The sequence below is a fragment of the Microbacterium sp. NPDC060117 genome (genome assembly GCF_042729315.1).
Taxonomy (GTDB): Bacteria; Actinomycetota; Actinomycetes; order Actinomycetales; family Microbacteriaceae; genus Microbacterium.
On record NZ_JBHWXR010000001.1, the window covers coordinates 959,123 to 1,015,840 of the forward strand.

The window sequence follows — 56,718 nt, forward strand, 5'->3', positions numbered from 1 at the left end:
CCTCGGACAGCGTCATGTCCACGCGCTGGTCGCCGTCGGTGTTGACGACCTTCGTGACACTCCCCTTCTTCAGCAGGTCGAGCCCCTCTTCGGTGGAGACCTGCGAGGAGGATCCGAGGTTGCTGATCAGCAGAAAGCCGCCGACCAGGAACAGGCCGATCAGCACCACATAGGTCAGCCAACTGCGCGTGATCTTCTTGACATCCATGATCCGATCAGCGTAGCGCGAGAGACTTGGGGCCCTCCTGGGGATTCGCCCACGGCGTACCGTGCGATGGCTCCGGGAGCACCCGGTTCCTGAGCGAGTCGCAGGCCCCAGCCGGCTCCTGAGCGAGCCGAGCCCGCAGGCGAGCCGAAGGGCGTCAGGCGTACACGTGCGGCGCCAGCACGGCGACGTCGCGCAGGTTGCGGTAGCGCTCGGCGTAGTCGAGGCCGTAGCCGACGACGAACTCCGGCGGGATGTCGAAGCCGACGTACTTGCAGTCGATCTCGACCTTCGCCGCCTCGGGCTTGCGCAGCAGTGCGAGCACCTCGATCGACTCGGCGCCGCGCGAGGCGAAGTTCTCCAGGAGCCAGCTCAGGGTGAGGCCCGAGTCGATGACGTCCTCGACGATGAGCACGTGCTTGCCGTGCAGGTCGGTGTCGAGGTCCTTGCGGATCTGCACGACGCCGCTCGACTTCGTCGACGCACCGTAACTCGACACGGCCATCCAGTCCATCGGCGCCGAGAACGGCAGCGCCCGCGCGAAGTCGGCCATGACCATGACGGCGCCCTTGAGCACCCCGATCAGGAGCAGGTCCTTGCCCGCATAGTCTTCGGCCACCCGCACGGCGAGCTCATCGAGCTTCGCGCGGATCTCCTCCTCGGTGACGAGGATCTCGGTCAGGTCGTCGGGGATGTCCGCAGCGCGCATGGATCGATTTTACGCGACCGGATCCGTTCTCCCGCAGGCGTGCCGCGCCCGCTACTGTGAGCGGAGAGGCGGGGTGGCGCTTGGGGGAACCGAGCCCCCGTCGCGGACGGAAGGAGTCCCATGGACATCGACGAGATCCTCAACCAGGTGCCGATCGGCGACATCGCCCAGAAGCTCGGCGTCAGCGAGGACGTCGCGCGGCAGGCGGTGCAGGAGGGCGGGGCCGCCCTGCTCGGCGGCCTCGCGAAGAACGCCGAGACGCCGGAGGGCTCCTCCGCGATCGAGGCCGCTCTCGCCAAGCACGACGGCTTCTCGGGCGCGGCGTCGGTCGACGACGTCGACGAGGCCGATGGCCAGAAGATCGTCTCGCACGTGTTCGGCGACAACGCGGACCAGGTCGCGCAGACGTTGACGAGCGACCAGAAGACGGCCGGCATCGACTTCGGCAAGCTGCTCCCGATCCTCGCCCCGATCGTGATGGGCCTCATCGCGAACGGCCAGAAGGGCTCGTCGGCAGGCGGCGGCGGTGGCCTCGGCGACATCCTGGGCGGCCTGCTCGGCGGTGGCGGCCAGCAGCAGGGCTCGTCGGCGGGCGGCGGTGGCCTGGGCGACATCCTGGGCGGCCTCGGCGGCCTGTTCGGCGGCGGCCAGCAGCAGGGTTCCACGGCCGGCGGTGGCGGCATCGACATCGGTGGCCTGATCGGCGGCCTGCTCGGCGGCAAGAAGTAGGAGCCGACTCACGGCGATTCCGGAACGCGGCTCCCTGGGGGGCCGCGTTCCGCTGTCTCCGCGTCTAGCGTGTCGCCGCGTCTAGCGCGCGGCGAACACGATGCGGCCGCCCACCCGCGCAGCCGTGCAGCCCGGCAGGTCGAGCGGGCCCTGGCCCGACCAGTCGGTCACCAGACGCGCCACCTCCACGGTCTGAGTCCGGGTCAGGCCGACCCCGAACTCGCTCTGCACGACGAGGCGGATCACGCGATTGCGCAGCGCGGCCGGGTTGGCGGCGAGGGCCGCAGCGCTGACGGAGATGCCCGCCTCGGCGTGCTCCACGATGTCCTCGATGGTCTCGTGGATCATCTCGTCGAACGCCTCCGCGTCCTCGCGCAGCTGCTCTGCCGTGCGAGCCAGCGCCTCGGCGATGCCCGGCCCCAGCTCGGCCTCGAGCACCGGCAGCACGCGCTCGCGTGCCCGCACCCGCAGGTAGCGGGGGTCGGCGTTGTGCGGATCGTTCCAGGGCTCGAGCCCCTCAGCGGTGCAGGCGGTGCGCGTCGTCTCACGGCGCACGGCGAGCAGCGGGCGGATCCAGGTGGTGTCGTCTTCGTCGATGCGCACGGGAGCCATGCCCTGCAGGCTGCCGGCGCCCGATCCCCTCGCCAGGCCCAGCAGCACCGTCTCCGCCTGGTCGTCGAGCGTGTGCCCGAGCAGCACGGGGGCCTGCTCGCGCTGAGCGACCAGGCGCAGCGCCGCGTAACGGGCCGCTCGCGCGTCGGCCTCCGGCCCCTCCCCGGACTCGGCCACGACGACCCGTTCCACGAGCGCCTCGATGCCGAGCGCCGAGGCCTTCGCCGCCGCCTCGGCCGCGACGCGGTCGGATCCGCTCTGCAGCCCATGATCGACCGTCACGCTCCGCACGCGGATCCCCGCGGCGCGCGCCTCGAAGGCGGTCGCCGCGGCGAGCGCCAGGGAGTCGGCGCCCCCGGAGAGCGCCACGATCACGGCGCTCGGTCGTTCAGGCAGCGCCGCCAATGCGGCACGCACGGCACGGCGGATCTCAGCGACGGCGGGAGAGAGGGAGGGCACGCTCTCACGCTACCCGGGCGGGTTCGACGCCGCCCGTCCGTCATCGCCGGCGGGCGCGTGCTCCGATGCTGGCGAGCACGGGCCCACGCGTGAGGCTGCGCGCGAAGTAGGCTTGTCCGCGGCATCCAACCGTCTTTTCTGAGGAGCACACGCATGGGCGCACACGACGCCGTCATCGAGATCCCGCGCGGCAGCCGCGTGAAGTACGAGGTCGACCACGAGACCGGACGAGTGCACCTCGACCGCGTGCTCTACACGACCTTCGGCTACCCGGCCGACTACGGCTACTTCGACAACACCCTCGGCGAGGACGGCGACCCGCTGGACGTGCTGGTGCTGCTCGACCAGGCCATCTTCCCCGGCGTCGTCGTGAACGTGCGCCCCGTGGCCGTGCTGAAGATGAGCGACGAGGCCGGTGGTGACGACAAGCTCGTCGCCGTGCTGAGCAAGGACCCGCGCTGGTCGCACATCCAGGACGTCGACGACCTGGCCGAGTACACGAAGAAGGAGATCTCGCACTTCTTCGAGCACTACAAGGACCTCGAGCCCAACAAGTGGGTCAAGGTCGACGCCTGGGGCGACGCTACCGAGGCGCAGCGGATCCTCGACGAGGCCATCGAGCGCTTCGCCAACGAAGGCCACTGACCCGTTCGGGCCCCGACATTCTCGAAGGGGCCCGAAACGCCTGATACACAGAAGACCCCCGGTGCCGCTCAGCGGCCCGGGGGTCTTCTCCGTGAGGATCCGAGGATCAGCCCATGTAGACGCCCTGGCTCTCCATGAAGCTGATGGGGTTGATCGTGCTGCCCCACTGATAGACCTCGTAGTGCAGGTGGCAGCCGAAGGATCCGCCGGTGTTGCCCGCGAAGGCGATCACGTCGCCCGCATTGACCCACTGCCCGTAACCGACGTTGAAGCCGCCGTTGAGGATGTGCCCGTAGCCGGTGGCGAGACCGCTGCCGTCGCCGTTGTCGATCTTGATGTAGTTGCCGTAGCCGCCGTTCCAGCCCGCGTACACGACCGTGCCCGAGTGTCCGGCGTAGATCGGCGAACCGCAGCTGCCGTCGGCGAGGTCGACGCCCGCGTGGAAGCTGGAAGAGCAACCCCAGTAATCGCAATCGGGCACGCGATATCCGTAGCCCGAGGACTGGTAGCCGCCGAACGGGCGCACCCAGCCTCCGGTGCCTCCGCCGGTGCCACCACCGGTGGAGCCGCCACCGCCACCGCCGCCACCGCCACCGCCGTTGTTGGCCGCAGCGTCGATCGCGGCCTGGCGCTCGGCGGCGAGCTGGGCCTGACGTGCGGCCTCGGCCGCAGCCCTGGCCGCCTCACCGGCCTGATAGCCGGCCACCGTCTTGGCCGTGGTGTCCTGCAGCGCGGCGAGCTGCGCCTGAAGCTGGCCGAGATTGGCCTGCTGGTTGGCGAGCGCGGCCGCAGCGGCATCCGCAGCGGCCTGCGCCTTCTGCATCTTGTCTTGGGCGATCTTGGCGAGCCGATCGCGCTCGGTCTTGGCCGCGCTCGCCTGATCCGTCAGCGCCTGCGCGGTGTTCTTCGCCTCGAGGGCCTTGTCGTAGATCGCCTGGGTGCCGGAGAGCACACGGTCCATCTGGCCGAGCCGCTGGAGCAGCTCGTCCTTGTTCGCCGTGGAGTTGGAGAAGAACAGCTGAAGCGCGGTGGTGTCGCCGCCGTCGCGGGAGAGCTGCGCGGCGATCTGCCCGGCCTTGCTGGCCGAATCATCGGCGACCTTCTTCTGCGCATCGGCCTGCGTCTGCAGATCCGAGAGGCGGCGCGCCTGCGCGTCGAGCGCCTGCTGCGCCGCGAAGTACTCGTTACCGGCTGCCTCGGCCGCGGCCTTGGTGTCGGCGACGTTCTGCGTGAGGGTGGCGATGAGCCCCTGGATGCGCGAGACCTCGGCGGCGGCGGTGGCCTCGTTCGCCTTCGCCGCCTGCACGTCATCCCAGCTGGGGTAGTCGTCGGCGTAGGCAGCAGGAGCGCCCATGAGGAGGCCCAGGATCAGCGCACCGACGGTGGCGATGCTGAGAGCGACGCCGCCGCGGCGACGTCCGAGGCGCGCCGCGCGGGCACGCCGAACCAGCGACGCCTGTCCGGGTCGGCGGGCGTCTTCGATGTTCAGATGGTTCACGCGGCTCCCTTTCGCCGGTTTCACTCATGTCACACTAACAACATCAGCCTCAATCGCAACCCTCGGATCCGGCTCAGGAACGGGAATTCTTCGAATCGTCAGGTGCTGGTCGAGCGTTCGGGGACGGGACGGGACCAACTTCCATTCTGCGCCCGGACACGCCCGGGATCCAGAGCGACGCGCTCTCGATTGGTGTTTTCGCTCAGGAACCCCTTATGCTTGAGCGTCGGCAAGTGAGCCCTGCGGCTCACCCCGGCCCCATCGTTTAGTGGCCTAGGACGCCGCCCTTTCACGGCGGTAGCACGGGTTCGAATCCCGTTGGGGTCACTCTTTCCGATACAATTTCATAGTTCTGGCCCTGTAGCGCAGTTGGTTAGCGTGCCGCCCTGTCACGGCGGAGGTCGCGGGTTCAAGTCCCGTCAGGGTCGCTCCATGCGACAGGCCTTTCTTCGGAAAGGCCTGTCGTCTAGGACGCAGGTCAGAAGCTTCCACCTTCCGATCTGTGCGGCTCTGTAGCTCAGTTGGTAGAGCGTTCGACTGAAAATCGAAAGGTCACCGGATCGATGCCGGTCGGAGCCACACGGCTGATCGTTACAATCAGCCCAGGAACCCTCGCGTAGCTTCTACATCGCGGGGGTTTCGCCTTTTTCGTGGGGAGGCCGCCGGCCCAACTGCACTGTCGCCGCCGCCGTCCCGGCGTCAGACTGACAGCGTGCGCTATGTGGGCAGGAAGCCGGCTCCGCCGCTGGACCGCTACGCCGACGATGTCTACTGCCTCTTCGGCGACCCGGGTCATCGGCGTCGGCTGCTCGTGCCTCCGATGCCCTCCGCCCACCTCATGATCAACCTCGGGGCCCCGATCGTGCTTCATGATCCAACCGGCGAGCGACCGCCCGAGACGCTCGTGGATGCGTGGTTCCTCGGGATCTGGACCCGCCGGTACGTCATCGAGTACGGCCGCGAGGTGAACGTCGTCGGCGTGCACCTCAAGCCGTGGGGCCTCGCACCGTTCGTGACAGCACCGATGGGCGAACTGCGGGATCGCTGCGTGCCCGCTGACGGACTGTGGGGGTCGAGCCTCTCGGAGCTCCGCGACCAGCTGGCGGAAGCCACCTCCACTTCCGCCCTGATCGGTCTGCTCGAAACCGAGCTCCTGTCCCGGCTCACCGAGTCCACGGCGGACGAGCGGGATCCCGCCCAGCAGGCTGCTCGACGAATCGAGTCGTCCTGGGGCTCCGGCACCGTCGCGGCCCTCACGAGCGACACCGGGCTCAGCAGCAACCGGCTCGCCTCCCGGTTCACCTCGATGGTCGGCGTCACCCCGAAGCGGTTGGCCCGCATCTACCGGTTCGCCCGTGTGGTGCTGTCAGTCGATGCGGCGGCCCCGCCCGCCTGGGCCGATCTTGCGCAGACCGTCGGCTACTTCGATCAGCCGCACCTGATCAACGAGTTCCGCGACTTCACCGGCCGCACTCCGACCGACTACCTGGCGCTGCGACGCCGAGTTCCGCCGGATCCGGCGTTCCCGCCCGACATGGGACCGATGCCGGCCGAGTGATTTTTTCCAAGCCCTCGCCCCGAAGTCCGGCGAGGATCGTCACATCCGCATCCGGCACGACGAAGGGAACCCACCATGGGCACGGTGATCATGCACAGCGTGACGAGCCTCGACGGCTACATCGCCGACGACCACGACGGTGTCGGCCCGCTCCACGACTGGTACTTCAACGGAGACACCCCGATCCTCCCGGAGCCGGAAGCCCCAGAGGGAGATCACGACCATTCGGGATCCGGAAGCAGCTTCCGCGTATCTCCGGCGTCGGCCGAGTACGTCCGCGGGTTCTGGCAGTCGATCGGCTGCATCGTGATGGGCCGGCACCTCTTCGACCTCGTCGACGGCTGGGAGGGACGCCCGCCGGCGGGCGAGCACGTGGTCGTCGTCTCTCACCGACCCAAGCCGGAGGGCTGGCATCCCGAGGCCTCGTACCACTTCGTCGACAACGTCACCGAGGCGATCGCCGTGGCCCAGGACCTGGCGGGCGACCGCATCGTCGCCGTCAACGCCGGCCGGGTCGGCGGTCAGATCCTCGCGGCCGGGCTCGTCGATCAGGTCGCGATGGACGTCGTCCCCGCCGTCTTCGGATCCGGCAGGCCCTACTTCGGAGACCTCGTCGGCCCGCACCTGTTCGAAGGCCCGACGGTCGTGGTGCAAGGCGACGGCGTGCTGCATACCCTTTACACGGTGCCGGCAGAGCGCCGGTAAGCGCCGCATCGAACCCGGGCCAGCCTGAGCCCAGACCGATGCGGAGCACCGGTATCGTCGCGGTATGACGCCCCGGCCCGCATCACGCCTCGGCATGCAGGGCGTCGGCGCGGCGCGACTCGTCCTCGGCGCAGCGATCATCACGATCCTGATGCTCACCTACGTCCGGGGCGGCGCCGACAACGGATACAACCCGTTCGACTATTTCGGGTTCTTCACGAATCTGACGAGCCTGCTCGCAGCGATCATCCTGATCCTCGTGGGGGCTCGGGGCATGACCGCGCGAGGGGCGCACGGCTGGCTGACCGACGCGCGCGCCGTGGCGACCGCGTGCATGCTGCTGGTCGCCGTGATCTACAACGGCCTCGTTCCGGGTACAGGATCCGCCCCTCCGTGGGTGAGCGTCACGCTGCACATCGTGTTCCCGTCGGTGATGGCGCTGGACTGGCTGATCATCGGCGACCGCGGACCGATGCCATGGCCGCGGTTCTGGATCCTGGCGCCCTATCCGGTCCTCTGGCTCATCGTCGTGCTCGCGCGAGGGGCGACGGACGGCTGGGTGCCCTACGGATTCCTCCTACCGGAGCGGGGCGCGGGCGCGATCGCCCTGACGGCGCTCGGTCTACTCGGCGCGCTGGGTGTGGCGGGCGCGCTCGTCTGGTGGGCGAGCCGTCTTCCCGGGATGCTCGGAGCCCGGTCTGAAACAATGAGGCAGTGATATTCCGGAATGGACGCGTGTCGGCGGCGATCGGGATCGGCGCAGCCGCGATGCTCCTCCTGAGCGCGTGCGCTCCGAGCCCTGACGACGCGCATCAGAACGCATCGGCGCAGAGCGGTGCGGCGACGTCCACGGCCGAATCGACGGCCCAGGCGTCGGATCCGGCGACGCCCCACCCGCTGGGTGCGGCCGACGCGTTCCGCGCCTGGCTCGACGCCTCTCGCGTTCCCGACACCGCAGCATCGTGCGCGGCCCTCTCCCCCGAGCTCGCGACGCGGATGGTCGCCGAGCTCAACGAACGGGGCCCCGTCCACGTGTCCAGCTGCGACGAGATGATCGCCGTCACCGCAGAGCTCTATCGCGCCCTCGGTCAGGACGCGCAGGTCGACATCGCGGTGCAGCAGGAGACCGCGACCGACGCGACCCTCTTCGTGACCTACCTCGCATCGGGCGACTGCGGCACCGTGGTGATGACACGGCCGACGTCCGACTGGACCATCACCAACCAGTCGCGGGAGTGCGCCGGCTGAGCCGCGCGGCTGGGCACGTCGGCGTCAGTCGCGCGCTTCGAAGTGCGCCAGCCAGCCGGTCAGAGTCGCCTCCAGCGCCCTTCGCTCCGATGCCGGAACCATCGCCAGCAGTCGCTGCTCGTTGGCGACGTGATCGGCGAACGCGGCGTCGATCAGCGCCCTGCCCTCCGCCGTCAGCGCCACGACCCGACCGCGTCCGTCGCCGGATCCGGCCCTCCGTGTGACGAGCCCGGCGCCCTCCAACCGGTCGAGACGCTTCGACATCCCGCCGCTCGTGATCATCGTCGAGGCGGCGAGATCCGTGGGGCTCGCCTCGTACGGCTCGCCCGAACGGCGCAGTGCCGCCATCACATCGAAGTCACCCTCCGACAGCCCGTGCCTGCGATAGACCGCGACGAGCTCCTCGGTCAACGCCAGAGCCAGGCGATGCAGGCGCCCGATCGTGCCGATCGGGGTCACATCGAGGTCGGGGCGCTCCCGCCGCCACGCCTGCTGGATCCGCGTCACCTGATCATCGATCTCCGTCACCCCTTCACTATATCTTCCAAGGAAGCTATAGTGTCTTCCATGGAAACTAATTGGCGGTGGTTCGTCGTCGCGATGATCGCTCCGATCGCCTGGGGCAGCACCTACTTCGTCACGCGCGAGTGGCTACCCGACTCCCCGATCTGGGGTGCCGCGATCCGCGCACTGCCCGCGGGACTGCTGCTCCTGACGCTGGTCCGCCGCCTCCCTCGCGGCTCCTGGTGGTGGAAGTCCGCCCTGCTGGGCACCCTCAACGTCGGGGCCTTCTTCGTGCTCGTCTACGCCGCCGCGCAGCTGCTGCCGACGAGCATCGCGTCGACGATCATGGCGACCTCCTCCGTCGCGATCGCCCTCGCGGCCTGGGCGATCCTGCGCGAGCGACCCGGGATCCTGCGCCTGCTCGGCGCCCTCGTCGGCATCGGCGGCGTCGCGCTCATGCTGCTCGGCACCACGAACTCCGTCGACCCGCGCGGCGTGATCGCCTCGATCGCCGCGATGGCCATGTCGTCGATCGGGTTCATCCTCGCCAAGCGCTGGAACGGCGAGGTCGGGATCCTCCCGTCCACGGCGTGGCAGCTCGTCTTCGGCGGCCTCGCGCTCATCCCGGTCGCGGCCATCGTCGAAGGGCCGCCGCCCGCCGTCGACGGCGCAGCCCTGGCGGCGTACGGCTACCTCACCCTGATCGCGACCGCCGTGGCCAACGTCGCGTGGTTCGCGGCGCTCAAGCACCTGCCCGCCGGCACCGTCGGCCTCGTCGGCCTGCTCAACCCGGTCACGGGGGTGCTTCTAGGGGTGCTCGTGGCGGGCGAGATCCTGGAAGGCCGCCAGCTGGCCGGGCTGGCGCTGGTCCTCCTCGGCATCGCCGCACCGCTCGTGTTGGACAGGTTCGCAGCGCGGCGACGGCGCGCGCGCGACGCGTCGGCCGTCCGCCCCCAGACCGAGGCGATTCCCGCCCCCTGCACGACCTGAACGAGCGCTCCGCGCCGCGACCGGGCCCGCACCCCGCACAACGTCAGGCGGGACTGTCCTCGTGCTCACCGGATCACATGTCTGTCACGTCCGGCAGCGGGGCATCTTGGCGCGGCTCGCGCCAAGATCCCTACCGAAGGCGGAGCCCCTTTGAGATCCGAGTGCCGCGCGAGGAAAGGGATGCAGCTCCGCCCAGAGGTCATAAAGACGGGGCTTCCGGATCATCGCGGCGACCTGGTTCACGTCCAGCCGCCCGTCCCTGCTCCGCAAGCTCGGCAGCATGCCTGCGGCGAGGGCGCGGACTCCGTTCGGGCCGCCTCGCTCCGCGCGCCCGATGATCGGCGACGACACGACGAGGACGACGAACGCGACCGCACTGCTCCGGAAGAGGGCCGCCGAGCCGCCTCCCCATACAAATCCGGCAACCGCGACGCCGCCGACGATCAGCTCTGCACCGCCCAGGACCGCGGCGGTGCGTCGCGCACGGCGAACGCCCTGCGCATAGCCCGTCGCGATCCCCTCGCCGAAGCTCGCCCGCCGCTCCTGTTCGGTGCCGGGTCGGCTGCGTGCGGCGATGAGGAGCTGCGCGCCTCGATCGCGCGGCGCAAGTGCGGCGATCGGGACCACCGTGGCGTGCCGTTGGGCGATCCATGTGCGCATCCCCCGTGCGCCCCGCGCGCGGCCGTGCAACTCGATCGAAGCCACCCGGCTCCCGTCTACATCCCGGATCTGCCATCGTGCGATCTCCACCGCCGTGCGTCCGTGCACGTCGGCACGCACGAGCAGCCAGACTGCGCCACCCCAGAACGCCAGTCCGGCGAGGATGATGAGAGCGTCGAGAGGGCCCCAGGGATCCACTTCGTCCCGAGCGGCCTGCAGCCCGATCAGAAGGCGGCCGATCATCGGGCTCCCCACGAGCAGGCCGGCGCACGCCCATCCGACCGCGCGACGGGCGGCACGCTGATGCCACTCGACATCCTCGAGGAGGACGTCCGCACCCGCACGGGGTGACATGGCTCCCCTCCGCGCTCTCAGCATCAGGATCCCTCCCCCGGCCACCCGGGGTCGGCCGGGCTCGCGACCCCTGGCCGCCGCGCACCCCAGTGTCGGGGCGTTGCCTATGACCACGCCGGGCGCGACGCCGCGTCCTTCCGCCGTCAGCGGCAGCTGGATCCCGCCATTCCGACCATGCACCCCTGACCTCGGAGTGTGCATTTCTGCACACTCCGCCCGCCGCATATGGGCATTGTCGCAACGATGGAGTCGACTCAGGCTGGAGAACCGACAGACGTCTCCGAACGTGCAAAGGAGCACACATGGCGTACGAGACAGCATCCCCCTCCGGCCTGCGCCGCGTCGTGGCCGCCTCCATGGCGGGCACGGTCGTCGAGTGGTACGAGTTCTTCCTCTACGCCTCGGCGTCGACGCTCGTGCTGGGCACCGTCTTCTTCCCACCGTCGGACGACCCGTTCAGCGGGATCATCGCGGCCTTCGTCACATACGCGATCGGCTTCATCGCCCGCCCGCTCGGCGGGATCGTGTTCGGGCACCTCGGCGACAAGTACGGGCGCAAGAAGCTCCTGCAGGCCAGCATCCTGATCATCGGCGCCGCGACGTTCCTCATCGGCTGCCTGCCCGGCTTCGCCCAGGTCGGGTATCTCGCACCGGTCCTGCTGGTGCTGCTCCGGTTCGCGCAGGGCTTCGCGATCGGCGGCGAGTGGGGCGGCGCCGTGCTGCTGGTCGCCGAGCACAGCCCGCGCGAGCGGCGCGGGTTCTGGGCGAGCTGGCCCCAGGCCGCAGTGCCGGTCGGCAACCTGCTCGCCACGCTCGTGCTCTTCGCCTTGTCCGCGACGCTGCCGCAGGATGCGTTCCTCGGCTGGGGCTGGCGCGTCGCGTTCTGGCTCTCGGCCGTGATCGTGCTCATCGGCTGGTACATCCGCACCAAGGTCACCGAGGCGCCGATCTTCCTGGAGATGAAGGCGGCGCAGGACCAGGAGGCATCGACGAGTTTCGGGCCGCTCGAGGTCGTGCGCCGCTACCCGCGCGGCGTGCTTGTCGCGATGGGCCTGCGCGTCGCGGAGAACATCCTCTACTACGTGGTGGTCACCTTCTCGATCGTGTACCTCACCCAGTCCGTCAAGGAGGCGACGTCGGCGACGCTGCTCATCCTGGCCGGCGCCCACGTGGTGCACTTCCTCGTGATCCCGCTGTTCGGGCGGCTGTCGGACCGCTGGGGCCGCAAGCCCGTGTACGCGGCCGGCGCCCTCCTCGGAGCCGCCTGGGGTTTCTTCGCCTTCCCGATGATGAACACCGGCAATCCGATCGTCATCTGGGCGGCCATCGCCCTCGGCCTCGTCTTCCATGCCGCGATGTACGCGGGGCAGCCCGCGATCATGGCGGAGATGTTCCCCACGCTGATGCGGTACTCGGGTGTCAGCCTCGGCTACCAGGTCACGTCGATCTTCGCCGGATCCCTGGCCCCGATCATCGCGACCAGCCTGCTCGCGCAGTATCACTCGAGCGTTCCTGTCGCGATCTACGTGGCGATCGCCTGCGCGATCACGCTCGTCGCCGTGGCCGCCGCCCGCGAGACGAAGGGGGCGGATCTGCGCGCCCTCGACGCGGACGACCGCTCGCGCCTGGCTCAGCGGATCGGATCCGAGGACCCGGCCGTCGCACGACGCTGAGCCGTTCGCGGCTTCGAACGGCGGCGCCTCTTCGGAGGGCCGCCGTTCGGCGTCGTGCAGACGACCGGGCGAGCTGGGGAAGGGATCAGCCGTCCTCGTCAGCCGAGGGTCAGGACCACTGGGTGGACAGCGGGATCCGCACCTGCTTCATCCACTCCTTGCGCTGGAAGTCGCGCGCCTTGATCGTCACGGACTTCGCGCCGACCTCGACCTGCAGACCCTGGTTGAAGCCGCCGGGCACGACGGACTCGCCACCCGAGCCGTTGTCGGTCCAGCCGGTCTGGATCGCACCGGTGTTCACCACGTTGAAGCCGTCGAGGTTGCCGGTGCCCGCCACGATCCGGCGCGCGTACCAGTCGGAGAGCGCCAGATCCCAGTGCGTGTGCCCCGTGAACAGGAAGACATCGGGGTGGCGCCCCAGCAGATCCAGCAGGCGGTCGGTCTGCAGATAGTCCGACATGTAGAGCTTGTTCCGCGAGCCCGAGACGGTGTTCGGCAGCGGGTGGTGGCTGATCACCATGACGGGACGCTTGCGGTCGCGCCAGTACCAGAGCCGGTCCTCGAGCCAGGCGAACTGCGCGTCGCTCATCCACACCTCATCCCAGAGGGTGGCGTCGTGGTAGTGCATGTACTTCTCGGTGCCGATCATGAGCACCGGGACGTCGCCGAAGACCTGCTCGTTGTAGATGGTGTTGCGGCCCGCGAAGTTGTAGAAGCTCTTGAACAGCGAGTCCTCCGTGGTGCCGTTGGGCCAGGTGGCCTGGGCGAGAGTGTTCGGGTCGGAGTACTTCGGCACGTAGAACTCGTGGTTGCCGATGGCCCACGCGAGCGACTTCGGTGCGGGGTTCGCGGCGAGCACCTTGCTCACCTGCGCGTACTCGAAGTCGTAGCCGCGCGGGGTGATGTCACCGGCGATCGCGATGCCCTTGCTGCCCGGGTTGATCTGGGCGATGTCCTGCAGCGCCACCGCGAAGTCGGCGAGGTCGCCCTGGATGTCGCTGATGACGTTGAAAACGGTGACGGATCCGCCGCCGTTGCCGTTGCCGTTGCCGTTGTTGCCCTGTCCGTTGCCGTTGCCCGGCCCCGTGCCGTTGCCGTTGCCGGCGGGCAGCACCCGCGCGGAAGCCGAGGCCGCCGTCTCCACCGCCAGGAGCGCCCCGGCTGCGGCACCGGAGGTGATGAGTGAGCGTCGAGAGATCACGATGTTCCTTTGCTGTCGCAGAACCGTCTGTCTCTTCGAGATCAGCAAAGGCACGCGAACAGTGCGTGAACGGACGACGACATCGTGACCTCGATCGGCGGCCGGGGTCGAATCGCTGCGCCGAGTGTGCGCATTGGGCCGGATCCCGCACACGGCGATGCCGGGCGTCCCGTCTGGGAGCGCCCGGCATCGTCGTGCTTCGGCGGAATCAAAACCGGATCCGGATCCGGATCCGGATCCGACTCGGCGACCCCGACAGGATCCGGATCAGCCGTCGGAACCCGCGGCCGTGGTGGTCACCTTCGTGCCGGCGTCCTTGTTGGCCTTCTGCGCGTAGTCGTTCGTGAAGGTCTTGGAGATGTCGACCTTCGAGGTGTCCAGACCGAGCTGCTTCTCCATGTCGAGCACCGTCTTGGGTCCCCCGGCGGGCATGATGCCGTCGGGCAGGAACTGCCCCTTGTCGGTGGTGAGACCGGCCACGTACTGGTCCTTGGTGATCGTGGAGTTGTTCACGTACTCGGCGGGCAGCTTGTTCGCGATGTCCGCCGCGGAGTGCTCGTCGATCCAGTGCATCGTGGCGACCAGAGCGTTCACGACCCGCTGCGTCGCGTCCTTGTGCGCGTTCACCCACTCCGAGCGGCCGAGCAGACCCGCCGCCGGCCATGCTCCGCCGAGCGCCTTCTGCGCGCCCTCGGTGGTGGCGAGGTCGACGACCGTGTCGGCGACCTTCTGCGTGGTGAGCGCGGTCACCGTCGGCTGCGTGGTCATCGCGCAGTCCGCCGAGCCCTGCTTGAGGGCGGCGATCGCGGTCGCGCCGGCGTGCACGGCGACGGTCTGGTAGTCGCTCGTGGACAGCCCGCCCTTGTGCGCGATGAACTGCGTGAGCTTGTCCGTGCCCGAACCCAGGTCGGTGACGCCCATGTTCTTGCCCTTGATGTCGGACGGGTTCTTCACGCCGCTCTTGTCGGTGCACATCAGACGCTCGCCCGGGGCGCCCGACAGCTGCACGACGTCGATGACCTCCTTGCCCTTGGGCTGCAGCTCGATCGTGTGGTTGTACCAGGCGCCGGCGAAGTCGACCTGGCCGGAGATCATCGCGTCCTCGGCGCCGACGCCGCCGTTCTGCTCCGTGGAGAGCTCGACGTTCACGCCGAACTTCTTGTAGAAGCCGAGCTGGTCGGCGAGCTTGTACGGCAGGTAGATCTGCTTGTCGATGCCGCCGACCATGATCTTCACGGTCTCGGGCGAGGAGCCGTTCGCTCCGGCGGTGCTGGATCCGGAGGATCCGGACGCTCCGCCGCTGCAGGCCGCGAGGCTGAGCATCAGTGCTCCGGCCGCCGCGACGGCGACGATGCCGCGCTTGTTCATGTGGGTTTCCTTTCGTTGCGCCGATCGGGCCGGCGTTCCTGGTGAGGAGGGATTGCGAGGGGAGGGGATCAGATCGACGAGGCCTCGGACCGCGTCGGCGGGCGCCAGCGCAGCACGCGCTTCTCGAGCAGGGAGATCAGGTACTCGGCGACGAGCGTGAACACCGCGATGATGACCATGCAGGCGAACACCGTGTTCGGGTCGAAGGATCCCTGCGCCTGGCTGATGATGAGGCCGATGCCGCGCTGCGCGCCGAGCACCTCCGCCACCAGCGCGCCGATGATGGCGAAGCCGAAGGCGGTGTGCAGGCTCGCAATGATCCACGTCATCGCAGACGGGATCGTGACGTGGCGGGCGACCTGCAGCGGCGACGCGCCCAGCACCCGCACGTTCGAGACGAGGTTCGGATCCACCTCCCGCACGCCCTGGAAGGCGTTGAAGAAGACGGCGAAGAACACCAGCACCGCGGCGAGGAGCACCTTGGCCGGCATTCCGAGACCGAACGCGACGATGAAGATCGAGCCGAGGACGATGCGCGGGATGGCGTTGATGATCTTGATGTACGGACCGCACACCTCGGCCAGATAGCGATTGCTGCCGAGCAGGATGCCGGCGATCATGCCCGCGAGCGTGCCGACCGCGAAGCCCAGCAGCGCCTCCTGCACCGTGACCCACAGGTTCTCCCAGATGGATCCGAAGGCCGTGCCCACCGTGAACAGGTGCACCAGGCTGTCCCACACGGCGGTGGGCTGACCGAAGAAGAACTTGTCCACCCAGCCCATGGCCGTGAACAGCTGCCAGCCGCCGAGCACGACGGCGGCGAGCCCGATCCGGCCGACCCACACCCACACGGTGTGGCGACGGCGGGCGCGGCGGCCCGCGGCCTGCAATTCGGCTTCGGTCTGGATCTCGGGACGGAAGAAGTTGCGGGGGTCGTCGGCCGCGTAGCCGAGCGATCCCGTGATGTCGGTGCGGGGCGGAGTGTTCACCGCAGCGATCCCGGCGTCGGAGATCCGCTCCGTCGCCGCGGTCATGCTGCCACCGCCGCGGTCTGCGCGTAGGCCCGGTCGACCTCTTCGCGCAGCGACTCCCAGATCTGGCCCTGCAGCTCGAGGAAGCGGCCCTCATGGCGGATCTGCTGCACGTCGCCGCGGGGGCGGGGCAGGTCGATCTCGAACACGTCCTTCACGGTGCCGGGGCTCGAGGTCATGATGACCACCCGGTCGGCGAGCGCGACGGCCTCATCCAGGTCATGCGTGATGAACAGCACGGACGGCCGCAACTCCTCCCACAGCTGCAGCAGCTCGGTCTGCATGATCGCCTTGGTCTGCACATCCAGCGCGCCGAACGGCTCATCCATGAGCAGGATCCGCGGACGGTTGATGAGCGCTGCCGCCATCGCGACGCGCTTGCGCATGCCACCGGACAGCTGATGCGGGTAGCGGTCCTCGAAGCCGGCGAGCCCCACGCGGCGCAACCAGTCGAGGGCCAGCACCGTGGCCTCCTTCTTGGGTGTGCCGGTGAGCACGGGGCCGACCATGACGTTGTTCAGCACGGTCTTCCACGGGAACAGCGAGTCCGCCTGGAACATGTAGCTGACCCCCTGCGTGATGCCGTCGACGATGCGGCCGCCGACGCTCACGGATCCGGCCGACGGCTTCTCGAGGCCGGAGACCTGCGCGAGCGTGGTCGACTTGCCGCAGCCGGTCGGTCCGACGATCGCGCAGAACTGACCCGGCTCGACGGTCAGCGACACGTCGCGGATCGCGGTGAAGGTGTCGCCCTTCGGGGTGAGGAAGCGCTTGGTGAGGCCGACGATCTCGATGCCGGCGGCGGGTCCGCCGACATCGGGGGCGCGGCCGGCGCCGGGGGAACGTGTGTCGCTCATGGCACGAAGACCTCTCTGTCTGTGTCTGCTCGCCGCGGCGACGACGCCGGGCGATGGATCGATGCTCGCCCGCGGCCCGCATCGCTGTCGCGCTTGCGCGCATTGCCCGCCGTTTCGGGCGTTGTCGCACCTTTTGGGCGTTCTGTGCACGGTCGCGACATGACGGACGGTGAGAGAATCCGGTGTGATGCGACGACGGATCCGGAGACTGTCGAGCCTGATCCTGCTGGCTCAGGTCGCGATCCTCAGCGCCTCGCTGCTGATCGGGTTCGTGCTGTTCGCGATCACCGCCCGCGCCAACCTCACCAGCGACTACCAGGACCGCGCGGCGGACATCGCGCAGACCTTCGCCGAGATGCCTGCCGTGCAGGGCTGCCTCTCCTCCGGCGGCGGCGCCTGCGACGACGTGCAGCAGCTCGCCACGGCGACGACGCAGCGCACCGGCGCCGCCTACGTCGTCGTCATCGACATGGACCGGGTGCGGCATTCCCATCCGAACCCCGCCCTGATCGGCAAGAAGGTCTCGGAAGACATCATCGCCCGCGACGGCGAGGTGCATCGGGGCACCGACGTCGGATCGACCGGCACGACCGCGAACGCCCGCGTGCCGGTGTTCGCGGGCTCCACCCGCACGGTCATCGGCGAGGTGTCAGTCGGCATCAGGGAGTCGAGCGTCGCGGCGGAGCTGCTCGGACAGCTGCCGATCTACGCGACCTGGATCGTGCTGGCGTTCGCGATCGGGACGGCGGTGTCGTTCGGCCTCGCCGCACTGCTGAAGCGTCGCACGTTCGGACTCGAGCTCGACGAGATCGCCCGCCTGCTGCAGGAGCGCGAGGCGACCCTGCACGGCATCCGGGAGGGCGTGATCGCGATCGATCCTGCGGGGCGGATCACGGTGGTGAACGACGAGGCCCAGCGCCTGCTGCGCCTGCCCGAAGGCGCTCGTGGGCGTCGCCTCGACGACGTGCTCGTCGCGAGCCCGATCCGCGAGGCGCTCACCGGCACGACCGAGGTGAAGGACGCGATCGCCGTGACCGACGCGGGCGTGCTCGTGCTCAACCGCATGCCGGTCACCCTCGCCGGGCGACCGCACGGCGCCGTGCTCACGCTGCAGGATCGCACCGAGGTCACCGGCCTCACCCAGGAGCTCGACGGCGAGCGCAGCTTCGCCGAGTCGATCCGCGCGCAGCAGCACGAGTTCTCGAACCGGATGCATGCGGTCGCGGGGCTGCTCGAGCTGGGGCGGACGGAGGAGGCGCTGCAGTATCTGAACGAGATCCGCGGCACCTCGGCCGACCTCGACCGCACCCTGCGCACCCACGTGGGCGCACCCATGATCGTGGGCCTGCTGCTGGGCAAGGCCGCGGAGGCGAACGAGCGCGGCATCGATCTGGCGATCGCGCCCGAGACGGATCTCGGATCCGCATCCGATCGTCTGCAGGCGCTCGTCACGATCCTCGGCAATCTCATCGACAACGCGTTCGACGCGCTGTCCGACTCCCCCGCGCCGCGCCGCGTGACCGTCGCGATCGTCGAGACCCCGGACGCCCTGACCGTGCGCGTCGCCGACAACGGCCCCGGCGTACCGGACGGCTCCGTCCCGCGCATCTTCGAGAGCGGCTACACGACCAAGCGCGGGGCCCTGGCGCGGCACGGCGGGCTCGGACTGTCGCTCGTGCACACGACGGCGAGCCGGCTCGGCGGCACCGTCTCGGTCGCAAGCGACGGCGGCGCCGCGTTCACCGTGGTGATCCCGCGGTCCGGCGGCGAGTCGGCTGCGGAGTCGGCGAACACGGACGCGCCGGGCTCCGCGACCGCCGCCCCGACGCAGGGAGGCGTCCGATGACCGACTCCGAGACCACGGTGCTCGTCGTCGACGATGACTTCCGCGTCGCCAGCGTGCACGTCGGGTTCGTCGAGGCCGTGCCCGGCTTCCGCGTGGTGGGACAGGCCGGATCCGCCGCGGAGGCGCTGCGGCAGGCGAGGGACCTGCGGCCGGACCTCGTGCTCATGGACGTGTACCTGCCCGACGGCGACGGACTCGAGGTGGTGCGCCAGCTGCTCGCGGATCCGGATCTCTCGACGGGCACGGGGACCGGGCCCGCGGTGATCGTGATCTCGGCCGCGAACGACCTCGCGACCGTGCGCCGCGCGGTGCAGCTCGGCGCGCTGCACTACCTGGTGAAGCCGTTCGGGTTCGCGGAGCTCGCCGAACGGCTGACCGCATACCGGAACGCGCAGGAGCGGATCGCGGCGCTCGGCGACGCGGCCACGCAGGACGACGTGAACCGGCTCTTCGATCTGCTTCGCCCCGGTCCTGCTCCCGCACCCGAGGAGGGACGCCGGCTCGCCCCCACCCTCCAGGCGGTGCTCGACGCGGTGACCGCACGGCGCGCCGACGTGTCGGCGCAGGAGATCGCCGCGTCGATCGGCATCAGCCGGACGACCGCGCAGCGCGCTCTCACGCAGCTCGAACAGTCCGGCCTCGTGCGCCTCGAGCTGCGCTACGGCAGCACCGGCAGACCGGAGCACCGGTACGCGGCGCGGAGACGCTGAGGCTCGGCCTCCTGCCGCCGCACTCCCGTGTCTGGCGTCAGAGGGACTTCAGGAGCTGGTCCGCCTGAGCCACCCCCGAGCTGTACGACGCCGACACCGTGCTCGTGCGCATCCCCGCCCAGAACAGGACGCCGCTCACGGTCGCCGACATGTGGTTCGCATTCCCGCCGCCGCCATACGGTCCCCACGAGTAGGGTTCGTTAGCCCAGTCCGTCATGACGGCCTTGTGGTAATTCAGGCCCTGGTCTCCGGCGGATCGGCGAACGACCTCCAGCACCGCCTGATACTTCTGCTCGAGCGTGAGGGCGTGCAGCTCCTTCGCAGCGGCGCCCGTCTCCCAGCCGACGACGACCTGGCCCTTGTAGCCGGGATACGCGACCGAGGCGTTCCACAGCGTGGTCGGGGAACCGTCCATGGTCTCGGCGTACCCCCAGTCGTCCGTGCCGTTGGGCGTGAACACCCTGTCCTTGAACTCGAGCACGCACTTGAAGATGTCCTCGTACGTGAACGCGTCGAAGGCTGCCCACTTGTTGGCCGGCAGCCCCGGGGAGAAGGCGATGTCGCGACGCTTCATCACACCGGCGGGCACCGCGAAGATCACCCGGCGCCCGAACATCACGCCCTTCGAGGTGCGCAGTTCGACGCCGCTGGCCGTGTAGGCGACCTCCTGCACGACGGTCTGCAGCAGCACGGGCACCGTACCGGCGATGACGCGCAGCAGCTGGTCGTAGCCGCCGATGATCTTGTAGTCGCCGTCGTCGTAGCGCGAGTCGTTCGGATCCAGGATCTCCTGCGCGGGCGCCTGCTCGGGATGCAGGGTGTAGCGGATGCACTTGCGCAGCGGGCCGGCGACCTCCGACGCGGCCGTGTTGTACAGCGGCTCGCTGTCGTCGGTCAGCCGGTAGTTCAGGCCGCTCGGCGTGTTCGCCGAGGTCACCCCGATGCGCGCCAGGTAGGCGTCCCCCATCTCCCCGGCCTGCACGGCCGGCAGCTGCTTGTTCTGTCCGGCCGGATCGTACGGCACGAGGGAGGCGGGCATGCCGAGCGGGAACAGCCACGACGTCGGCGAATCCCACTGGTGCCACTGCGACGACGGCGAGGACGAGGGCGCGTTGCCGAGGCGGATGTAGTTGTTCCGGAACATCCGCATGTCGAACCCGGCCTGTTGGATCCAGGGGTAGGTCGATGCATAGGGACCGCCGTGCACGAGTTCGCACCCGCGCTCGACGGGGATCCCCATCGATGTCCGGTCCGTGTACATGCGACCGCCGATCCGGTCCCTGGCTTCGACGATCGCCACTCGCAGCGCCGGATTCTGGTCGATGAGCCGGCGCGCGGCGCCGATACCCGCGGATCCTGCTCCGACGACGATCACGTCCCATGTGGTCTTGTCCCCCGTCGCATGCGCGAGCGACGGCGCCCCGTTCCCGTGGCCGTTGCCGGGGGTTGTCGGCGGTGCCGCGACAGCGCGGGTATCGGCGACTCCGGCGGTGGCGATTCCCGCGGCGGCCGCGAGGCCGCCCAGCAGGATTCCGCGACGACTGATGTTCTCCATGGTGCAACTCCTTCGTTGGTGGATCGGTGGGGCAGGCACGACGAGCTACCGCGCACCCCGGGGGCGCGACGAACACCGGTTGCGCGTCATCGCGCGACCGCGCGCCGGGGTGGGTCCCGCGCGCCATGCCGTCTGCGGGTGGCGTGCGGGGATCGGATCGGATCCTGGATGCGCCTACTCGGCGCTGGACACCTCGGGCACGCCCCATCCGTAGGCGAGCTTGTGGACTTCGAGCACGAAGAAGGACTCCGTCGAGACGACACCGTCGAGCGCGCCGATCTTGTTCTCGAGCACGTCGACGATGTGCGCCACGTCGCGGCAGATCACCTCGACCATGACGTCGAACTTCCCGCTCGTGATGACGACGTAGCTCGTCTCGGGCAGCGCGGCGAGCGCTGCGCAGATCGCGCGGGCCGTTCCAGGCCGCACCTGCACGCCGATGAGCGCCAGCCGGTCGAAACCGATCGCCAGGGGGTTGGCGATCCCGACGACCTGCAGCACCCCCTCGTCCTCCAGCTTCTTCAGCCGGTAGCGCACCGAGGAGGCGGGCACGTCGAACTCGTCGGCGAGGCTGGAGAAGGTGCGGCGCCCGTCCACCTGGAGCGCCGCGATGATGCGGCGGTCCAGGTGGTCCAGGCCGTCAAGCTCGTTCACGGGATCGAGGCTATCGCGAGGATGGTCGGGATCCGGTGCATCAGTCGAGGTGGATCACGCCGGTGCGCAGGTCGCTCATGTCGAGCAGCGTGTGCTTCCCTCCGATGCGGCCCCAGCCCGTGCGGCTGCCGCCGACACCACCGAACGGCATGTTGATGTCCCAGAACCCGTTGCTGTCGTTCACGATCACCTGACCGGTGCGCATCTGCTCCACGAACCGGTAGGCACGGCTGAGGTCCTTCGTGAAGACGGCGCCCTGCAGGCCGAGCGCATCATCGTTGGCGATGCGGAGCAGTTCGTCGTCCGTGTCGGCCGAGATGATCGGCACGACTGGTCCGAAGGTCTCGGCGACGCTCAGCAGCGCGTCGGGCGCGACGCCGTCGACGACCGTGAAGTCGTAGTAGAGATCGGTCGGGAAGCCCGCGGCGCGGCCTCCGCCGACCACGAACTCGAAGCCCCGCTCGCGGGCCTCGGCGAGGTGCGCGTCGACCTTGCTCGCGGTGGCGTGGTTGTTCATCGGGCCGAGCGTGGTCGCGGCGTGGAACGGATCGCCCAGCACGGCCTCCTGCGCTGCCGTGCGGGCAGCCTCGACGAAGCGCTCACGCACGGAGCTGGCCACCAGCACGCGCCCGGTGGCGCAGCAGACCTGACCGGCGTTGTAGTAGGCCCCGCGCACCGCAGCCCGCGCAGCCGCCTCGACGTCGGCGTCGTCGAGCACGACCACCGGACCGTTGCCGGACGCCTCGATGATCGAGCGCTTGAGCCCGGCCGTCGCGACGATCTTCTCGGCGGTCGCGGAGGATCCGATGAAGCCGATCGCGTCGATGCCGGGATGCGAGACGAGATCCGCCCCGAACGCACCCTCACCCGGGAGGATGCTGACCAGGCCGGCCGGCACCCCCGCCTCCTCCAGCACCTCGACGGTGGCGAGGAGCGTGAGCGGCGTGTGCGTCGGCGGCTTCACGACCAGCGCGTTGCCCGTCGCGAGGCCGGGGGCCGCGAACTCGGAGAACATCAGGACCGGGAAGTTCCATGGGATCACGATCGCCCAGGTGCCGACGCCCTGGTAGAAGGTCCACATCCGCTTGTGGGTGTCGTTGGCCGGCAGGGTCTCGCCGTGCAGGCGCACCGCGTCCTCGGAGTGCAGGTGGAACAGCTGCGCGGTCTCGTCGATGTCGGCGTAGGACTCGGTCAGCGGCTTGCCCTGCTCGAGCGTGAGCAGGTGGGCGAGCTCGTCGCGCTTCGCGGCGATGAGGTCACCGACCTTGTGCAGGATCGCGGCACGCTGCCAGACCCCGACACGGCTCCAGGCCCGCTGCGCCTCGCGTGCGGCCGCGACCGCCCGGTCGAGGTCTTCGCGCCCCGGCACGGCGACCGCGGCGATCACCTCTCCCGTGACCGGGCTGACGATATCGGTGGTCTCGCCGGACGCGGCGTCGACGTACTCGCCGGCGATGTAGAGCTGTGTGTGCGGGACGAGGACGTCGGCCGCGGTGGCGACGGTGTTCATGGTCATGATGATGGGTTCCTCTCAGGGGATCGGGTGAAGGGGAGCGTCAGACGGCTTCGTCGACGGTCTGCGGCGGAAGCCCGTTGCGACGGTCACGGGCACGGACGAACGCCCAGATCACGACGCCGAGGGCGAGGATGCCGATCGCGATGCTCAGCTCGAGGATCCCGCCATAGCCGGTGATCGAGAACCCGGTCGCGCCGACGACGACGATGATCGCGAGCAGGACGGCGAGCGCGATCGAGACCGGCACGAGGAAGTCCGGCAGCCGGATCGGGCGCGCCGCGTTCGGGCGGTCCTTGCGGAGCAGGGCGAAGCCGGAGACCGCGAGCACGTGTGTGATCACGTAGCCGAGGTTGCCGGTGACGATGATGGCGAGGGGCTGCTGCAGCACCACGAGCAGCACGATGTTCAGCACGAGCATGACGTTGAGCGCCCGCATCGGGATGCCGCGTCGGTCGAGCTTGCCCACGGCCCGGACGGTGACGCCCTCCTTGCCCATGTTGAAGAGCACGCGTGAGGAGTCGGCCACGGAGGTCAGCATCACCAGCACGAGCGAGGCGATGAGGCAGAGCACCATGATGTTCGCCGCCGCGTCCGAGGGAACGAGCTTCGCGAATGCCGCGACGAAGAACGTCGCCGGATCCTTGATGATCGCCGCCTCGCCGGCGAATCCGCCGAGGGTGATCGGGACGAGGAAGAAGACGCCGAGGCAGAACAGGGCCGCGGCGCGGATCGCGCGCGCCGTGTCCTTGACCGGGTCGCGGTACTCCGAGGCGAAAGTCGTGCAGACCTCGACCCCGAGCGTGGTCCAGGCCATCACGTAGAGCCAGACGAGCGCGGTGTGCAGGCCCTCCCACCCGCTCAGCTTCCAGGTGAGCTCGCCAGGGTGCCACCCGCTGCTGAACAGCGGCAGCACGATGAAGACGAACAACGGGACCATGAGGATCGCCGCGGTGATGTAGACGAAGGTCATCGTGACGCGCACGCCGATCGCGTTGATGGCGTAGAGCGCGAAGATCACAACGAGGCCGATCACGATCGGGAAGCTGAGGTGGATCGGACCGAACGCGAGCTCCCAGGTCTGGTCGGGGAACCACTGGGACTGGATGATGAGGCCGGTCAGCGCGCCGTAGGTGGCGAGGTTGGATCCCCAGGGCAGCCAGTAGCCGACCCCCGCGACGGGCGCGAGCCAGGGTGCGCGACTCTTCCAGGCCTCCGCCGCGAAGCCCGCGATGCCGCCGGAGGACTCCGGGAACATCGTGGACAACTCGATGTAGATCCAGTTGACGACGAACGCGATGACCATCGAGACGGCCCAGAGCACCGCGGCCCCCCAGCCGCCGAGCCCCGCGATGGATGCACCGAGCGTGGCGATCAGGGCCGCCGGCATCGTCATCGACATCGCGAAGGCGTCATACCAGCGCAGCTTGCGCGGGAGCTTCTCCTCCACCGCGTCGCTCGGGTGCGACGTGACTTCCGTGCTCATGGGACTCCTCGACTCTCTCCGTTGAGTGCACGATGACGGGCAAACTCGCCCATCTGTGGCCCATCCTTGCGAAGAGTTGCGGAATGCGCAAGCATCAACCTGTACTTTTCATGAGTCAGCATCCACAAGCCCATGGACGCTCACGATTCATCAACGTCAGCGAGGAGCAACGATGCCGCAGACCGCCTTCGAACGCATGCCGGCCCCGGCGTCCGCCGTCGAGCACGCCCTCCGCGGCACCGAGCAGCGGGTGTTCTGGCTCGACGACGCCACTCCCGAGCGCCACGACGCGCTGACCGGTCGCATCGACACCGACCTCGTCGTCGTCGGCGGCGGGTACGCAGGGCTCTGGACCGCGCTGCTCGCGACCGAGCGCGATCCGGGCGCCCGGGTGACGATCCTCGAGGCGAACCGGATCGGCTGGGCGGCGTCCGGACGCAACGGAGGGTTCTGCGAGGCCAGCCTCACGCACGGCCACGACAACGGGGCGAGTCGCTGGCCCGACGAGATGGATGCCCTCGAACGCATGGGCGCCGAGAACCTCTCCGAGATCGCCGCGACCGTCGAGCGCTACGGGATCCGCGCCGATCTCGAACGCACCGGCGTCGTGAAGATCGCAACGGAGGAGTACCAGCGCCGTCAGCTCGCGAGCGCTCGCCACGACGACCGGCACGTCTTCCTGGACGGCCCAGAGCTGCGCACGATGATCGCCTCCCCCACCTACCGCGCCGGCCTCTGGGACAAGGACGGGAACATCCTCGTGCACCCGGCGAAGCTCGCGTTCGAACTGGCGCGGGTCGTCGCCGACCGGGGTGTGCGCATCTTCGAGCGCTCCCGCGTCACGGGGATCCGTCGCACCGATCGCGGCGTCGTGGCGATGTCCGCGGCCGGTGCGGTGCACGCGGACAGGGGGGTGCTCGCGACCAACGTCTTCCCCTCTCTCCTGCGCCGCAACCGTCTGATGACGGTGCCCGTCTACGACTACGTGCTCGCGACCGAGCCGCTCACCGCCGCGCAGCGCACAGAGATCGGCTGGCAGGATCGGCAGGGGCTGGCCGACATCGCCAATCAGTTCCACTACTACCGGCAGACCGCCGACGGCCGGATCGTGTTCGGCGGCTACGACGCCGTGTACCACGCGGGGGGCCGGGTCAGGGAGCGCTACGAGGACCGCCCGTCGTCCTTCCGCCGCCTCGCCGAGCACTTCCTCACGACCTTCCCCGCACTCGAGGGGATCCGCTTCACGCATCGCTGGGCCGGGGCGATCGACTCCTGCTCGCGGTTCTGCGCGTTCTACGGCACGAGCCACGGCGGTCGCGTGGCGCACGCCGCGGGCTTCACCGGCCTCGGCGTCGCCGCGACGCGCTTCGCCGGCAACGTCATGCTCGACCTGCTCGACGGCCGGACGACGGAGCGCACCGCCCTGGAGATGGTCCGCGCACGGCCGACCCCGTTCCCCCCGGAACCTGCCGCAACGATCGGCATCAACGCAGTCCGCTGGTCGATGGATCGCGCCGATCACCGGGAGGGCAGGCGCAACCTGCTGCTGCGCACGCTCGACGCCCTGGGGATGGGCTTCGACTCCTGACCCGGCGCGCCGCACGGCGCCGCGTTCTGAGCGGGGGTCGCTTCGAGCGGGGTCGTTGAGAGAGAGCGCCCGCCCACCCCGAGGTCGGGACGACGCGAGGCGCGGCTTCCCAGGGGAACCCGCGCCTCGCTCGCCATACCCGTCGAGGCGGCTACTGCACCCAGCCTGCGCGGGCGCTGCCCCAGCCGGTCTCGGTGTCCCAGCCCGTGGCGACGGACTGGGTCGTGGTGGCGCCGTTGAACGTGCGCACCGAGTAGACGTAGCCGCCGGAGGCGTCGAGCCCGTTCGCGAAGTCGACGCGGATCGCGCCCTCGTCGATGCCTGCGCCGGTGACGTCGTGGAAGCCCTGCCCGTGGGTGCCGTAGATCAGCGGGTTCAGCAGGCCGAAGCCGGTGCCGCCGTTCGCCTGGATCTTCAGCGCCGTGATTCCGGCGAACAGCGGCGACGCGAGACTCGTGCCGCCGATGCGGTACGTGTCGTACGCTGCCGTGCCCGTGAAGGTCTGCGTCTGGCCGACGAGCATGCCGGTGGTCGGGTCGCCGTCCATCGAGACGTCCGGAACCGCGCGTCCGCCGTTGGGGCTGACGACACCGGCGTCCTTCTGGTACTGCGGCTCGGCGATGTTCGACGAGTAGCCGCCGCCTCCGCCGTAGAGGAACGCGTCGCTCTGGGTCCAGGCGCCGCCCTTCAGCACGTACTTCGACGTCTGCCAGCCGGTCTCACCGGTGAGCCCCTGGTCCGTGATCGCGGTCGACGTGCCGCCGACGGCCGTGACGTACGGATCCGAAGCAGGGTAATCGGTCTGCGCCGAGCCGAGACGCGCGGCCTCGTCGCCGTCGTCGCCGCTGGAGAAGACGTAGCTGATGCCCTGGGCCGCGCCCTGCAGGAAAGCGGTCTGGTACGCGAGCAGCAGCGACGGCTTCACCACGTCGCCCGCGCCACCCCAGGAGTTGGTGACGATGTTCGCGACGTTCTCGTCGTTGATGCGCGTGAACGTGTCGAGCAGATCCGGATCCAGGCAGCTCTTGCCCGCGTAGTAGCGGATGTTGGCACCCGGAGCCATGGCGTGCACCGCCTCGACGTCGAGCGTCTCCTCGCCGTACCAGCCGGCCATGCCGCACTGGTGATTCGACTTGTTGCTGTTCACGTTGGTGTACGCGTTCGGCACGTTCTGCGAGAACTGGCCGGCGGCGAACGGCTTGTCACCCGTGTCGGTGGCGTACCTGTTCGCGTCGGCCTCGACCGTGGGCGAGGCATACGCGTCCGTGATCGCGACGGTCACGCCGGTGCCGTCGTAGCCGCCCGTCAGCCCGGCTTCGTAGGCGTTGCGCAGCTGCGGACCGGTGTACCCGCACGGCGAGTACGGCAGCGTCTTCCCGTCGAACGCCGGCAGCACCGTGCCGTCGGGCGTCGCCATGTTGCCGGGGTTCGCGGATCCGTAGGTCGTGCCGCAGACCGGCGAGTTGCGGAATCCGCCGTCCGGCGGGGCGGGCTTCTGCGTCTTCGGCTCGACGAGCGACGGCGTCGTGTCCAGGCCGTCCACTGCGATGACCGCGCCCGCGAGGGCCCCGGGGGTGGTCGCGGCGCCGTCGGGCGACTGCACCGTGAGCCCGTCATGCGTGTAGTTCGAGATGGTCACGCCGAACGCCTTGTTCGCGTTGCCCACTCCGCCCTTGACATCCACGTAGCGGTGGCTGGGATCGACCGTGGTCTTCAGCCCGGCCCCCTGCAGCCAGGACGTGACGGCGTCGACCGTCGCCTGCGGCGCATCGAACCTCGCGTGGTACTGGTCCGCCGAGAGGAACTTCCGGTACTGCGCGGATCCGGGCGTCGAGACCGCGGTCGCGAGCGCCGAGAGTGCGTCCATGCCGCCCGCCGGGGCGAGGTACACGCGGGCGCTCACCGCACCGTTCGCCGGGCCGCCCTTGGTCGCGTGGCTGAGCCAGCCCGGTGTGGAGTTCGGGATCGGGCTCGGGGGCGGCGGCGCGGCGCTCGCGGCGCCTGCTCCGGCGAAGGTGGCGGCGACGGTGGCGACGACCGCGAGGGTGACGCCGAGGACTTTTCTACGCATCCGGGATCTCCAGACATCAGGTTCGGTCCTCGGCGGTCGCCGGTGACCGAGGGCGATGCTATTCCCGTGCGACGGCGCGGCGCGAGAGGGGCGGCGCCGTCGGCACCAGGCTCACAGCGCACGCATCAGGTTCTCCCAGCCGACGCATTCCCGCCGTTCGAACGAGAGCCTGGGGCCGACCGAGACGCACAGTCCGCCCGCGATCTCCGCCCTAGCGGAGAACTTCTCCGTCCGTGACGATCAGGCGCAGGGCACGCCCGGACGCCAGCACGGCGAGGTCGCTCAGCGGATCGCCGTTCACGGCGATCAGGTCGGCTTTCGCCCCCTCTCGCACGACTCCGAGACGCCCGGATTCGCCGATGATCTCGGCTCCGGTGAGCGTCGCCGAACGGATCACCGCGAGGGGGTCCTGCACCCTGCCGCGGATCGCGAACTCCTCGAGCTGGAACGCAAGCCCCTCGCCGTGCAGATCCGTGCCGTAGCCGATCCTCACACCGGACCGGTCGGCGAGCGCGAGCGATTCGAGTCCTCGCTCGAAGACCTCGACCACGGCGGTGCGCTTGGAGGCGTCCAGGTGCTGCCCGGTGTGCCCCTCGACGATCGCCCAGAACGTGGCGAGCGTCGGGACGTAGTAGGCGTCCCTCTCGAGGAACAGCGCGATGCACTCCGCGTCGAGGAAGTTGCCGTGCTCGATCGTGCGCACGCCGAGCCGCAGCGCCCTCGACACCGCCTCCGCCGAGTAGACATGCGCCCCGACGTAACGATGGGCGAGGGCCGCCTCGTCGACCGCGGCGAGGATCTCCGCCTCCGAGAAGCCGAGCGAGTCGATGCGCATCTTCGAGATCACGCCGCCGGAGAGGGTGAGCTTGATGTGATCGGCGCCGTCGCGCAGCTCCGCCCGCAGCGCGCGGCGCACCTCCGCCTCGCCGTCGACGACCCGCGTCAGCGCGTGCCCTCCCGTGGGGGCGAAGATCGGTCCCCCGGCCTTGAGCCGCGGGCCCGTCAGCAGCCGTTCCTCGATCGCGCGGCGCAGCCCGGTGTCCGCGCCGCCCATGTCCCGCACGGTCGTGAAGCCGCGCAGCAGCATGCGGTGCAGCACCTCGGCGGTGCGGGCGGCATGGTAGCTCGGCGACCAGGACAGGATCTCCGTGAAATCGCCCGACGCCTGCGTGACGTGGGCGTGCGCGTCGATCAGCCCGGGGAGGACCGTGCTCCCGACGACGGAGAGCTCCTGCGCGCCGGGCACGGTGCGCGTCGACGTCGAGATCTCCACGATGTCTCCGTCGTGCGCCACGATCGTGCGCGGCGACGACACCTCACCGGTCTCCACGTCGAGGATCGACGCATCGCGGAGCACCAGGGTCGATCGGGTACGGGGACGGGTGCGACGCGGATCACTGCGAACGGGCATCTCGGTTCCTCTCAGACGAACTCGACGTGCGGGATCGAATCGAGCAGGGTCCGCGTGTACGGGTGCTCGGGGTGGTCGAAGACGCGGTCGATCGGGCCCTCCTCGACGAACTGCCCCGCCTGCATCACGACGACGTCGTCCGCGACGTGCCGCACCACCGAGAGGTCGTGCGAGACGAACAGGTACGACAGATCGAGGTCCTTCTGCAGATCGTCGAGCAGGTTCAGGATCTGGGCCTGGATCGACACGTCCAGCGCCGACACCGGCTCGTCGAGCACGAGCACCTTCGGGTTCAGGGCGAGCGCACGGGCGATGCCGACGCGCTGGCGCTGCCCGCCGGAGAACTCCCCCGGCCGACGCGCCGCCATCTCCGCGCTCACGCCGACCCGATCGAGCAGGTCGTCCACGGCCGTGCGGTCGTACCCGCCTGTGATCCGCAGCGGCTCGGCGACGATCTCGTGCACCGTCATCCGCGGATCCAGGGCCGAGTACGGATCCTGGAACACCATCTGCATCCGGCCGCCGAACTGACGGCGCTGGCGCGGCGGAAGGCGTGTGATGTCCTGCCCGAACGCGCGGATCGTGCCGGATGCGACCGGGCTGAGTCCGAACAGCGACCGGATCAGGGTCGACTTGCCGCACCCCGACTCGCCGACGAGGCCCAGGGTGCGGCCGGCGGTGAGCCGGAGCGACACCCCCCGGACGGCCTGCACGCCGCGGCCCCGGCGGATGGCGCCGCGTCGGCCGTAGGTGACGTGCAGGTCGGTGACCTCGATCAACGGCTCTGCGCCGTGCGCCGAGCCGCCCTGCGGCGTGGTGCTCGCGGAATCCGACATGATCAGCCCTCCGATCCGATGGGCGCGACGGGGAGGGGGCTGCGGACCTCGTCGGCGAAATGGCATGCGGAGCGGGAGCCGTTCGGCCGGGTCTCCAGCCTCGGGCGCACCTCGACGCAGGTCGAGCGCCCGCGGGCGAGTTCGCACCGCGGCGCGAATGCGCAGCCCGACGGCCGGGAGCGCGGTGAGGGCGGATTCCCCGGAATGGCATAGGCGCGCTCATCCCGCGCGGTGAGCTGGCTGCGCAGCAGACCCTGCGTGTACGGATGCGTCGGCGACAGGAAGATGTCCCGCGTGGATCCGGCCTCGACGATCCGCCCGGAGTACATGATGAGCATCCGGGAGGCGTTCTGCGCGGCGAGCCCCAGGTCGTGCGTGATGAGGATGAGCGCGGACGACAGCTCGGCGCGCGCCTGCTCCAGCGTCTTCATGACCTGCGCCTGCACCGTGACGTCGAGCGCAGTCGTCGGCTCGTCGGCGATGAGCAGGGCCGGGTCGTTCGCCATCGCCATCGCGATCACCGCGCGCTGGCGCATGCCGCCCGACCACTCGTGCGGGTACGCGCGGGCTCGCGTGGCGGCGTCCTTCACACCCACCCGCGCGAGCAGACCGTGCACCCGGGTGCGCGCCTCGGCGCGGGACACCTTCTGATGCAGCCGGATCGCCTCGGCCAGCTGCGAGCCGATGCGCCGCAGCGGGTTGAGCGCGGTCATCGGATCCTGGAAGATCATGCCGATGTCGCGGCCGCGGATCTGGCACAGCTGCTGCTCGCGCAGGCCCACGATGTCGTTGCCCCGCCACTGGATCGACCCCGAGGCGACCTCGAGCCCGTACGGCAGCAGGCCCATCACGGCGAGCATGGTCAGGCTCTTGCCGGATCCGGACTCGCCCACGATGCCGACGACCTCGCCGTCGTCCACGGTGAAGGACACGTCGTCGATGAGACGCACGGTCTCGCCGTCAGGCCCCGTCGTGGTGACGACCAGTCCCTGCACCTCCAGCAGCGGAGGCGTCGAGATCATCTCTGCAGGCATGTCATCGCACCTTCCGGAGAGGCTGAGTGCTCTCGGCCGTGAACCGCTGGCTGAAGAACGTGGTGCCGCCGACGACCAGGAAGATCGCGAGCCCCGGCAGGATCACCTGCCACGGCGAGAGGCGCAGGTACTTCTGGCCCTCGAGCACGAGCCCGCCCCACGTCGGCTCGGGCGGCTGGATGCCGAGACCGAGGTAGTCGAGGCCGGCCTGCAGCAGGATCACGGATCCGATGCTGGTGACGGCGACGATGAACATCTGCGGCAGCACGTGCGGCAGGATGTGCGTGCGGATGATGCGGGCGGACGAGGCGCCGAGCATCCGCGGCGCCATCACGAAGTCGCGTCCGCGCAGCGACAGCGCCGTCGCGCGGGCGAGCCGGGCGAAGCTCATCCAGTGCGTGAAGCCCAGGACGAGGATCATCAGCAGCGCGCTCGGGCCGAAGATCGCCGAGAGGGCGATCAGCAGCAGCACCGCGGGCAGCGCCAGGCTGACGTCGGTCACGAGGGCGATCACGTTGTCCGCCCAGCCCCCGAAGAATCCGGCGAGCAGGCCCAGCACGGTGCCCACGACGAAGTTCACCAGCACGATCGCGGCGGTGATGAGCAGGGTCGTCTGGCCTCCGGCGGCGACACGGCTGAGCAGGTCGCGCCCGACCACATCGGTCCCGAGCGGGTGGTTCGGATCGATGAACGGCCCGAGGCGGGCGTGCGCGAGATCCTGGGTGAAGGCGTCGAAGCCCGGCCAGAGATGCACGGCGATGATCGCGAGGATGACGAGCAGCACGACGATGCCGCCGAGCGTGGAGAGCCAGCGCCCCTGACGGGTGCTGAACCGCGGGCGACGGCGGGTCGCCGCGCTCACCTGGGCCATGGCCACTGTGTCGGTCATGCGAGTTTCACTCTCGGATCGATGAGCGAGTAGAGGAGGTCGACGACGACGTTGACGACCACGAAGATGAGCACCACCACGAGCAGCCCCGCCTGCACGACGGCGAAGTCGCGCTGGCTCACGGCGTTGATCAGGGTGACGCCCATACCGGGCCAGGAGAACACCTGCTCGACGATGATCGTGCCGCCGAGGAGGCTCGCGAGGTTGAGCCCGGCGACGGTGAGGATCGGCAGGAAGGCGTTGGGCAGCATCTCGGTGGCGACGACCGCGGCGTGACTCTTGCCCCGCGCGTACGCCGTGCGCACGTACTCGGCCGTGGTCTGCTCGCTGAGCGCCGAATCCAGCAGCCGCACGTACAGCACGAACTGGGCGGTGGCGATGGTGGCGACCGGCAGCACGAACGAGGCGGGGCCGGTGTAGCCGAGGCTCGGCAGCCAGCTCAGGGCGACCGCGAAGATCAGCACCAGCAGCACGCCGAAGAAGAAGTCCGGGACCGAGGAGCGCAGCGCACCGGTCCAGACGAACATCGCCCGCAGCGCGCGGCTGCCCGTGATGTGGATGAGCACCGCGGCGACCACGGCCAGCACCAGCCCGATCGCGAAGGAGGTGAGCGCGAGCGTGGTGGTCGCGGGGAGCCGTTCGAGGATGATCCCGATCGCGGTCTGGGACGGGTTGCGGTAGGAGACCCCGAAGTCGCCGCGCAGGAGGCCGGCGAGGTAGCGCCCGTACTGCACGAGCAGCGGGTCGTTGAAGCCGAGCTTGCCGTTCAGGTCGTCGATCTGCTGCTGGGTGGCGCCCTCGGTGAGGATCAGGGCCGCGGGCTTGCCCGACAGCCGTCCGAGGACGAACGCGATGGTGACCGCGACGAACAGCGTGACGACCGCCTGCAGGATGCGACGGATGATGTAGGACATGGGGATCTGATCTCCTCAGCGTGGATCGGTGCGCGGGCCCGAGGCTCTGGGCCCGCGCACCGAGCTCATTTGGCCGAGCGCCCGATCTCGGCGGCGCGGTAGATGCCGTCGACGGCCGGGGTCCAGCTGATGGTGCCGGCCGCCGCGTACGCGTTCTTGTTCTGCCAGAGCGGGACGTTCGACACGTTCTCGGTGTTCCACTGCCAGATCTGCCTGAACACGGCGTCGCGCTTGTCGGCGCCGGCGGCCTGCTGCTCCAGGTAGAGCTTCGCCATCTCGGGGCTGCGCGCGTAATCCTCGGGGCCGCCGGCGAGCAGCTGGCTGACGACCACGTCGCCGTCCATGCTCGAGGGCGACCAGTAGTTCAGGTACAGACCGGTGATCTGGTGGTTCGCCAGGCTCAGGCTGAGGCTGGACTGCTCCGAGCCCACGAGCTTGATGTTCAGGCCGGCCTTGCCGAGGTCGGCCGCGATCGCCTGCGCGACCTCGGGGTCCGTCGGGGATCCGCCGGTGCTCGCGTACTGCAGCGTGATCGCCTCGCCGTCGTAGCCCGAGTCGGCGACGAGCTTCTTCGCCGCGTCGAGGTCGTACTTCGGCGTGGGGTAGCCGTCGACGTAGCCGGTGACGCCCTTCGCGACGGGCTGGCCGGTGGGCGTGGCGAGGCCGTTGAGCAGACTTTTGATGATCGAGCTGCGGTCGATCGCAAGCGGGATCGCCTGGCGCACCTTCTGGTTCGACAGCGCGCCGGCGGTGGTGTTCACGCCCAGGAACGCGACCTGGTTGGAGGCCGCCTCGATCACCCGGGCGTTCTGGGCCCCGTCGAACACGGGCACCTGGCTGGCCGGGATGATCGCGGTGTCCAGCGTGCCCGACTCGACGCCCGTGACGCGGGCGTCGGGGGCGCCGACGAACGAGAACGTGATGTCCTTGATCTTCGCCTTGGTGCCCCAGTAAGCGTCGTTGCGGGTGATCTTGTAGTCCACGCCGTGGTTCCAGGCGACGAAGGTGTACGGGCCGGTGCCGACCGGCGCGTTCGGGAACTTGTCCGGGCCCAGCGCCTCGTAGACCTTCTCCGGCACGATCCCGATCGTCGCGACCTGGTTGAGCCAGGCGCTGAACGGGTTCTTCAGGGTGAACGTCACGGTGTGCGCATCGGTCGCCTCGACCTTGCTCACCATGGCGATCGCGACCTTGTTGGTGGACTTGTCGCTGGCGAGGATCTTGTTGTACGTGTACACGATGTCCGACGCCTTCAGGTCGGATCCGTCCTGGAACTTGACGCCGTCGCGAATGGTGAAGGTCCACACGTCCTTGGTGTCGTTCGAGGTCCATTTGGTGGCGAGGCCCGGCTGGATCGTTCCCTTGGCGTCGATGCGGGTCAGGCCGTCGAACACCGCGTAGTACATGTTCCACGCCGAGAGCGAGCGCATCATGATCGGGTCGATGTTGGCCGGTTCCGTGGGCATCGCCAGGGTCGCGGAGCCGTTGTCGACAGCCGCGGTCGAGCTGCCGCCGGTGCTCGTCGCGGTGCCCGCGCTGCCCATGCAGCCGGACAGCAGCACCGCGCCGAGGGCGAGGGCGGCGCCGAGGGCCAGGAGGCGCCCGCGTCGCTGTGTCTTCGTTGACATTTCGGGTTCCTTTCATCCGTCACAGCGCCGGAGGGCGTGTGCGGGAGCGGATCGGGTAGCGAAAGTAATGTGTAATACATTACCTTCGCTGTTCGATTTTGGTATACAAATCTGCGACTGTCAAGGGGCACTCCCTCCCGATGTCGCAGCGTCAGGAACGGATCAGAACGCCCATCTGCGGCATCCCGGGGACCTCGAGCTCCGAGATCTCGAGCGAGTCCAGATCCACGATCGCGAGCCCGTCCCACGGGCCCCGGCTGGTGGATCCACCCGTGAGGATCGCCTTGCGGCGGCCATCCGGTGCATCCAGCCACTCCACGACGTTCTCGTGCCCCTTCTCGAGCGGCAGCACCGTCTCGTCACCCGATCCGAGATCGCGGATCGTCAGGCTCGGGCCCCGGGTCGCCCCGCCGATGGCGCCCACGCCGACGACCAGCAGACGCCCGTCGGTGGTCAGCCCCACGCCGTGCTGGTGCGAGTCGGCGGTCATCGGCTGCGTCTCATAGGTGCGCGTCGCCGGCGAGTAGACCACGAGCCCTTGGCCCTGGTACGGCAGATAGAGGGTGCCGTCCTCGGCGACGGCGGCGTAGTGCGGCTTGTAGTGCGACATCAGGCCGCCCTCGGTGCCGAACGGGGCGATCTCGGTGCTCGTCACGGTGTGGGCGGGGATGCTGATCGTGTTGAGCGTGAACGAGTCGTGGTCGATCGTGTACACCTCGTCCCCGGTGGGCGAGATCTGCACGTCGAACGGCCGCAGCCCCACCTCGAACGAGTCGGTGAACGCCCCGGCCGCCGTGTCGAAGCGCTCCACGGCCGAGTTCCGCCCTGTGCGGGTGATCGCGACGTAGACCGCGGATCCGTCCGGGGTCACCACGACGCCGGTCCCGCCGGGGCGCTCCTCGCCGTACTCGATGACGGAGGGCTGGTCGAGATACGGAACCAGCGCGAGCCGCTCGCGGGTGTCGAGGTCGACCACGGCCAGGCCCACCGCCGTGCTCACGTAGGCGCGGCGGGACCCCTCGTCCACGGCGACCGCCCACGGGGCTGCTCCCACGACCGTCTCGGTCTGCACCGGCGCGTCCGGGCTCCTGAGATCGACGAAGGCGATCCTCTCGCCGTGACTCTCTGTGACCACGAAGATCGATCCGTGGCCGGGCGTGCTGGTGCGGACCACCATGGGGCCCTCGCTTCCTCCGGGCATCCCGGTTCGACTCGGCTCCGGCGCGCACGAAGGCGCCTCGGATCGCCCTCTGGGCGGCCACGGGCGCACCGGATCAACTTCGTCGAAAATGGTATGCCATTTAGCGGTTGGTATACAACAGGGGAATTCTGTTCGAGGATCGATTCAGGATCCGGCGACATCTAGCACGAGATCGGTCCGGACCTCGCCCACCGCGACACGCACGGTGACCTCGCCGGCGTTCTGTGCCTGCAGGCCGAGTGAGCTGGCGACGCCGTCGGCGTCGGTGGAGGACGTCTCGAACCCGCCCGGGTAGGCCGCGGGCCCCGAGATCACCTCGAAGGTCGCGACGCGATCCTTCAGCGGAACGCCGTCGACCGTGGCCTGCACGACGAGCCGCACCTCGTCGCCGAGGCGGACCGCGCCCTCCGGCGACACGACGCGGATCTCCGGACCGCGCTGTGCCGCCGCGGCGGACGCCGAGGTCGCGGGCCTCGCGGCGCCCGCCGTGCATCCGGTGAGGAGGGCTGGCACGAGCAGGGCGAGCAGAGCGACCGCCGCCGCACCGCCGGCCCCGGCGCCGGCGCGGCTCACGCCTGCACCAGGGTGATCACGAACGTCCGCGTCACCGGTCCCACGTGCACCAGCACGGGGAAGGTGCCCGCGGCGAGCGCCACGATCGGCAGGATCAGGGTGCCGTCGGTGTCGATCGGGGCGGAGGCCAGAGCGCCCTGCAGGAGGACGGACTCGTCCCACGACGCGATCCCGCCGGCGTTCACGAACTCCGCCGTGCCGTCCGCCGGGATCGGGCCGGAGCCTGCGACCTGGAAGATCAGCGGTGCGGTGTCCCCCGCGGCCGAGAACGGGTAGGTCTGCGCGTCGTCCACGGCGCCGAGGAGGTCGATCGTGATCGCGGCCGAGGCCGAGGCCTGCGGCAGCGCGACCGCCGCCGCGATGACCGGCACCGACCAGGCGCCGGCGACGAGGGTGCGTCGCCGGGTCCAGCCGCGGTCGCCCCCCATGCCCTCGCCTCCGGGCGTCGTCGTGATCTGCGTCGTCATGGTGCTGCCTCCTGCGTGGGTGTCTCCGCGGTGTCGGGTGCGCCGCGGGCGGGATCCGGTGCCGGTGCTCATCGCGCGGCCGGGTAGGGCGTCGGGATCGTGGCCATGCCGGATCCGCTCGTCAGGGTGACCGTCGCGGTACCCGCGGGGATCGAGGCCAGCATCGTGCTGAACCCGTACGACACCGTCGCGCCAGGCGCGACCGCCGGATACGTCCTGGTGCCGTACTTCGTGGCGATCTTCACGTCGGTCGCCGTGGACCCGGTGTTCGTCACCGCGACCGTGAGCACGACCTTGCCCGAGACCACGGCCGGCGTGACCTTCACGTCGGCCGTCAGCGTCGCGACCGGGTCCACCACCGTGATCTGCGGCAGCGTCGTCGTGCGGTCGCGGAACGCGGCGGTGATCGTCACGGTTCCGGCCGTCGCGGCGGTCGCACCTGGTGCGACGGCGATGCCGGCGGCGTTGCTCGAGACGGTTGCCGTGCTCGCTCCCCCGGCGAACGCGCCGCCCGAGATCGTGAACACCACGTCGGCGCCGGAGACGCCGTTGCCGGACGCGTCGACCACCTTCGCACCGAAACCGGTGATGGCCTCGCCACGCAGGACGGTCTTCGCGGCGCCCAGGGGCTGCACGTCCTGCCCGGCGTCGGCGCCGGTCGCCGCGAGCGTGAGACCCGAGATCGGCCCGTTCACGCCCTGATCGGTCGCCCGGTACTCGACGAGCGCGGCTGCCGTGCCCGGCACGGCGAACGGCGTGGAATACGCCTGCCAGGCGCCGCCGTCGACGCGGTACTCGATGCCGCCGGCCGACGCCGCCGGGACCGTGTGCAGCGTGACCGTGCGCCCCGCCGCGCTCGCGACCACTGCGGGCAGCGACGACGGATCCGGAGCACCCTTGCCGAGCGAGAACGAGGCCACCACAGCGCGGTGATTGCTCGCCCAGGCGTTGCGGAGCACGGCGGTCGGCGACGGCCAGCCCGCCACGACCGTGTTCGCGCCGAGCACCTGCAGCGCCGATCCGGCGTAGTGCACGGTGTCGATGCGGTCCTGCGGCTCATCGGCGCCCGACGGTGCCTTCACGACGAGCGGCGACCAGGTCTCGCCCGGCTCGGAAGCCGGATCCGGATTGGCGGTGCGGTAGGCGTCGGCCAGACCGGCCTGCGCGAGGCGTGCGGGCACGGGCCAGTCCACCGCGCCGATGCCGCAGTGCGCGGCGGCGGTCGCGGCGGTCCAATCGGCGCCCGACGGCGATTCCAGATCCGAGAGGACGACGACCGGTGTCGGCGCGGACGTCTCCGTCGTGATCGCCGCCGCGAGGGCGTCGACCTGCGCGTAGCGGGTGCTGCCGCGTTCCGCCGCGACGAGAGCCGCCGGGTCGGTCACCCCGTCGAGGCATGCGGCCTCGGGGCCGTAGCCTGTGCGGTCCAGCCCCATCGTCCACACCCGCACCGGGCGACCGAGCACGTCCACCGTCGCGCCCAGACCCGGCTGCTCACCGACGACGGTGCGTGCGCTGAGCGGGTGCGGCGAGATCAGCCCCACGCCACCCGGCCCTTCGAGAGCGTTCCAGCCGAGGGCCTTCGCGAGGGCGGTCGCGGCAGTGCCGCCGTCCTGCTGCACGCCGATCACGTCGAAGCCGTTCTCGGCGATCACGGCGAGGTTCTTCAGCGTCGCGTCGTTGACATGGCCGCCCGCATCCCAGAGGTTCCAGGTGACCGCGTCGAACGGCGCCGCCGCATCGGCCGCGAGCACGGGGACCTCGACCTCGATGCGGGCCGTGGTCGTGCCGTCCGTCGCCTCGACCGTGAGGTAGCCGGGATCCGCGGGCGCACTCGCGGGAGCGGTCCCGGACACGACGCCCTGCGCGTCGACGTTCAGCCAGGCGTCGCCCTCGACCTTCGTGTACGACGTCACGGATCCGCCGTTCCACAGCCCGGCGACGGTCTGCGAGACCGCACCGCCCGTGCGCACCGAGGGCGCGCGCAGCACGCCGGACACGAAACCGCGGGCGAGTGTGGATCCGTCCATCACGACGTCACCGGAGTGCGTGGCCATGTAGTCGTTCTGGACCTGCGCGGCGGAGATCGCCCGGTCGTAGAAATCGAACGTGTCGATCGCGGCGTTGATGAAGCCGTCGCCGTCGTCGAGCAGCGAGCCCTCCGCGCCGACCCGGAACGGGTAGCCGCTGACCAGCGAGAAGCTGGAGCCGAGGCTGGTGCTCTGCGCGGTCTGCTCGCCGTCGACGAACGTCGTCATCGTGCTCGCGGAGCGGTCGACGACCACGGCCACGTGGTGCCAGGATCCGATCACGGACGTGCGGCTCGCGTCGGCGAGGTAGTTCTGCGTCGTCGACGTCCCGTTCTGACCGAAGCATCCGCGGAGGATGCCGGGGCTGCCCGCCGTGTTGTAGAGCGTAGCCCCGCGGTTGTAGCAGTGCCGGAAGTCCTGGTTCGAGACGATCGGCGAGTCCGAGCTCGACGAAGCCTCCTTGAGCCAGAACGTGTACGAGAAGCTGCCGGATCCGTCCGTGTGCCCGGGGACGAGCGGGAGCGAGAAGAAGTTCACGCCGCGCGTGCTGCCGTCCGGCGCGTTGACGTACGCCGCCTTGCCCGTGGTGCCGGCGACATAGGACGGCGAACCCGACCAGGTCGCGTCGTTGCCGCGTCCGGAGGAGTCGGGGATCGCGGTGCCGTCCGCGGTCTCGAAGTCGTAGGAGGCGAACGGGGCGACCGCGTCGCCCGGTGCCCGCAGCCGGCTCCAGATCGCGGAGAGCGTCACCGTCGTGTTCGCGCGGACCGTGAGATCGGCGGCCGACTGGGCGTCGGTGTAGACGACCTGACCCTTCGGGCTCAGCGCCCATCCCTGGAACTGGTAGCCGGGTCGGACGAAGCCGTTGGCCGCGAGCGTGGATGCCGTGCCGATCGTGAACGTCTGCGCCGCCATGTCGCCGGAGGTGGCGCCGTTGCCGTCGAAGGCGACCGTGTAGGTGCCGGAGTCGGGCTTGAGCGTCGCGTAGTCATCGGCGACCTGTGCGGACGGCAGCACCGCGTCGTAGAACCGGAGGTCGTCGATCGCGGCGTTCGTGTAGCCGTCGCTGACATCCTTCTCGCTGCCGCTGAACCCGCCGATGTTGAACGCGAGACCGCTCTTCAGGTTCGTGGACGCGGTCACCTCGCCGGCCGCCGAGCGTTTCGTCTCGACGCCGTCGGTGTACACGATGATCACGTTCGCCGTGCGGTCGACCGTGACGGCCACGTGGTGCCAGGATCCGGCGATGTTCGGGGAGGCGCCGTTGATGTAGCGCTTCGTGCCGCCCGCGGTGGTGCCCCAGCACGCCTGCAGCACGCCCTGGGTGGTCTGGTTGTAGAGCGTGAGGCCCGCGTTGTTGCACGACGCGAAGTCCTGGTTGCTCATCAGCGTGCCGTACGAGGTGCGGCTCTGCTCCGACATCCAGAACTCGTAGGAGAAGCTCCCTGATGCATCGGTCTTCCCGGCGACCAGGGGCAGCTTCACGTAATTCGTGCCGAGCCCGATGGTCGCCGCGGATCCGGAGACGCCGGGTCGGTAGCCCGGGGATCCGACCCAGCGCGCGTCGTTGCCGTTGCCCGAGACGTCCTTCACGGTCGACCCGTTGTCGGCGTCGAAGGTGTATGCCGCGACCGGCGCGATCGCCCCCGGCACGGCGGCGCGCGGACCCGGCGCTGCAGGTGCAGCGGGCGCGGGCGTCTCCGGCGCCGGTGCCGTTGTCGGTGCCGGATCCGCGGTCGGCGTCGTGGTCGGCTCCGGGGAAGGGGCCGGGGTCGACGACGCCGGGGAGGACGACGGTGCGGGGGTCGGATCCGCGACCGCCGCGGGCGTCGCCGCGAACGTCGAGACGACGATGGCGGCGCCCGCGAGGGCGGCGAGGGCGAGGCGGCGCAGACGCCGGCGCGGGAGGGGCATGCGGGACTCCATCGGATCGAGTGCGGGCGTGATCGGGTGCTCGTCGGGGTGGATGCGTGTCAGGCGGGCAGCTGGGCGACCCGACCGGCGTAGCGGTGCCGCCAGCCGGTGTTCGTGTCGGCGGTGACGACGACGTCGTAGTACCCCTCGGACGTCGGCCAGGTCACCTTCTCGGTCGCGCCCGACTTGACCCAGATGCGCTGCGCGGTGCCGGCGTGGTCATTCGGAGTGAGCGCGTAGTGCACGCTCTGGCGGCCGTCGTTGTGCAGCGCGATCTCGATGGTCGGCGTCTCGCCGGCCACGAGGTCGACCTCGATGCGGGGCACGGCGCTGCCGTTCTGACCCGCGGGCAGGACCGTGCCGGCGTGCGCGCGGACGAAGCCGTCGGGCCCGTACACCGAGAACGCGTAGCGGCCGTCCTGCGCGGTCGCATCCCAGACGTGCGTCGCGGGCTTGGTCCCGGAGACCGTGTACGGCGTGTTCGCGAACGGCAGGTACTTGTCAGGGAATGCCTGCAGGCTCAGCGCCTTGCCCGAAGGACCTCCGACCACGCTGAGCTGCACGCTGACCTTGCCGGTCTTGCGGTCCTCCACGAAGACGCCGTGCGGGTGGTACGAGAGCGGCCGGTGCTTGAGCGGCGTGCTCGACCACTTGTCGGCCGGCGGAACCTGGGTGCCGATCGTGCCGCCCGCACGGGCGATCTGCACCAGGGCGTCGGTGTCGGGCAGGGACGGGATGTCGATCACGGGGTGCGCGAAGTCCATCGCGCTGGTGAGGTCGCCGCTGATCCCACGGCGCCAGGCGCTGATCGTGGTCGACAGCGCCGGCGTGCCGATGGCCGTGGTCCAGGTCTCGAGGAAACGGATGAGCGACGTGTGATCGAAGGTCTCGGTGCCGACCCAGCCGCCGCGCGTCCACGGCGAGACGAGGATCGTCGGGATGCGGGCGCCGTAGCCGATCGGGGTGGATCCGTTGTACTCGCCCGGGGTGCCCGGCTCGGCGAACGGCGGCAGGACGTGGTCGAAGTAGCCGTCGTTCTCGTCGAACGTCATGATGAGCAGCGTGCTCTTCCAGATGTCGGGGTTGCTCTGCAGCGTCTGGATCACCCGGTTCGAGAAGTGCGCGCCGTGCTCGGGGTTCGCCGAGGGGTGCTCCGACCAGCTATACGGCGCGACGATCCAGGAGACCTGCGGCAGCGGGTACTGCGCGCCGGGCTTGCACGCCGCGATGAAGTCCTTCAGCACGCCGTTCAGGTTGGCGTCGCTGTCGTTGTTGGTCACCCCGGTCGAGGCGTAGGGCGCGGATCCGGCCCGCCAGACCAGGCCGGTGCCGGCGGCGTTCTTGGTGGCATCGTTGCGGTTGGCGAGGTCCTGCGCGGACGAGCCCGAGGTCGTGAAGGCGTTGAAGCCGCGGATCGGGTTGTCGGTGTAGTCGCCGACCCAGCTGGATCCGTTGTTCGTGTTGTCGACGTAGATCCGCCACGAGACGCCGGCGGCCTGCAGCGCCTCGGGGTAGGTCTGCCAGGTGCGGTTGCCGTTGGACTCGCCGCCGTTGTCGACGACGCCGCCCGAGGTGCCGGTCCAGGCGTAGAGGCGGTTGGGCGTGGTCGGCCCCATGACCGAGCAGTGCCAGTTGTCGCAGATCGTGTAGGCGCTCGCGAGCGAGTACTGCCAGGGGATCTCCTCGCCGGAGACGTAGTGCATCGTGTTGGCGCCCTTGGCGCCGATCCAGTTGTTGTAGCGCCCACCGGCCCACGCCGAGGTGCCGCCCGAGTACGAGTGGTCAAGGCCCGTGGTGGTGCCGGCGACCGTGGTCACCCGGCTCGGCTTCACGAACGAGGACCCCTGCGGCTGGGAGAACACGTCGGTGCCGTTCTGGAAGCGCAGGGCCTGCTTGTCATCGAAGCCGCGCACTCCGGGCAGGGCGCCGTAGTAGTGGTCGAAGGAGCGGTTCTCCTGCATGAGGATCACGACGTGCTTGATGTCGGTGATGTCGCCGGAGAAGCCCTCGGGCAGGGCGTAGACGCGCGGCCCGCCTGCGGCAACGGCACCCGCGCCGTCGGCGGCCGATGCCGACGGGGCGGCCGCCCCTGCGCCGAATCCGGCGCCCACGGCGGCGGCGCCGCCCAGCAGGCCGAGTGCGCGCAGCATGCCGCGGCGGGTCATGCCGCTGTGCAGCACCTCATCGGGGACCGTGCGGGGACGCTCGTACGGATCCGGGCGGAACGGGACGGGCTCGCTGGACATGGACGCTCCTCGGGACGACGGGGCGCCCGGTGCGGGCGCCGACCTCGAGGACAGCAAGCGGAAGGGAACGAACGGTGAACGCCGGAGGACGGGCCGGTGGCATCGGCCCGGTGGACCCCGGATCCGGCCGCCGAGCGTGCACACTGGGCTGTTTCCGGCCCGGCTCAGAGCGCGGTGCGGACCGTCTGCCCCGCCTCGATCTCGAACGCGATCGCACCCGCGCGGTAGCGGTCGACGCCGAGCTCCACGAGCCTGCCTTCGCGCGTCGTCGTCGTGCGGCCCACCTGCAGCAGCGGGCTGGATCGGCGCACGCCCAGCAGCGCGGCGTCCTCGGTGGTCGCCGCGACCGCCTCGATCCGGTGGTTCGTCGACGCGACGCGGATCCCGGCCTCGGCGAGCGCGACCGTGGTCGAGCGCACGTCGTCGGGCACCCGCGTGATGACCTCCGCCACCCACGGCGCCCAGACCGACCGCTCGATCATGACCGGCAGCCCGTCCAGCGTGCGCAGCCGCACGAAGCGGTGCAGGGGCTCCCCGAGCCGGATCCGGAACTGCTGCGCCTCGCGCGCATCCGCCGGTCCGACCGTGCGGGACGTGATCGCTCCGCCGGGCGCGCGCCCGCCCTCGCTCGCCCACTCGGTGAACGACTGCATCCGGTCGAAGCCCTGGGTCTGGTGCGCGGCCTGGACGATCCACCCGCCCCGGGGCCGGGACACGACGAGCGACAGCCGAGCCAGGCGGGCGAGCGCCCCGCGGATCACGCTGCGCGTCGTGCCGTACTCGGCGCTCAGCGCCGCCTCGCTCGGCAGTCGGGTGCCGGCGGCGAACCCGCCGTCCGAGATCCGCCGGCGCAGGTCGGCCGAGATCTGCGCCGTACGCGAGCTCTCGCGAGCGCCCTCCGTCATCTCCCGTCTCCGCGCGTGGGAGAGAGGATCGGCGACCGGAGCATGCCCCCATTCTCGCGCACGCGCAGCGGCGGCCCGCCATGCGCGAGCATGACGGGCCGCCGTGGACGGGCTCGGACCCCGTGCACACCGCAGGCCCGTCGCGCCGTGTGCGATGGGCCTGCGGTCGTCGGCTCAGGCCTCGGGTCGGTTCGCGCGCAGCACCTCGAGCCGGGCGCGGTACTCGGTCTCGTCCACGTCGCCCTTGGCGAAACGGTCGGCGAGGATCTGCTCCGCCGTGCGGCTCTGCGCCGCGCCACCCTGCGCCGCACCTGCCCAGGGCGCCTGCGCTCCGGGGGCGCCGTGCCAGGCCCACGGGCCGGGCCCGCCCCAGCGACGGCGACGCACGAGGAGGGCGACGAGCAGCCCCACGATGACGAGGAACATCAGGGGGCCGATGATGAAGACGGGCCAGAAGGGGTGGAACCCCATGTGGCCGGGGTGCGCGGCGACGGCCGCGACGGTTGCGATCATGAGTGACCATCCTTGGATCGGTTCGGTCGCATCTCGACCGATGGATCCAGCCTCGTCATCCGCGCGCTCTGACGAATCCAGCCCGGGGAGTGATTCCACCTGCTCCCCCGGGAGTATGGATTCCGGAGGGCTACTGCCAGCCGGGCGCGACGAGGCCGGTCTCGTAGGCGATGACCACGAGGTGCACGCGATCCCTGGCGTGCAGCTTGGCCATGATCCGCGACACGTGCGTCTTCGCCGTGAGTGGGCTGAGGAAGAGCCGCTCCGCGATCTCGTCGTTGGTCATGCCCAGCCCGACGAGACGCAGCACCTCGCGCTCGCGCTCGGTGATGCCCTCCAGCGCCGCCCGTTCGGGTGCGTCGCGCAGGCCGACGGTCAGCCGTTCCAGCAGGCGCTTGGTGACGCCGGGCGAGAGCAGTGCGTCTCCGGCGGCGACGACCCGCACGGCGCGCACCAGATCCGCGGGCTCGGTGTCCTTCACGAGGAACCCCGCCGCTCCCGCGCGCACCGCCCGCACCACGTACTCGTCGAGCTCGAAGGTCGTCACGATCACGACGTGCACATCGGCGAGCGCGGAGTCGGCCGCGATCTGCTCCGTGGCCCAGAGCCCGTCGCCGTCGGGCATGCGGATGTCCATGAGCACCACGTCGACCGGCGTCCGGCGGATGCGCTCCAGCAGCTCACGTCCGCCCGCCGCCTCCACGACGACCTCGATACCGTCCTCCGCGTCGAGCAGGGCGCGGAATCCCGCGCGCACGAGCAGCTGATCGTCGGCCAGCGCGACCCGGATCATGACGCCCTCCCCCACGGCAGCCTCGCCACGATGCGCGCGCCGCCCGCCTCGTCGTCGTCGATCGCGATCGTGCCCCCGAGCAGCGCCGCCCGCTCGCGCATGCCGAGGACACCGCCGTGCCCGGAAACCTCCGGATCCGCTCCGCCGAAACCGCGGCCGTCGTCGACGACCGTCACGATGAAGACCGGATCCGATTCGTCCTGCCGCTCGAGCACGACGCGGACGTGATGGGCCTGGGCGTGGCGCACGGCGTTCGTGAGCGCCTCCTGCACGATGCGGTACGCGGCGAACTGCGCCGCCCGGCTGGGTGCGCGCCCGGCGAGGCGGTCGTCGAGCACGATCTCCAGACCGGGTGCGGTGAGGCCCGCGATGAGCCTCGGAAGTTCGGCGAGCTCGGCCTGCGGCACCAACGGCACATCCCCGTCGCGGAGCACGCCGAGCACACCGCGCACCTCCTCGAGCGCCAGCTTCGAGGTGTCCTTCACGTTCTGCAGCGCGGTGCGCGCCTGCTCCGGGTCGCGGTCGAAGAGGTGCAGCCCGACGCTCGCCTGCACGTTCATCTGCGACAGGGCGTGGCCCAGCACGTCGTGCAGCTCACGGGCGATGCGCACGCGCTCGCGCTCCTCGGCGCTGCGGCGGTGGCGCTGCGCATCGGCGCGCATCGCGGCCATCCTGGCGCCGCGCGTGCGCACGAAGGCGCCGACGGCGAAGCTGGCGGCCAGCGCGAGCGTCGCCGCGACGATGAGGCCCGGATGCCAGATCCGGCCGATCATCACCCCGATGAGGATCGCGGCGACCCACGCTGTCGCGACCGAGGCAGCCGCCCAGACGGCGGCGCCGCGGGTGACGGCGATCCCGATCGCGAACGCCAGGGCGAGGTACGGCGGCCCGTAGACGGGTGTGGTGAGGACGTCCAGCAGTGCGAGCGCGGAGACGACGGCGACCGTCGGGCCGGGGAATCGCCGCGCGGCGAGCAGAGCGAGCGGCCCCGCCACGGCGAGCGCGAGATGCAGCAGGACCCGCCAGTGCAGCCCGTGATCGGCGTGCGCGGCGACCCAGATCGAGGCCGGCACCTGCACGAGCAGGCACAGCACGACCGGCGCGATCAGGCGCACCCGCGGCGGCGGTCCGGACGGGATGCGCCCGGTGTCCGGTCCGAACCACGCCGTCGACGCCATCGGGGTGTCATCGAGCGGCTGATCCGGCATCCTCCGATGCTAATCGCGCCTCTCGCGGCGCGGATCCGTCGGGGGTGTGCTTCCCGCATACTCCCGAGGGAGTACGCGCCCTGACCGGTCGCCGCGCACGACGAACGGGGCTGGATCGACGGGTTCACCTATGCGATGCTCGCCGACGAGTGGCGCGGGACGCGGGGTCCGCTGAACCGGATCGTGCCGGCGGGGCTCAGTTCTCCCAGGAGCGCGAGCGCTTGGTGGCGCCGCCCGGCTCGCGCATCATGTACGCGAGGGCGAGGCTGATCGCCAGGATGCCCGCGACGAAGACGGGACCCTGCCAGGCGGGCAGGCCCGGCGCGATGCCCAGCAGCACGAATCCGCCGAGGAACAGAATTCCGAACACGATGTAGTGAAGGATCACCGGGCAACCTCCTGTTGAGCCTCTCGAGTCTATCGCGCCGTGCAGGGCGGCCTCGACCCGTCGACCGCGCGGTCAGGATGCACGGATCATGCAGGCGCACCCGCGCCGCCGAGGCGCATCCGTCGTCGTGTCGGATGCCGTGGCTACGCTCGCGGCATGAGCATCTCCTACCCGCACGTCCCGGGGCTCGTGAACAGCCCCGCGTTCAGCCATGTCGCCGTGATCCCGCCGGGATCCACGACGATCCACGTCGGCGGCCAGAACGGCGTCGACGAGACCGGCGCAGTCGTCTCGGACGACGTCGCCCTGCAGTCCGCACGGGCCGTCGACAACGCCGCAGCCGCGCTGGCCGCCGCCGGTGCCACACTCGCCGATGTCGTGAGCTGGACCGTGCTGATCCACCAGGATGCGGATCTGCGCGCGGCGTACGGCGCGGTGGGTCCGAAGCTCGCACGCGAGGGCGCGCCGCCGCTCGTCACCGCGGCCCTCGTGGCGGGGCTCGGCGTGCCGGGGGCGCTCATCGAGATCGGTGCCGTCGCCGCGCTCGCGCCCTGAGTCGTCGCCGATCACGCGTCCCGCATTCCCCGTGACGGATGTCATAGCGGATCCATGACATCGTTCATCGTGCACCGCGCACGACGCGGAGCAGACTGGATGACATGAACGAGGCGACATCATGAGCGAAACCCAGACGGTGCAGTCCGTCGTCCAGGCCCCCGCCGCGCCGCACCCGGCGATCACGGCGACCGGGCTCACCAAGCGCTTCCGCGGCTTCACCGCCGTCGACGGCGTGGACCTCTCCGTCCGTCAGGGCGAGGTCGTGGCCTTCCTCGGCCCGAACGGCGCCGGCAAGACCACCACGATCGACATGCTCCTCGGACTCTCGCAGCCCGATGCGGGGCAGGTGTCGCTGTTCGGCCTGACCCCGCGCCAGGCGATCGGGCGCGGCCTGGTCTCCGCCGTCATGCAGACCGGCGGCCTGCTCAGCGACGTCACGGTGCGCGACACCATGAAGCTCACCGCGTCGCTGTTCACGCACACCACGAGCATCGACGCCGCGCTCGAGCGGGCCGGCATCGCCGACATCGCCGACCGCAAGGTGCAGAAGTGCTCGGGCGGCCAGCAGCAGCGGCTCCGCTTCGCGATGGCGCTGGTGTCGGATCCGGGCCTCATCGTGCTCGACGAGCCCACCACCGGCATGGACGTGGAGGGCAGGCACTCGTTCTGGCAGGCCATCCACGCCGACGCCCAGCGCGGTCGCACCGTGCTCTTCGCCACGCACTACCTCGAAGAGGCCGACCAGTACGCCGACCGGATCGTGCTGATCCGCAAGGGCCGCATCGTCGCGGACGGCACCACCGCCGAGATCAAGGCGATGGCCTCCGGCCGCACGATCGAGGCGGAGTGGGACGAGGCCGCCGGATCCGGCCAGGCCGAGATCGCGGCGCTGGACGGCGTCGACTCCGTCGAGGTGCGCGGCCCCCGCATCATCATCCGGGCGAACGATTCCGATGCGGTCGCCCGCCACCTGCTGACGCGCACGTCGGCGCACGACATCACGATCACCAGCCAGAACCTGGAGCAGGCGTTCCTGCGGCTCACGGGCGACGACACGGAAGGGGAATGACATGACCACCGTCACCGAGCGCCTGGACCGGATCGACCCGTCCTCCCGCCGTGTCCCGCCCATGGGCGGCTTCAGCCTCACCTTCCTCGGCGTCGAGCTCAAGCGCCTGTTCCGCAATTCCAGCGTGGTCGTGTTCACGCTCATCTTCCCGATCGCGATGCTGGTCATGATCGGGCTGCCGAACAAGAACACGGCGATCACCGACGTCCCGGTCAGCCAGGGCGGCATGTCCGCGGCCGTGCCGATCATGATCTCCATGGCCGTCTACGGTGCGATGGTCGCGAGCACCATGACCGGCGTCTCGGTCGCCGCCGAACGCGCTCAGGGCTGGAGCCGTCAGCTGCGGCTCACGCCGCTGAATCCGGTCGTCTACATCCTGGTCAAGGTCATCTGCGGTCTCGTGCTCGGCGGCATCGCCGTGCTGGTCACGCTGATCGTCGGCGCCGCGCTCGGCATCACCGCCCCGCTCGGCAATCTGATCCCGGCGGGCGTGCTCGCCTGGCTGAGCTCGCTCATGCTGACCAGCCTCGGACTCGCGGTCGGCTACGCCTTCCCCGCGCAGAACGCCATGCGCTACCTCGGCCCCATCCTGCCGATCCTGAGCTTCATGGGCGGCCTGTTCGTGCCGCTCGCGATCATGCCGGAGGCGGTGCAGATCGGCGCCAGGTTCACGCCGCTGTGGGGCATCGCGGAGCTCTCCCAGTCGGCCGTCATCGGGGTCACCCCGAACGGCTGGGCCGTGCCGAACCTCATCGCGTGGTTCCTCATCTTCACGGCGCTGGCCGTGCTGATGTTCCGCCGCGACACCAAGCGCGTCTGACGTGACGGATGACGCCTGCGACGAGCAGGGCGTGACGGCTTCGGCCGCACGCCCTGCTCGTCGTGCGGGTCGGTTCGGCTTCATGACGCGCTTCGGCATCCGCGAGGGCGGATTCCTCGACGCGCCGTCGTTGGACGGGGTCACGGGCTGGGCGCGGCTGCGCCTCACACTCGGCGCCCCGGGCGCGAAACGCTGGTACCCCGGCGCGCTGATCAGCCAGGTGTTCATCATCGGGTTCATCCTGGTGCCGATCCTCACCCAGCTCCCGGCACCGGGCTCCTGGTTCTGGGGCCTCGCCGTCGTCATCTACGGCGCTCTCTTCACAATCTCGTTCCCCGTGGCGATGGCTCTCCCCGACCGTTTCCGATGGCTCCCTCCGGCCGGACTCCTGCTGCTGTCGCTGCCCTTCCTCATCGTGCTCGGGCCCGACCTCTCCGGACTGTGGACCTATGTCGCGGTCTCCGCCGCGCTCTGCTTCGGCGGCGACTTCCGCGCCATGATCGCCGTGTTCGCGCTGTCGGGCGTCTCGTTCGTGATGAACCTCGTCGACGGCGCCTTCCAGCCGACGAACACGCCGCCCTGGACGATGCCGCTGATCATCCTCTCCATCGGCACGCTGATGGCGGCGTTCACCCGCAATCTGCAGACGCTGGCGCAACTGCGCCGCACCCAGAAGGAACTCGCGGTCGTCGCCGTCGAGGAGGAGCGCAACCGCGTCGCCCGCGACATGCACGACATCCTCGGGCACTCGCTGTCCGCGATCGCGCTGAAGGCCGATCTGGCCGCCAAGCTCGCGGATCGCGATCCCGCCGCCGCCACGGTGGAGATCCACGAGGTGCAGACGCTCGCCCGAGCCACGCTCGGCGACATGCGCGCCGTCGTCTCCGGATACCGTCAGGTGCGGATTGCGAGCGAGCTCGCTTCGCTGCGCACCCTGCTGCCTGCCGCGGGCATCGCGGCGCACCTCCCCGCGACCACGGACGACGTGCCGGAGCGCAACAGGGAACTGTTCGGCTGGGCGTTGCGCGAGGCCGTGACGAACGTGATCCGGCACGCCGGCGCGAGCAACTGCTGGGTGACCCTGGCTCCGGCGCGCATCACGATCGAGGACGACGGCGTGGGCCCCGCGTCGCGTCCCGCGGACGGGCCGACCGGCACGGGGCTGCACGGACTCGCTGAACGCGCGGCTGACGCGGGCGGCGGGCTGACGATCGGCCGCTCCCGTCACGGCGGGTTCCTCCTGGAGGTCACCGCATGACGGCACCCGAGCCGATCCGCATCCTGCTCGCCGACGACCAGGCACTCGTGCGCGGGGCGCTGGCGACGCTGCTCGGTCTCGAGGACGACCTCGTCGTGACCGCCCAGGTCGGCCGCGGCGACGAGGTGCTCGACGCGGCGCGGGAGCACCAGCCCGACATCGCGCTGCTGGATGTCGAGATGCCGGGCATCGACGGGCTCACCGCCGCGGCGCAGCTGCGCCAGGCTCTGCCCGGGGTGCGGATCGTGATCGTCACCACGTTCGGGCGCGCCGGCTACCTGTCGCGCGCCCTGTCCGCAGGGGTCGCCGGCTACGTGGTCAAGGACACCCCCGCCTCCGAGCTCGCCGATGTCGTGCGCCGGGTGATGCGCGGGGAGACCGTGATCGACGCCGCGCTCGCCACGGACGCCCTCACGGCAGGACCGTCGCCGCTGACGCCGCGCGAGGCGGAGGTGCTGGCGGCCGCCCGTGACGGCGGGACGATCTCGGACGTGGCCCGCTCGCTGCATCTCTCCGACGGCACGACGCGCAATCACCTGTCCTCCGCGATGCAGAAGCTCGAGGCCCGCACGCGGGCGGACGCGGCGCGGATCGCCCAGGAGCGCGGCTGGCTGCTCTGACGGTCTCCCGTCATCGCTTCAGGATCCAGACCCGACGATCCCCTACACTCAGCACCATGACCGGAGGATCGTCTGCTTCGTCGCGCTCACCGCGCCCCTCGCGCGCCGTGATCCGCCGGCGTCGGCTCATCGTGGCGGTGATCGCCGTGCTCGCCGTGGCTCTGATCGCGGTCGTCGCCACGATCGCCGTGCGCGCCCTGACCGGCGGCGAGGGCCCGAAGGCGGCCGCAGCCGGTGCGACCAGCACTCCGACGCCGAAGCCGACGCCGCTCTCCCCGGTGCAGGCGCTGCTGAAGACCGCCGCCGACCCTGCGAAGGCGTGCGCCGTGTCGTTCGCCGGCGACGGGATCGATCACGCCCCGATGCTGCAGACCGAGGGCGTGCTGTTCACCGGCCTGCCCATCCCCGAGCGAGCCGGATCCGTCTTCGCCGGCTGGTACCCGACCCCCGAGGCCGCGCAGGCCCAGACGCAGACCGAGCGCGTCAACGGATCCCAGCTGACCACGTGCCCCGATCACCAGCGCACGCTCCATGCCGCCTGGACCACGCCCGAGCAGAACACGGCCACCGCGGCGAAGATCCCGATCCTGATGTACCACCAGTTCACGACCAAGCCCGAGGGCGAGGACAACTGGCTGCGCAACAACTACGTATACATCGAGGACTTCAAGGCGCAGATGGACTACGTCGCCTCGCAGAAGTTCTACATGCCCACCTGGGACGAGCTGAACGCCTTCATCGACGGCAAGCTGTTCCTGCCGCAGCATTCGCTCATCATTACCGACGACGACGCGGATCCGACCTGGCTGCAGCTCGCCGTGCCGGTGGTGACCGAACGCAAGCTCCTCACCACCTCGTTCGTGATCACGGGCGAGCGCAAGGACGGGTCCCCCTCCCCCTACGTCCTGCAGCGTTCGCACACCAACGACATGCACCGCGCCGGGGACAACGGCAAGGGCCGGATGGTGAACCTCTCGGCCGACCAGGTCGCAGCCGACCTGGAGGAGTCGGCCAAGGTCCTCGGCGCGAAGGAGGTCATCGCCTACCCGTACGGTCACTACAACGCGACCGCCGAGGAGGGCGTGACCAAGGCCGGTTTCCTGCTCGCGCGCACCATCGACTTCGGATACGTGCACATCGGCACGAACAAGCTGGAGCTGCCGGTGGTCCGGATCAACTACGGCGACACGGTCAACGGCCTGAAGAACAACATCGGCTGACGGGTCCGGGATCCGATCCGGGGATCCGGCTGCGGGGATTCGATCCGACTCCGGGGATTCGATCCGAGGGATCCCGCGACGAGGTTCCCCGTCGTCCAGTTTGGGGCGCACCCTCTCGTTCTGGGGCGCGTCCCCACACGGATCCCTGGTGCAGCGCGCCCCAGAACGTCAGTGTGCGCCCCAGAACCAGGGTCGGCCGAGCCGGGGTGCGGATCCGGCCGAACAACCGGACCGCGGTCACTCCGCGGCGGCGGTCTCCGCTTCGAGCCGCACGCGACGCGCCTCGGCCTTGCGCCCCATGCGCACGGAGCGGCGCGGCGCGTAGACCACGAGCGAGTGGAACAGGAAGCGCACGAAGAACGCCGCGATCAGCGTGATCGCCGCGGCGAGGATGCTGGAGATGTGCCAGGTCTCGACCATGAGCGCCAGCACAGGGATCCGCACCGCAGCCTCGACGTTGTTGAACGTGAACGACTGGGCGAAGCGCACCCCGATCCCGGAGGCGTCGCCGCGCATGTCGTTGAAGACGTAGCGCTCCTGCAGGATGAAGTTGCCGATGATCGTCACCTCGGCCGCGATGATCGCCGCCCAGACGTACTCCACGCCGAGGTGGGTGAGCGCCCACATGATGACGAGGTTGGCGAGAGCCCCCACGCCGCCGATGATCGCGAAGAGCGACATCTTGCCGAAGCGCAGACGCGCGAGGTGCTTGAGGAACTGCATCCCCTGCACGAACGACGCCTTGGACTGCCCGTGCAGACGCTCGCCGAACTCCATCGGCACCTCGGCGATGCGCACGTCCGAGCGCACCAGGATCTCCAGCAGGATCTTGAAGCCGTTGGGCCGCAGGGCCGCCGGATCGATCCGGCGGCGATCGACGAGGAAATAGCCGGTCATGGGATCCGAGGCGCCGGAGAGCCGGATCGGGAACATCGCCTTGGTGAGCAGGGTCGCGCCGCGCGAGACGCCGACGCGCACCGCCCCCGCGAGCCCGCCGCTGTCGCCGCCGCCGACATAGCGGGAGGCGACCACGACGTCCGCATCGCCGTCCTCGAAGCGGTCGATCATCTCGGGCAGAAGCTCCGGCGGATGCTGCAGATCGCCGTCCATCACGATGCAGACGTCGTACGCCGCAGCGGAGATGCCCTCGACCACGGCACCGCCGAGACCGCCGACGGGCTTGTCGCGATGCAGCAGTCGCACCGGCACCGGCGCATCGGCGGCGATCCGTCGGATCACATCCGGGGTGTCGTCGGAACTGTCGTCGACGAAGAGGATCTCGACGCTCCGGTTCGAGGTCGCAGCGGAGACCCGTGAGACCAGAGCCGCGATGTTGTCGCGCTCGTTGAAGGTCGGAATGATGACCGTGGCACCGGGGATGGCCTCCCCTGCCGACATGTCTCCCATGCCCCCTCCTCCGTTCGCGTGACTCGACATGGTCCCACGCGAAACCATGCGAAACCTGCGCGTTTCCCGTCAGCCAGCCTGCCCTCTCCAGGCTAACGCCCGGTGAACGCCGGGCAGAACCCTCGCTCAGGCGCCGAGCCCGCCCCCTCGGATCCGCCGTACCCTGGAATCATGACCACCCCCTCCTCTGACACCATCACCATGTTCGGCGCCGACTGGTGCCGCGACTGCATCCGCACCAAGAAGCAGCTCGACGAGCTCGGCATCGAGTACACCTACGTCGATCTGGTCCAGGATCCCGCCGCCGCCGATGTCGCCAAGGAGATCTCCGGCCGCACCAACATCCCGGTGGTCGTGTACCCCGACTCCTCGCACCACGTGGAGCCGTCCAACGCCGACGTCGAGGCGAAGCTGCGCGAGCTGTCGCTGATCTGACGACCTCGTGAGGCTCGTGCGCGCCGATACACTGGCGCGCATGAGCACCGCCGCTCGCGCCGAACGAGCCCCCACGCGCCTTCCCGCCCGCACGATCGCCCGCTACGCGATCGGCTCGCTCGGCACCGGAGGCTTCGCCACGCTGCCCGGTCTGGTGCTCGCGTACTTCCTCACGGACAACCTGGGCGTGGCCGCGATCCTGGCCGGGACGATCGTCACGCTCGCGAAGATCTGGGACGTCGTGATCGACCCCGTGATCGGCGCGTGGTCCGATCGCAGCCTCATCCGCACCGGCAGTCGCAAGCGGTTCATGCTGATCGGGGCGTTCACCCTGCCGGTCTTCTTCGCCCTGACGTTCGCGGTGCCCCCGGCGTTCGGCCCGGTCGCCGGGGTGATCTGCGTGCTGGTGGCGTTCCTCGCCACCGCCACCGCGTTCAGCCTGTTCCAGGTGCCCTACCTCGCGCTGCCGGCCGAGCTCACCTCGAGCTACGACGAGCGCACCCGGCTGCTCAGCTGGCGCGTGATCGTGCTCACCGTGACGATCCTGCTGTTCGGCGGCGGCGGGCCCGAGTTGCGCCGCATCACGGGCGACCCCGTCATCGGCTACCTTGTGATGGGCGTGGTCGCGGGCGTCGTGATCGGCGTCGGCATGCTCGTCGCCGCGCGCACGGCCGACGATGCGGTGACCGCACCCGCGGCCGTCGAGCACGTCGGGATCCGTGCGCAGTACGCCGCGGGGTTCGCGGCCGTGCGTCGCTCGCAGCCGTTCCGCGCACTGCTCGGCACCTACCTGCTGCAGGCGCTCGCCACCGGAACCATGCTGGCCGGGGCGCAGTACGTGGCGACCTGGGTCATGCGCTCCGAGAGCGCGGTCACGCTGCTGTTCGTCGCGCTGGTCGCGCCGGCCGTGATCGCGACGCCCGCCTGGGAGCGGCTGTCACGGCGGATCGGCAAGGAGCGCGCCTTCCGGATCGCGTCGACGATCTTCCTGGTCGCGTCCGCCTCGATCGTGCTGGCGCTGTGGATGCCGGGATCCTGGATCTACGCCTCCGTCTCGATGGCCGGGATCGCATACGCGGGCATGCAGACCCTGCCGATGGCGATGCTGCCCGATGTCATCTCGCACGACGAGCGCGACAGCGGACCGGGCAACGCCGGCACGTTCACCGGCATGTGGACCGCGTCGGAGACGGTGGGCTTCGCGCTCGGCACCACGATCGTCGCGGTCGTGCTCGCGATCACCGGGTACGTCTCGCGCACCGCGGGCGATGCGAGCGCCGTCGTGCAGCCCGGCAGCGCCGTCGCCGGGATCGTGCTGATCTTCAGCGTCGCGCCGGCCGCCCTCATGGTCCTGAGCCTCGCGACGCTGGCCCGCTACCGGCTCCGTCGCAGCGACATCGACGACCTCGATCGCTGAGACTCGGTCCCACGCCGAGCGCGTACGCTGAAGCCAGACCGCGCCGAAGGAGATCCCGATGCCAGACACCCTCGCCGACGACGTCCGCGCGCCCATCGAGAGCGCGATCGCCGATCTGAAGAAGGGATCCGCCGCCTGGTCGGCCCTCACCGTCAGCCAGCGCGTCACGCTGCTGCGCGGGGTTCGGCGCACGGTCGCGGCGAACGCGCGGGCGTGGGCACGCACCGCGGCCCGCTCGAAGCAGCTGACCGACGATCACCCGCTGCGCGGCGAGGAGTGGCTGAGCGGCCCCTATGCGACGCTCGGCGCTCTGGACGCCTACATCGAGACGCTCGACCGCATCGCGCACGGCCGGAACCCGCTCGACGGGATCACCCTCGACCGCACCGCGAGCGGGCAGACCCGCGTGCACGCGTTCCCGCTCGAGGGCATCGACAAGCTGCTGCTCTCGGGCTTCACCGGCGAAGTGTGGCTCGCCGCGGGCGTCACCCCCGGCGACGCCCGCGCGCGCGTCGGCCTCGCACAGCGATCCCCC

The 56,718-nt window shown here is 70.1% G+C and carries 52 protein-coding genes and 3 tRNA genes (2 of these 55 only partly in view); 23 read left to right on the forward strand and 32 right to left on the reverse strand.

The window, feature by feature from the left end:
* Together ftsH and hpt are read right to left on the reverse strand one after the other, a co-directional pair.
* On the reverse strand, window positions 1-208 hold the 5' end (the start) of the coding sequence (ftsH, locus tag ACFWCK_RS04355; protein WP_233312249.1) for an ATP-dependent zinc metalloprotease FtsH. 1,796 nt of this gene lie to the left of the window's left edge; only the first 208 of its 2,004 coding nucleotides appear in the window; the start codon lies at window positions 206-208; the stop codon falls past the left edge of the window.
* A 154-nt stretch (window positions 209-362) separates the two neighbouring features.
* Window positions 363-914, reverse strand: coding sequence for a hypoxanthine phosphoribosyltransferase (hpt, locus tag ACFWCK_RS04360; RefSeq protein WP_233312250.1), 552 nt, complete (start codon window positions 912-914; stop codon window positions 363-365).
* 120 nt (window positions 915-1,034) lie between these two features.
* Between hpt and ACFWCK_RS04365 the strand changes: the two genes are divergently transcribed.
* Window positions 1,035-1,643, forward strand: coding sequence for a DUF937 domain-containing protein (locus ACFWCK_RS04365; RefSeq protein WP_378804738.1), 609 nt, complete (start codon window positions 1,035-1,037; stop codon window positions 1,641-1,643).
* A gap of 81 nt (window positions 1,644-1,724) precedes the next feature.
* Here ACFWCK_RS04365 and tilS read toward each other — a convergent pair whose 3' ends face one another.
* Window positions 1,725-2,714: a tRNA lysidine(34) synthetase TilS gene (gene tilS / locus ACFWCK_RS04370; protein ID WP_378804740.1), complete on the reverse strand. Its 990-nt coding sequence runs from the start codon at window positions 2,712-2,714 to the stop codon at window positions 1,725-1,727.
* Between the two features lie 153 nt (window positions 2,715-2,867).
* Between tilS and ppa the strand changes: the two genes are divergently transcribed.
* Window positions 2,868-3,359 (forward strand): inorganic diphosphatase, encoded by a 492-nt coding sequence (gene ppa / locus ACFWCK_RS04375; RefSeq protein WP_378804741.1) that lies wholly within the window; start codon window positions 2,868-2,870, stop codon window positions 3,357-3,359.
* Window positions 3,360-3,465: 106 nt separating this feature from the next.
* On the opposite strand, the gene ACFWCK_RS04380 is transcribed toward ppa, so the two are convergent.
* Entirely contained in the window at window positions 3,466-4,857 is a 1,392-nt protein-coding gene (locus ACFWCK_RS04380) for a M23 family metallopeptidase (RefSeq protein WP_378804742.1), read from the reverse strand.
* A 254-nt stretch (window positions 4,858-5,111) separates the two neighbouring features.
* Between ACFWCK_RS04380 and ACFWCK_RS04385 the strand changes: the two genes are divergently transcribed.
* The 7 genes from ACFWCK_RS04385 (at window position 5,112) to ACFWCK_RS04415 (ending at window position 8,368) form a co-directional block, all read left to right on the forward strand.
* Window positions 5,112-5,184 (forward strand) — tRNA-Glu (locus tag ACFWCK_RS04385).
* A 27-nt stretch (window positions 5,185-5,211) separates the two neighbouring features.
* Window positions 5,212-5,285: transfer RNA gene (locus tag ACFWCK_RS04390), tRNA-Asp, on the forward strand.
* Window positions 5,286-5,363: 78 nt separating this feature from the next.
* Window positions 5,364-5,436, forward strand: a tRNA-Phe gene (locus ACFWCK_RS04395).
* Window positions 5,437-5,578: 142 nt separating this feature from the next.
* Window positions 5,579-6,415: a DUF6597 domain-containing transcriptional factor gene (locus ACFWCK_RS04400; RefSeq protein ID WP_378804743.1), complete on the forward strand. Its 837-nt coding sequence runs from the start codon at window positions 5,579-5,581 to the stop codon at window positions 6,413-6,415.
* A gap of 75 nt (window positions 6,416-6,490) precedes the next feature.
* On the forward strand, window positions 6,491-7,120 hold the full coding sequence (locus tag ACFWCK_RS04405; protein ID WP_378804744.1) for a dihydrofolate reductase family protein: 630 nt from the start codon (window positions 6,491-6,493) through the stop codon (window positions 7,118-7,120).
* 64 nt (window positions 7,121-7,184) lie between these two features.
* Window positions 7,185-7,838: a Pr6Pr family membrane protein gene (locus ACFWCK_RS04410; protein ID WP_378804745.1), complete on the forward strand. Its 654-nt coding sequence runs from the start codon at window positions 7,185-7,187 to the stop codon at window positions 7,836-7,838.
* 17 nt (window positions 7,839-7,855) lie between these two features.
* Window positions 7,856-8,368, forward strand: a complete 513-nt coding sequence (locus ACFWCK_RS04415) for a hypothetical protein (protein WP_378804746.1) — start codon at window positions 7,856-7,858, stop codon at window positions 8,366-8,368.
* Between the two features lie 24 nt (window positions 8,369-8,392).
* On the opposite strand, the gene ACFWCK_RS04420 is transcribed toward ACFWCK_RS04415, so the two are convergent.
* Window positions 8,393-8,896, reverse strand: coding sequence for a MarR family winged helix-turn-helix transcriptional regulator (locus tag ACFWCK_RS04420; protein ID WP_378804747.1), 504 nt, complete (start codon window positions 8,894-8,896; stop codon window positions 8,393-8,395).
* Window positions 8,897-8,935: 39 nt separating this feature from the next.
* Here ACFWCK_RS04420 and ACFWCK_RS04425 point away from each other — a divergent pair, with 39 nt between their 5' ends.
* A complete protein-coding gene (locus tag ACFWCK_RS04425; RefSeq protein WP_378804748.1) occupies window positions 8,936-9,862 on the forward strand; it encodes a DMT family transporter in 927 nt (308 codons plus the stop codon).
* Window positions 9,863-9,946: 84 nt separating this feature from the next.
* Here ACFWCK_RS04425 and ACFWCK_RS04430 read toward each other — a convergent pair whose 3' ends face one another.
* Window positions 9,947-10,876 (reverse strand): hypothetical protein, encoded by a 930-nt coding sequence (locus ACFWCK_RS04430; protein ID WP_378804749.1) that lies wholly within the window; start codon window positions 10,874-10,876, stop codon window positions 9,947-9,949.
* A 302-nt stretch (window positions 10,877-11,178) separates the two neighbouring features.
* On the opposite strand from ACFWCK_RS04430, the gene ACFWCK_RS04435 reads away from it, so the two are divergent.
* Entirely contained in the window at window positions 11,179-12,549 is a 1,371-nt protein-coding gene (locus ACFWCK_RS04435) for an MFS transporter (RefSeq protein WP_378804750.1), read from the forward strand.
* Window positions 12,550-12,658: 109 nt separating this feature from the next.
* On the opposite strand, the gene ACFWCK_RS04440 is transcribed toward ACFWCK_RS04435, so the two are convergent.
* From ACFWCK_RS04440 to ACFWCK_RS04455, 4 genes are all read right to left on the reverse strand, one after another.
* Window positions 12,659-13,750 (reverse strand): metallophosphoesterase family protein, encoded by a 1,092-nt coding sequence (locus ACFWCK_RS04440; RefSeq protein WP_378804751.1) that lies wholly within the window; start codon window positions 13,748-13,750, stop codon window positions 12,659-12,661.
* Between the two features lie 267 nt (window positions 13,751-14,017).
* Entirely contained in the window at window positions 14,018-15,118 is a 1,101-nt protein-coding gene (locus ACFWCK_RS04445) for an ABC transporter substrate-binding protein (protein WP_378804752.1), read from the reverse strand.
* Between the two features lie 68 nt (window positions 15,119-15,186).
* The gene (locus tag ACFWCK_RS04450; RefSeq protein ID WP_233312278.1) at window positions 15,187-16,152 is read right to left on the reverse strand and encodes an ABC transporter permease; all 966 of its coding nucleotides are present in this window, start codon (window positions 16,150-16,152) and stop codon (window positions 15,187-15,189) included.
* On the reverse strand, window positions 16,149-17,006 hold the full coding sequence (locus ACFWCK_RS04455) for an ABC transporter ATP-binding protein (protein WP_378804754.1): 858 nt from the start codon (window positions 17,004-17,006) through the stop codon (window positions 16,149-16,151). The genes ACFWCK_RS04450 and ACFWCK_RS04455 overlap by 4 nt, the downstream gene beginning before the upstream one ends.
* Before the next feature lie 187 nt (window positions 17,007-17,193).
* Between ACFWCK_RS04455 and ACFWCK_RS04460 the strand changes: the two genes are divergently transcribed.
* The gene (locus ACFWCK_RS04460; RefSeq protein ID WP_378804755.1) at window positions 17,194-18,852 is read left to right on the forward strand and encodes an ATP-binding protein; all 1,659 of its coding nucleotides are present in this window, start codon (window positions 17,194-17,196) and stop codon (window positions 18,850-18,852) included.
* Window positions 18,849-19,562 carry a response regulator gene (locus tag ACFWCK_RS04465; protein ID WP_378804756.1) on the forward strand — a complete coding sequence of 238 codons (714 nt, stop codon included), beginning with the start codon at window positions 18,849-18,851 and terminating at the stop codon, window positions 19,560-19,562. The genes ACFWCK_RS04460 and ACFWCK_RS04465 overlap by 4 nt, the downstream gene beginning before the upstream one ends.
* A 37-nt stretch (window positions 19,563-19,599) precedes the next feature.
* Here ACFWCK_RS04465 and ACFWCK_RS04470 read toward each other — a convergent pair whose 3' ends face one another.
* The 4 genes from ACFWCK_RS04470 to ACFWCK_RS04485 all read right to left on the reverse strand — a co-directional run bounded on the left by ACFWCK_RS04470 (window position 19,600) and on the right by ACFWCK_RS04485 (window position 24,770).
* Entirely contained in the window at window positions 19,600-21,117 is a 1,518-nt protein-coding gene (locus tag ACFWCK_RS04470; RefSeq protein ID WP_378804757.1) for a flavin monoamine oxidase family protein, read from the reverse strand.
* Between the two features lie 174 nt (window positions 21,118-21,291).
* Entirely contained in the window at window positions 21,292-21,771 is a 480-nt protein-coding gene (locus ACFWCK_RS04475; RefSeq protein ID WP_233312283.1) for an Lrp/AsnC family transcriptional regulator, read from the reverse strand.
* 40 nt (window positions 21,772-21,811) lie between these two features.
* Complete coding sequence (locus tag ACFWCK_RS04480) at window positions 21,812-23,287, reverse strand: aldehyde dehydrogenase family protein (protein ID WP_378804759.1); 1,476 nt, start codon at window positions 23,285-23,287, stop codon at window positions 21,812-21,814.
* A gap of 40 nt (window positions 23,288-23,327) precedes the next feature.
* Window positions 23,328-24,770 (reverse strand): APC family permease, encoded by a 1,443-nt coding sequence (locus ACFWCK_RS04485; RefSeq protein ID WP_233312285.1) that lies wholly within the window; start codon window positions 24,768-24,770, stop codon window positions 23,328-23,330.
* Between the two features lie 172 nt (window positions 24,771-24,942).
* Between ACFWCK_RS04485 and ACFWCK_RS04490 the strand changes: the two genes are divergently transcribed.
* Window positions 24,943-26,358, forward strand: a complete 1,416-nt coding sequence (locus ACFWCK_RS04490; RefSeq protein WP_378804760.1) for an NAD(P)/FAD-dependent oxidoreductase — start codon at window positions 24,943-24,945, stop codon at window positions 26,356-26,358.
* Window positions 26,359-26,509: 151 nt separating this feature from the next.
* On the opposite strand, the gene ACFWCK_RS04495 is transcribed toward ACFWCK_RS04490, so the two are convergent.
* The 17 genes from ACFWCK_RS04495 to ACFWCK_RS04575 all read right to left on the reverse strand — a co-directional run bounded on the left by ACFWCK_RS04495 (window position 26,510) and on the right by ACFWCK_RS04575 (window position 47,379).
* The gene (locus tag ACFWCK_RS04495; protein ID WP_378804761.1) at window positions 26,510-28,429 is read right to left on the reverse strand and encodes a protease pro-enzyme activation domain-containing protein; all 1,920 of its coding nucleotides are present in this window, start codon (window positions 28,427-28,429) and stop codon (window positions 26,510-26,512) included.
* Between the two features lie 211 nt (window positions 28,430-28,640).
* Complete coding sequence (locus ACFWCK_RS04500; RefSeq protein ID WP_378804763.1) at window positions 28,641-29,840, reverse strand: amidohydrolase family protein; 1,200 nt, start codon at window positions 29,838-29,840, stop codon at window positions 28,641-28,643.
* A gap of 11 nt (window positions 29,841-29,851) precedes the next feature.
* Window positions 29,852-30,676: an ABC transporter ATP-binding protein gene (locus ACFWCK_RS04505; protein WP_233312289.1), complete on the reverse strand. Its 825-nt coding sequence runs from the start codon at window positions 30,674-30,676 to the stop codon at window positions 29,852-29,854.
* 2 nt (window positions 30,677-30,678) lie between these two features.
* Window positions 30,679-31,710 carry an ABC transporter ATP-binding protein gene (locus tag ACFWCK_RS04510; protein WP_378804764.1) on the reverse strand — a complete coding sequence of 344 codons (1,032 nt, stop codon included), beginning with the start codon at window positions 31,708-31,710 and terminating at the stop codon, window positions 30,679-30,681.
* 1 nt (window position 31,711) lies between these two features.
* Window positions 31,712-32,599, reverse strand: a complete 888-nt coding sequence (locus tag ACFWCK_RS04515; protein ID WP_378804765.1) for an ABC transporter permease — start codon at window positions 32,597-32,599, stop codon at window positions 31,712-31,714.
* On the reverse strand, window positions 32,596-33,513 hold the full coding sequence (locus tag ACFWCK_RS04520; RefSeq protein ID WP_378804766.1) for an ABC transporter permease: 918 nt from the start codon (window positions 33,511-33,513) through the stop codon (window positions 32,596-32,598). Before ACFWCK_RS04520 ends, ACFWCK_RS04515 begins: the two co-directional genes overlap by 4 nt.
* A gap of 65 nt (window positions 33,514-33,578) precedes the next feature.
* Window positions 33,579-35,141 (reverse strand): ABC transporter substrate-binding protein, encoded by a 1,563-nt coding sequence (locus ACFWCK_RS04525; RefSeq protein WP_378804767.1) that lies wholly within the window; start codon window positions 35,139-35,141, stop codon window positions 33,579-33,581.
* Window positions 35,142-35,292: 151 nt separating this feature from the next.
* The gene (locus ACFWCK_RS04530; RefSeq protein WP_378804769.1) at window positions 35,293-36,318 is read right to left on the reverse strand and encodes a YncE family protein; all 1,026 of its coding nucleotides are present in this window, start codon (window positions 36,316-36,318) and stop codon (window positions 35,293-35,295) included.
* A 168-nt stretch (window positions 36,319-36,486) separates the two neighbouring features.
* The gene (locus ACFWCK_RS04535; protein WP_378804770.1) at window positions 36,487-36,915 is read right to left on the reverse strand and encodes a hypothetical protein; all 429 of its coding nucleotides are present in this window, start codon (window positions 36,913-36,915) and stop codon (window positions 36,487-36,489) included.
* Window positions 36,912-37,382, reverse strand: coding sequence for a hypothetical protein (locus ACFWCK_RS04540; RefSeq protein WP_378804771.1), 471 nt, complete (start codon window positions 37,380-37,382; stop codon window positions 36,912-36,914). The genes ACFWCK_RS04535 and ACFWCK_RS04540 overlap by 4 nt, the downstream gene beginning before the upstream one ends.
* Window positions 37,383-37,450: 68 nt before the next feature.
* Complete coding sequence (locus ACFWCK_RS04545) at window positions 37,451-41,326, reverse strand: LamG-like jellyroll fold domain-containing protein (protein WP_378804773.1); 3,876 nt, start codon at window positions 41,324-41,326, stop codon at window positions 37,451-37,453.
* 59 nt (window positions 41,327-41,385) lie between these two features.
* Window positions 41,386-43,572: an alkaline phosphatase family protein gene (locus ACFWCK_RS04550; protein ID WP_378804774.1), complete on the reverse strand. Its 2,187-nt coding sequence runs from the start codon at window positions 43,570-43,572 to the stop codon at window positions 41,386-41,388.
* A gap of 164 nt (window positions 43,573-43,736) precedes the next feature.
* Window positions 43,737-44,477: a GntR family transcriptional regulator gene (locus ACFWCK_RS04555; protein ID WP_378804775.1), complete on the reverse strand. Its 741-nt coding sequence runs from the start codon at window positions 44,475-44,477 to the stop codon at window positions 43,737-43,739.
* Window positions 44,478-44,651: 174 nt separating this feature from the next.
* Window positions 44,652-44,990, reverse strand: coding sequence for an SHOCT domain-containing protein (locus tag ACFWCK_RS04560; RefSeq protein ID WP_233312935.1), 339 nt, complete (start codon window positions 44,988-44,990; stop codon window positions 44,652-44,654).
* 130 nt (window positions 44,991-45,120) lie between these two features.
* Window positions 45,121-45,783: a response regulator gene (locus ACFWCK_RS04565; RefSeq protein WP_378804776.1), complete on the reverse strand. Its 663-nt coding sequence runs from the start codon at window positions 45,781-45,783 to the stop codon at window positions 45,121-45,123.
* A complete protein-coding gene (locus ACFWCK_RS04570) occupies window positions 45,780-46,991 on the reverse strand; it encodes a sensor histidine kinase (protein WP_378804778.1) in 1,212 nt (403 codons plus the stop codon). Before ACFWCK_RS04570 ends, ACFWCK_RS04565 begins: the two co-directional genes overlap by 4 nt.
* Before the next feature lie 196 nt (window positions 46,992-47,187).
* Entirely contained in the window at window positions 47,188-47,379 is a 192-nt protein-coding gene (locus tag ACFWCK_RS04575) for a hypothetical protein (protein WP_045249567.1), read from the reverse strand.
* Window positions 47,380-47,535: 156 nt separating this feature from the next.
* Between ACFWCK_RS04575 and ACFWCK_RS04580 the strand changes: the two genes are divergently transcribed.
* The 6 genes from ACFWCK_RS04580 to ACFWCK_RS04605 all read left to right on the forward strand — a co-directional run bounded on the left by ACFWCK_RS04580 (window position 47,536) and on the right by ACFWCK_RS04605 (window position 52,924).
* Window positions 47,536-47,934 carry a RidA family protein gene (locus tag ACFWCK_RS04580; protein WP_233312932.1) on the forward strand — a complete coding sequence of 133 codons (399 nt, stop codon included), beginning with the start codon at window positions 47,536-47,538 and terminating at the stop codon, window positions 47,932-47,934.
* A gap of 121 nt (window positions 47,935-48,055) precedes the next feature.
* Entirely contained in the window at window positions 48,056-49,006 is a 951-nt protein-coding gene (locus ACFWCK_RS04585; protein WP_378804779.1) for an ABC transporter ATP-binding protein, read from the forward strand.
* 1 nt (window position 49,007) lies between these two features.
* Window positions 49,008-49,826: an ABC transporter permease gene (locus tag ACFWCK_RS04590; protein WP_233312930.1), complete on the forward strand. Its 819-nt coding sequence runs from the start codon at window positions 49,008-49,010 to the stop codon at window positions 49,824-49,826.
* A gap of 1 nt (window position 49,827) precedes the next feature.
* Window positions 49,828-51,084, forward strand: coding sequence for a sensor histidine kinase (locus ACFWCK_RS04595; protein WP_378804780.1), 1,257 nt, complete (start codon window positions 49,828-49,830; stop codon window positions 51,082-51,084).
* On the forward strand, window positions 51,081-51,704 hold the full coding sequence (locus ACFWCK_RS04600; protein WP_233312928.1) for a response regulator transcription factor: 624 nt from the start codon (window positions 51,081-51,083) through the stop codon (window positions 51,702-51,704). Before ACFWCK_RS04595 ends, ACFWCK_RS04600 begins: the two co-directional genes overlap by 4 nt.
* A 56-nt stretch (window positions 51,705-51,760) precedes the next feature.
* Window positions 51,761-52,924, forward strand: a complete 1,164-nt coding sequence (locus ACFWCK_RS04605; RefSeq protein WP_233312927.1) for a polysaccharide deacetylase family protein — start codon at window positions 51,761-51,763, stop codon at window positions 52,922-52,924.
* Window positions 52,925-53,161: 237 nt separating this feature from the next.
* Here ACFWCK_RS04605 and ACFWCK_RS04610 read toward each other — a convergent pair whose 3' ends face one another.
* A complete protein-coding gene (locus tag ACFWCK_RS04610; protein ID WP_378804781.1) occupies window positions 53,162-54,331 on the reverse strand; it encodes a glycosyltransferase in 1,170 nt (389 codons plus the stop codon).
* A gap of 171 nt (window positions 54,332-54,502) precedes the next feature.
* Between ACFWCK_RS04610 and ACFWCK_RS04615 the strand changes: the two genes are divergently transcribed.
* The 3 genes in view from ACFWCK_RS04615 to ACFWCK_RS04625 are tightly spaced (at most 58 nt apart) and all read left to right on the forward strand, a layout consistent with a single transcriptional unit that may run on beyond the window.
* Window positions 54,503-54,766, forward strand: a complete 264-nt coding sequence (locus tag ACFWCK_RS04615; protein WP_378804782.1) for a glutaredoxin family protein — start codon at window positions 54,503-54,505, stop codon at window positions 54,764-54,766.
* A 40-nt stretch (window positions 54,767-54,806) separates the two neighbouring features.
* Entirely contained in the window at window positions 54,807-56,183 is a 1,377-nt protein-coding gene (locus ACFWCK_RS04620; protein ID WP_378804783.1) for an MFS transporter, read from the forward strand.
* 58 nt (window positions 56,184-56,241) lie between these two features.
* Window positions 56,242-56,718 carry the beginning of an aldehyde dehydrogenase family protein gene (locus ACFWCK_RS04625; RefSeq protein ID WP_378804784.1) on the forward strand. Its footprint extends 1,248 nt past the window's final position, so the window shows 477 of its 1,725 coding nt (coding positions 1-477); it begins with the start codon at window positions 56,242-56,244; the stop codon falls past the right edge of the window.

Coding starts and splice junctions, on each gene's coding strand:
- ACFWCK_RS04565 (WP_378804776.1), bottom strand. CDS start 45,783: ATGATCCGGGTCGCGCTGGCCGACGATCAGCTGCTCGTGCGCGCGGGA.
- ACFWCK_RS04510 (WP_378804764.1), bottom strand. CDS start 31,710: ATGCCTGCAGAGATGATCTCGACGCCTCCGCTGCTGGAGGTGCAGGGA.
- ACFWCK_RS04530 (WP_378804769.1), bottom strand. CDS start 36,318: ATGGTGGTCCGCACCAGCACGCCCGGCCACGGATCGATCTTCGTGGTC.
- ACFWCK_RS04605 (WP_233312927.1), top strand. CDS start 51,761: ATGACCGGAGGATCGTCTGCTTCGTCGCGCTCACCGCGCCCCTCGCGC.
- ACFWCK_RS04580 (WP_233312932.1), top strand. CDS start 47,536: ATGAGCATCTCCTACCCGCACGTCCCGGGGCTCGTGAACAGCCCCGCG.
- ACFWCK_RS04585 (WP_378804779.1), top strand. CDS start 48,056: ATGAGCGAAACCCAGACGGTGCAGTCCGTCGTCCAGGCCCCCGCCGCG.
- ACFWCK_RS04550 (WP_378804774.1), bottom strand. CDS start 43,572: ATGTCCAGCGAGCCCGTCCCGTTCCGCCCGGATCCGTACGAGCGTCCC.
- ACFWCK_RS04365 (WP_378804738.1), top strand. CDS start 1,035: ATGGACATCGACGAGATCCTCAACCAGGTGCCGATCGGCGACATCGCC.
- ACFWCK_RS04450 (WP_233312278.1), bottom strand. CDS start 16,152: ATGACCGCGGCGACGGAGCGGATCTCCGACGCCGGGATCGCTGCGGTG.
- ACFWCK_RS04445 (WP_378804752.1), bottom strand. CDS start 15,118: ATGAACAAGCGCGGCATCGTCGCCGTCGCGGCGGCCGGAGCACTGATG.
- ACFWCK_RS04455 (WP_378804754.1), bottom strand. CDS start 17,006: ATGAGCGACACACGTTCCCCCGGCGCCGGCCGCGCCCCCGATGTCGGC.
- ACFWCK_RS04430 (WP_378804749.1), bottom strand. CDS start 10,876: ATGTCACCCCGTGCGGGTGCGGACGTCCTCCTCGAGGATGTCGAGTGG.
- ACFWCK_RS04610 (WP_378804781.1), bottom strand. CDS start 54,331: ATGGGAGACATGTCGGCAGGGGAGGCCATCCCCGGTGCCACGGTCATC.
- ACFWCK_RS04500 (WP_378804763.1), bottom strand. CDS start 29,840: ATGCCCGTTCGCAGTGATCCGCGTCGCACCCGTCCCCGTACCCGATCG.
- ACFWCK_RS04555 (WP_378804775.1), bottom strand. CDS start 44,477: ATGACGGAGGGCGCTCGCGAGAGCTCGCGTACGGCGCAGATCTCGGCC.
- ACFWCK_RS04600 (WP_233312928.1), top strand. CDS start 51,081: ATGACGGCACCCGAGCCGATCCGCATCCTGCTCGCCGACGACCAGGCA.
- ACFWCK_RS04620 (WP_378804783.1), top strand. CDS start 54,807: ATGAGCACCGCCGCTCGCGCCGAACGAGCCCCCACGCGCCTTCCCGCC.
- ppa (WP_378804741.1), top strand. CDS start 2,868: ATGGGCGCACACGACGCCGTCATCGAGATCCCGCGCGGCAGCCGCGTG.
- ACFWCK_RS04425 (WP_378804748.1), top strand. CDS start 8,936: ATGGAAACTAATTGGCGGTGGTTCGTCGTCGCGATGATCGCTCCGATC.
- ACFWCK_RS04470 (WP_378804757.1), bottom strand. CDS start 21,117: ATGGAGAACATCAGTCGTCGCGGAATCCTGCTGGGCGGCCTCGCGGCC.
- ACFWCK_RS04520 (WP_378804766.1), bottom strand. CDS start 33,513: ATGTCCTACATCATCCGTCGCATCCTGCAGGCGGTCGTCACGCTGTTC.
- ACFWCK_RS04435 (WP_378804750.1), top strand. CDS start 11,179: ATGGCGTACGAGACAGCATCCCCCTCCGGCCTGCGCCGCGTCGTGGCC.
- ACFWCK_RS04490 (WP_378804760.1), top strand. CDS start 24,943: ATGCCGCAGACCGCCTTCGAACGCATGCCGGCCCCGGCGTCCGCCGTC.
- ACFWCK_RS04560 (WP_233312935.1), bottom strand. CDS start 44,990: ATGATCGCAACCGTCGCGGCCGTCGCCGCGCACCCCGGCCACATGGGG.
- ACFWCK_RS04465 (WP_378804756.1), top strand. CDS start 18,849: ATGACCGACTCCGAGACCACGGTGCTCGTCGTCGACGATGACTTCCGC.
- ACFWCK_RS04410 (WP_378804745.1), top strand. CDS start 7,185: ATGACGCCCCGGCCCGCATCACGCCTCGGCATGCAGGGCGTCGGCGCG.
- ACFWCK_RS04590 (WP_233312930.1), top strand. CDS start 49,008: ATGACCACCGTCACCGAGCGCCTGGACCGGATCGACCCGTCCTCCCGC.
- hpt (WP_233312250.1), bottom strand. CDS start 914: ATGCGCGCTGCGGACATCCCCGACGACCTGACCGAGATCCTCGTCACC.
- ACFWCK_RS04525 (WP_378804767.1), bottom strand. CDS start 35,141: ATGTCAACGAAGACACAGCGACGCGGGCGCCTCCTGGCCCTCGGCGCC.
- ACFWCK_RS04515 (WP_378804765.1), bottom strand. CDS start 32,599: ATGACCGACACAGTGGCCATGGCCCAGGTGAGCGCGGCGACCCGCCGT.
- ACFWCK_RS04540 (WP_378804771.1), bottom strand. CDS start 37,382: ATGACGACGCAGATCACGACGACGCCCGGAGGCGAGGGCATGGGGGGC.
- ACFWCK_RS04615 (WP_378804782.1), top strand. CDS start 54,503: ATGACCACCCCCTCCTCTGACACCATCACCATGTTCGGCGCCGACTGG.
- ACFWCK_RS04495 (WP_378804761.1), bottom strand. CDS start 28,429: ATGCGTAGAAAAGTCCTCGGCGTCACCCTCGCGGTCGTCGCCACCGTC.
- ACFWCK_RS04545 (WP_378804773.1), bottom strand. CDS start 41,326: ATGCCCCTCCCGCGCCGGCGTCTGCGCCGCCTCGCCCTCGCCGCCCTC.
- ACFWCK_RS04485 (WP_233312285.1), bottom strand. CDS start 24,770: ATGAGCACGGAAGTCACGTCGCACCCGAGCGACGCGGTGGAGGAGAAG.
- ACFWCK_RS04505 (WP_233312289.1), bottom strand. CDS start 30,676: ATGTCGGATTCCGCGAGCACCACGCCGCAGGGCGGCTCGGCGCACGGC.
- ACFWCK_RS04405 (WP_378804744.1), top strand. CDS start 6,491: ATGGGCACGGTGATCATGCACAGCGTGACGAGCCTCGACGGCTACATC.
- ACFWCK_RS04460 (WP_378804755.1), top strand. CDS start 17,194: ATGCGACGACGGATCCGGAGACTGTCGAGCCTGATCCTGCTGGCTCAG.
- ACFWCK_RS04570 (WP_378804778.1), bottom strand. CDS start 46,991: ATGCCGGATCAGCCGCTCGATGACACCCCGATGGCGTCGACGGCGTGG.
- ACFWCK_RS04480 (WP_378804759.1), bottom strand. CDS start 23,287: ATGACCATGAACACCGTCGCCACCGCGGCCGACGTCCTCGTCCCGCAC.